Below are 57671 nucleotides of genomic sequence, written 5' to 3'. Positions count from 1 at the left end.
ACTTTTCTTTTTTCTGCGTAAATCAGCGAAATCTGCGGGAGATTTTTTCTTCTATCCGCGCGCCAACTTTAAAAACACATCATTCATAGTGTCGGCCTTAAACTGATCTTTAAGTTTTTTTGGTGTGTCTAATGCCTCGATTTTCCCATTCACCATAATGGAAACTCGATCACAATATTCAGCTTCATCCATATAATGGGTGGTTACAAACACAGTGGTGCCTTGGTTGGCCGCTTTATAGATCATTTCCCAAAATTGACGTCTGGTAATCGGGTCAACGCCTCCCGTGGGTTCATCTAAAAACACGATTTTCGGATTGTGAATCAAGGACACTGAAAAGGACAGTTTCTGTTTCCAACCCAATGGTAAGGATCCTACCAATTGGCTGGCAACGTTTTCAAGTTCTAATTCTTGAATTAGGGCATCTGATTTTTCTTTAATTCTCTTCCGCGACAATCCATAGATTCCCCCAAAAAAGGTGATGTTTTCTTTAACCGTTAAATCGTCATACAAGGCAAACTTCTGACTCATATAACCGATGTTTTTTTTGATATCTTCGGCCTGTGTATAGACATCAAATCCGGCAACAGTGGCCTTTCCTGAAGTTGGATTCGAAATTCCGATCAGCATTTTCATTGCTGTGGTTTTTCCGGCACCATTGGCGCCTAAAAAGCCAAAGATTTCACCTTTTTCAACCTCAAACGAGATGGCATCGACTGCCGCAAAATCACCAAACATTTTGGTTAAACCTTCTACTTGTATGACTTTGCTAGTGCTCATTTTTATTATCTAGTTAAAGGTTAAAACCGTGTAATTTCGTTACAGTTACTTTAGTTTATATAAACTTTTAAGAGTATGTTGTCATTTCGACAGAGCGAGGAACGAGTGACGAGAAATCTTATAATATTATGATTCCTCTTCGTGCCTCATTCGGAATGACAAACTATTTTCAGAAAAGAATTTCATTCTTTGGTTTAAAACTATGGATTTCCAATCCATAGTGGTTTATTTTTTATAGGTTCCATCGAGTGCTGTCGAGATGTGTTGTCGTTCTCAACGGCGCTCGAAATGATATTTATTTAGCCAACTCCATAAAGGTGTCTTCAATGGTTGCTTCTGTTTTTTCTATTTGAGTATCGAATAAGTCTATAGATTCTAAATACGCTCTTAAATCATCCGGATTAAAATCGGCTCTACTGTCCGTATAATGCACAAACTCCCCAAAAGGGTAAACACTATGGTTATATTCATAGGCTTTTAAACTCGTGATCAACTGGTACATATCAGTTGACCGTACATTGTAAATGGGTTTTGGATAGTGTTTTACAATAGCTTCAGGGGTATCAATCTGTAAAATTTTACCATCTTGAATTAAAGCCACTCTATCACATAATGCGGCTTCATCCATATAAGGGGTAGACACCAAAATAGTGATCCCTTTTTGCTGCAAACGTTTTAACATTTCCCAGAATTCCTTTCTCGAAACCGGATCCACGCCTGTTGTAGGTTCATCCAAAAACAACACTTTAGGCTTATGGATTAACGCACAGCTCAACGCTAGCTTTTGCTTCATGCCACCCGATAATTTACCTGCACGACGGTCTTTAAAAGGTTCAATTTGAATATAAATGTCTTTAATCAAATCATAATTTTCTTCGATAGTCGTTCCAAAAATAGTAGCAAAGAAATTCAAGTTTTCCTCCACTGTTAAATCCTGATAGAGCGAGAATTTCCCAGGCATATAACCAACACTTTTCCTAATTTCTTTATAATCGGCTACCACGTCAAAACCCGCAACCTTGGCTGTGCCTTCATCAGGGAATAAAAGCGTAGTCAGGATTCTGAATAATGTTGTTTTGCCCGCGCCATCAGGACCAATAAGGCCAAAAAGTTCATTTGGCTTGACGTCAAATGAAATGTCTTGTAAAGCCTTTACTGTTTTGTAAGATTTTGATATATGTGAGACTGAAATACCCATTTACTTAAAATAATCTGAATATGCATTAATATTTTTTTCGATACTGTGTTTGATTTTTGAGGCATCTTCAACAGTTTCAGTTTTTGAAAGCGCTGCAATTTTCTCAATTAATGGGTGTAACCAAACGTGTAAATTATCGTGTGATGGCCCTTCCATTGTGCAATTCTTTACAACATAGTTTTTGTCTTCATTAAGTTGTTCGGCCAATTTGTGATACGCTTCCAAACTGTTTGTGGTTTGTGCATAAAAGGTTTTTTGCAATTGTTTAACCCCTCCATTGGTTGTTAAATCAGCTTGCCATTTGGCACCATTGTCCATAACGATGTCTTCTGTCCAAGCATTGCCATAAACGTTGGAAGCCTCATCATTATGAGGTTCATTGATGACTTCAGCGGATTGTTCAATGGCGTCGGAATGCACGTCGGTTTTTGGAGTTTTACTGTCCTTACAACTTACGATTGCCAATAGACCGATGGTAAAAATTAAATGTTTCATTGTTTCTGTTTTTTAGTGGTTATAATGTATTAATGAGTATTCGAATTGTTGAGCCATAGTTCCGCAGGCATGCCAATTTTCAAGCTTCCGTCGTTCACAACATCCACTTTTACAGCATAGACCAATGCCACCCGTTCTTCTTTGGTTTGAATGATTTTTGGTGTGAATTCCGCTTCCGAAGCGATCCAGCTAATTTTGCCTGTATAAGATTTCATCTCGTCTGCAGCGTCAATTTTAACCGTGACTTCTTGCCCTATTTGTATATTTGCCAATTGTGTTTCGCTAATGTACACGCGCAATTGCATGGTGCCTAAATCGGCTATTTTATACAGTGGTCGTCCAAACGAGGTGATTTCCCCAGGCTCTGAATATTTGGTTAACACGGTGCCATTTATCGGATTGATGATTTTGCTTTTTTCGATTTGATCATCAATTTGTTTTAATTGAACATCAATACTTCTCAATTCATTGACAACCGGCGCATTTTGGATTTCAACACTGCGGATTTGGTTTTTGATCACATCAATTTCACCTTTAACATCATCCAATTGTTTTTGAGTGCCTGCATTATCTTTAATAAGATTTTCAGATCGGGTTTTGTTGGTATTGGCGGTTTTTAATTTTGCGTTCAAAACATTAATTTGAGATAGGACGCCTTTAGATTTAGAGCTGATGACCTCCTTTGAAACTTTTAATTGTTCACGCTGCAGCGCCAATGGAATGGTGTCAATATACCCTATGAATGTTTCCTTCATTAATTGATCGCCTTCATTGACCTCAAACTGCATCAGTTTCCCATTGTTTTCTGCAGAAACGGTTATTTCTGTGGCCTCAAAATTGCCATAGCCATCTGCTTTCCCGTTGGAGTTGTCGCAGGAGAATAGGGTAGTTGCTGCTAGGCTTAAACCGATTATATAATTATAGTATTTCATGTTATGTGTGTTTGTTTCCCGCTGATTTCGCTGATTTTCGCAGAATGTTTTTACTTTTTATATTTTCCTTTGTCTGCATCATCCGTGCGAAAGTTATGGTTGTCCTTTAATGACATTGTAATTGGCTTTTGCCAGTTGTAACTGAATTTTGTGTTTGATCAATGTGTTTTCGTCTTCGTATAAATCAGTGAGTTCGGTTATGTATGCCGATGAGGTGATGACCCCATTTTTGAGTTGAGAGTCTGCCGATTTCAAAACCTCTTTTCTTAAATTTATAATCTCTAAATCAGAAATTACAAACGCTTCAATCTTCTCGATGTCGTTGTATTGCTGATTCAGTTCCGTGTTGGTGTTAAGTTTAAAGGTTTCGGTTTCAGTATCTATAATATCTTTAGTAATCGATAAAGATTCACGCTGTTTTTTGTTGGAATTCCAATCGAATACATTCCAATTCAATTTCACACCAACCGTATAAAATGTCTGAAAGGAATTATCGAGCATATTCAATCCAGGATTGCCATAACCACCCGTCGCAAATCCTAATAACTTTGGAGAATTTTGTTTCGCTATAAGCGCCTCGTTGCTTTCAATTTCATCTTTTTTAAGTTGAAATAGGTCTAATTCGGGTCGGGTTAATTCGGTTGTAGTAATGATTTCAGCCAAAGTATTTTGAAATGTAGTGGAAGCATCCAATTGTTGCCCAATGATACTGGACAATGTTTCAATTAAGGTTGCTTTATTGCTCTCAACGTCTTTCAGCTGTTGGTTTATTTTTATCAATTCAACTTCCAAAACTTTATCTGATGCAGGTAGGAGTACGCCATATTTGATGCCTGAAATGACTTCACTCAATTTAACCTCTAACAAGGTCTGTTTTGATTGGAGTAATAAGTCCGTTTCCTGTGCCAATAAAATCGAGAAATAGAGTTGATTGATGTGTTGTTTTAGCTGATAGAGGTTTACTTCAACCTGTTTTTGCTTGGTTTTGAGTTGTGATGATTTCACATTCAATGACGCCTCTGTTGCACCGCCATTATAAATCAGTTGATTTACGGATAGGGTTGCACGATATTGATCTTTGTTGAGTGGCTCAATGGACGAATTAGGAATGGGAACTTCAATCACATCGGATTGATAGGTGGCTTGCGCATCAAAACTTAATTGTGGCAACTTTGCGGCAGACACCACTTCTTGCTCCAATTGATTCTGTGCTTCTAATAAAATAGATTGTTTCGCCAAAGGATAGTTGACTGTAGCTAAATCATAACATTCCTGAAGTGTTATTGTTTCTTGAGACACCATAGTGCTTGTAACTAATCCTATTAATATGATAAGGAACCCTTTCATGGTGTTACTTCTTTATGGAATGGATTATAAAATTGGCGACCTCAGTCTTTCTGCTTTCTACAAATGCAGCGTAAGACAGTTCATCTTTTTTGGTAAGCGCTTTAACTAACGGTTTGCCTAAAAACGGAAAGATATTGAGCGCTAATATGTTAACGAATAATTGGTCAGCATCAATAGGCTTTAAAACTCCGGCTTTAATTTCAGTATTAACTTGAGCTTTAAACTTTTCCAGGTTTGGAAATCCGGTATTCTCCTTTAGTTTTAAAATGAAATCTTCATTTCTGTTCAGTTCATTGATAATGAAATTTGGTAGATACGGATGCTTCATCATGAACGCCGTATAATCTGTTGTAAATTTTCTGACTTTATCTTCAATAGAAGAGTCGTCGTTTAATATCGTATTTAACTGTGGTGCCAAGAGTGAAAAGGCATTCTTAAAAACGGCTTCAAAAAGCAATTGTTTACTTCTGTAATAATAATGAAGCATTGCCTTATTGATTCCAGCTTTATCGGCTATCTCCTGCATTCTGGCGCCGTCCATGCCTTTGGATTGAAATATGTCCTTAGCTGCGTCCAAAATTAAATGTTCCGCTGTTTCTTCTTTTTTCATTTAACTAACAAGTTTAACCATATGGTTAACAAATATACAAAAAATAATCTTATGATTTTAGTATTTTGTAACTATCTAGCATTTAGTATATAATTGCAGGTTTTGGAGGATTTACCAAAAAGCTGATTATCTTTTTGACTGATGTATTTTAAAAATGAGTAGATATTATTTAAAAATTTAACGTCACACCTTGTAATTGTTAAATAAGTGTGCCAATCTTTTTATTATGTTTGCTAGATAATTTTCCACTTTGCATTGGTTTAGCAACTGTTGCAGTGTAATCCTTTAAGCTTTAGAGACACTATGGATACCATCATTAATCAACTTATAGAAGAATTTCAGTTGCCACTCCATAATCCGGTGTTGATTTTCTCATTGATTCTTTTTATCATTCTGTTAGCACCCATAGTGCTTCACAGAATACGCATTCCTGGAATTATAGGATTGATTGTTTCTGGAATTATTATCGGTCCTGCAGGGTTGAACATTTTAGAAAAGAGTCTGTTTGTAGACGTGTTTTCGACCATTGGATTACTCTATATTATGTTTATTGCGGGGTTGGAATTGGATCTTAACGAATTTAAAGCTAACCGGAATAAGAGTCTCTTATTCGGCTTTCTAACCTTTACCATTCCGATAAGTATTGGATTTCCCGTTTGTTATTATATTCTGGGCTTTGATTTTAACGCCAGTTTGCTCACCTCGAGCATGTTTGCCACCCACACTTTAGTAACTTATCCAATAGTGAGCAAATTAGGACTTTCTAAAAATATAGCGGTTGCGGTAACCGTTGGGGGCACTATTTTAACAGATACTGCGGTATTGGTTTTGTTGGCTGTGATTTTGGGGTCTCACCAAGGCGGATTGACCATCGACTTCTGGATGCGTTTGGGAATCTCCCTAGTGTTGTTTTCGGCGTTTATGTTCTTAGTCATCCCGAAAATCGCAAAATGGTTTTTTAGGAAATTGGAGAGTGAAAAACATTCGCATTATATTTTTGTATTGTCTGTCGTGTTTTTCTCGGCGTTTTTGGCAGAATTGGCTGGTCTTGAATCGATTATTGGAGCCTTCGTTGCTGGTTTGGCGCTTAATAAACTTATTCCACATTCTTCAGCCTTGATGAATCGTATTGGATTTATAGGAAACTCACTGTTCATTCCGTTTTTTCTAATTAGTGTGGGAATGATCGTAGACGTCAGCGTCATTTTAAGCGGACCTATGGCCTTGATTATTGCCGGAACCTTAACCTTTGTGGCTATTTTCGGAAAATGGATGGCGGCATGGATCACCCAAATCATTTTTAGATTCTCTAGAGGGCAACGCAAATTAATTTTCGGGTTAAGTAGTGCTCATGCTGCAGCGACCTTGGCGGTGATTTTAGTAGGTTATAAAGCGGGGATCTTGGATGCCAATATTTTAAATGGTACTGTTATTCTCATACTAGTTACCTGCGTCATTGCATCCTTTGCGACGGAAAGTGCTGCTAAATTGATCATTCGAAACGTGGATGACGAAGAAAGTCTGCATTTGTCTTACAGAGCTAATAAGGAAAACATACTTATCCCAATTGCTAATTTGGTGAATATTGATAAGGTGCTCGACTTTGCAGTTCTAATAAAAGAGAAAAAGTCAAACAACCCTTTGTCTATATTGACGGTAGTTCCTAATACCAAGGAGGCTGAAAAAACCATAATTAAAGCTAAGGAAGGCTTGGAAAATTATATCAATGAAGCCACTGCTTCTGATACCAATGCGACTATTATGGCAACTATCGATTTTAATGCGGCCAGCGGTATTTCGCGAGCAGCTAAAGAGATTATGGCCGATATCATTTTATTGGGTTGGCCGCAAAAAACAGGGTTTTTGGAGAAGTTAATAGGGGATAAAATGGAAAGTATTTTACAAAATACTGAGAAAACCCTCTTTATCTGCGATTTTCAAATACCGCTGGTCAATCATAAAAAATTAATCTTGATCATTCCTCCAAATGCTGAGTTTGAAGAGGGTTTTGCGATTTGGTTACATAAAATAGCAAAATTATCTATTGAGCTATCCGTTCCTATAGAACTACATAGTACTGCAGAAACGCACCAAGCCATCTTGAAATTTTCAAAAGAGCATAAGGTGACCCTAAATCTAAATTATTCACATTTTAATGATTGGGATCATTTTATGAAGCTCACTGAAAATATAGGAGATACGGATATCATTATCTTGGTATCATCAAGACGCGGTTATATTTCCCATTTCGGGCAATTGGACAAAATTCCGCAACGACTTGAAAGGTCTTTTCCACATATGAGTAAAATGGTCATTTATCCGCAATAGGACTCTGAAATTTTAGTGTGATATTTTAGTGCGTAAGACTCAAACGAAACATGTTTTTTAATACGACTTTAACAGACCTGAGTAACAAAGGTTACATAAAAACGGGTTTGTTTCCCCTATGTTTGTAAGATCTTTGAAACCTAAAACTTACATAGCGCTCCTCTTAACATTTATATTTATGGCAAAATTTGTTGCCATAGATGCACACGCACTTAACACATTGTTGAGTGGTAATGATATCACCTTTGTAAATCCGTTTTGTAAAAAGCATGTTGACTCAGATTCCAGTTCAAAAAAACAAAATTTCTCAGATCAGGATCAAGATAGTTCCAAAGAGATGTTAAGCTTAAGTGGACAGTGTACAACATCGTTTCATTTAGAATTGCTATCATGGCATATCAATCATTCAGATCACATAAGAGTGTTGGATGATCATCTGCCTTCAAAATTAAATTATCGCTATTTAGAAAGCGTTTCTCCACCACCACGCTGGGCATAATTTCTTATCTCTGAAATCTTATTGGGTGTGTACTCCCGTCATTTTCTTATTTCAAAATACACTGAAATAAACTATAATACCTACACGCCACATCCATCAATCTCTTTTATACATTCAATTAATGTCGACACACATTTCAATCAGTCGCCGTTCTATACAGGTATTACGCATTATGGTCAGCGGCATATTTCTGGTCGCAGGGTTTAATCACCTGATACACGTAGAAAAAACGGCACAACGCATAGAGCAGGCAAGCTTTAAAGGCATCGCACATTTTTTTGGCGAACCGCAATGGCTTATCATTCTGTCAGGTATTGCCATGCTGGGCGCCGGATTTTTATTCCTTATAGGATATAAAACCAAATGGGCGGCAATCATTTTGATGGCTATTTTAATTCCCATCTCTTTAACGGTTCAAGTGGGACAGATCACAACACTCGGCCCTTTATTTAAAAACATTGCAATTTTAGGTGGACTTCTTTTTTTTATACTGAACGACACTGATAAACTTTTAAAATAAATACTTATGAAAACATACATTTTTAGTTCCCTATTTTTTATACTCACATTAGTTACAACAAATCATATGACTGCACAAGATGTTACAAACGGCAAAAATAACTACGTGGTACTTACCAAAAAGGTAGCACAATTACAACCCATTATTTTAACGGCTGAGGCGCTAAAAGCTGAAGAATGCGATGCATTTGGCGATTTTCAAGTCATTATATGTGGGAAGGAAATAGGTGATATTACTGATCCTGAAAAGATCAATACCTTTATTGAAAAGGCTGAAAAAGCAGGGGTACAATTAGTAGCCTGTGGTTTTTCGCTGAATAAATTTAAAGTTGATAAAACCAAGGTCCCAAGTAAAATGACCACCGTAGAAAATGGTATTCTGTATAATTTCCAACTCCAGAAGAAGGGATATAAAAGCCTTAGTCTCTAATTATGAAAACATTTAAAAAAACACTATTGAAATCGGCGGCACTTATTGTAATACTAATGGTAACAGTAGCTTGTAAAACGGAAGCCTCCAACGCAGTGGCAAGTAATGTAATAGCGAAGGACACCTTGAGCATTACCATCCTGCAAACAGCCGATATTCACGGACAGTTGGATACACATCCTGAATTATTTTGGGAGAATGATCAAGTCGTCTTTAAAAATAGGGGCGGACTGGCAAATATTAAAACGCTTTTCGACCAAGAACGGCAAAAAAATCCTAACCGCACTATTATTGTGGATGGAGGGGATTTAATTCAGGGGAGTGGCTATACCGCCTTATCTGAAGGGAAAGTGATGCCCAATATTATTAAGAATATGGGGTATGATGTCATTATACCCGGTAATTGGGAAGTGGTTTACGGCAAAGACATTATGATGAATGTAATGCAAGACTACGGGACAGAAGTTATCGTTCAAAACATGTATCACGAAGCTAACGAAGAACCACTATTTCCAGCCTCTTGGGTGAAAGAAATTGAAGGTGTGCGTATTGGCTTTGTTGGCATTAATGATCCTGATGTACCTGTGCGACAAAATCCTATTTTTAGTGAAGGGATTGGCTTTAGCGGATTGGATGCTGACTTGAAAACCATGATCGACGCCTTTAAAATCAATGAGGAGGTTAATGTGCTCTTTTTGGTGACGCATATCGGGATTTTTAAACAAGTGGAGCTGGCCAGTAATCCTATTGCTGAAAATGTCGATTATATATTGGGTAACGATACGCATGAGCGCGTCCGCGAATTAATCGTAGGGAAATATGCTAAAGTTACGGAGCCCGGTGCCTTCGGTTCCTTTGTAGGGAAGTTAACCTTACATTTTGTTGACGGTAAATTAGTCGGTGATGATTATGAATTGATGGATGTCGATCCTGAAGTTTATAAAGCCGATGAAACCTTACAAGCCTTAATTGACGAAGAAAAAGCGCCCTATAAAGACTATTTGGAAACGGTGGTCGGCCATACAAGCACACCAATTTATAGATATTTAACGGTTGAAAACCCAATGGACAATATGATTACCGATGCCGCGCGTTGGAAAACAGGTGCGGATATCGCCATTTCCAACGGATTTAGATTTGGGAACCCGATTGTGCCTGAAGACGGCAATCCCGCGGCAATCACAAGAGCTAATCTATGGAATTTACTGCCAGTGAATGAACCTGTAAAAACCGGAAGAGCTACAGGGAAACAGATTAAGGATTGGTTGGAAAAAGAAATGCACAATGCGTTTTCTCAGAATCCAACGGAACGTTTTGGGGGCTGGTTAGTGCGATTTTCAGGAATGAAAGTCAGTTTTAGCAGTCAAAACGAGAGAGGGCACCGAATTTCCAGTGTCATCGTTAAAGGTGAAGAAATGAAGGATGATGACTATTACACGGTTTCTGCCTGTGTGCGTCCTGGTGATCCACTCGATAATTTATGTAGGATGCCTAACGTTAAGGATGTAGAGGTAAAGGATTACACGATTCATGAGGCTGTAGAAGAGTACCTTCAGAAAAATTCGCCAGTATCACCAACATTAGAAGGGAGAGCGTACTGTGAATATTTAGGCACGTATTCGTTTTCAACCGTACCCGGGTCGGCATATAAATTTGAATAAAAAATAAATCATATGAAAAAAGATAAGAACGATAAAAACGCGAAGAGAACTTGGATTCAATACGGCATTTTTGCCGTTATAGCCATTGCGCTTTATGCAACAGGCTTACATACAGAAGTGATTGGTTTTGCGCAACGCGGACTATTGGCCACCGGATTGATGAATCCTGATGTCAAGGACATAACTGAAGTGCGACATGCAGATAATTCCAGTAGTGAGGCTACAACTTTACCAGCAGCAACTAAAGCTGATTTTAGTCTTAAATTAATGGATAGGGACGGAAACATCACATCTCTTGCAGATTTGAAAGGCAAGGTTATTTTTATGAACTTTTGGGCCACTTGGTGTCCACCGTGTATTGCAGAAATGCCAAGCATCGATAAATTACACGAAGAGATGGGTGATGAGGTGGCTTTTGTAATTCTGTCCTTGGATCAGGATTTTGAATTGGCCAAAGCCTTTGACAAACGCAAAGGTTACAATCTGCCAATTTATGCCCCGGCGAGTAACTTGCCACCAATGTACCAATCCTCGGCAATTCCGACTACTTATGTGATTGATGCTGCAGGTAACTTGGCATTGACCCATAAAGGCATGGCAGATTATAGCAACTCAGAGTTCAAAGACTTTTTAAAGAGTTTGAAATAGCATACATTCTAAAAAGGGATGATAAATTCAAATCAGAGTATTATCCCTTTTAGGAATCATCACAAATTTATTGGAACTTACAAGTAAGAAACACATTAAAGGTATGAAACTGAACATCTTATTCATAAACGACGTCCACGGTTACTTAGCGCCACATTCGGAATTGTTTTACGACGCATCGGGCGAAGTGGTACAAACGGCGGGCGGGTACGCCCATATTGCAGGATTGGTGGAAACTATTAGAAAAGAAAACCCGAATACGCTTTTATTTGATGGTGGTGATACCTTACATGGCACCAAACCCTTGGTTGATTCAAAGGGAGAAGCCATTATTCCAATTTTAAATGCACTACAACCCGATGCCTGGGTTGGCCATTGGGATTTTGGTTATGGACCCGAACAACTACAGCAGATTAACAACCAATTGAAGTTTCCAATTTTGGGTTGCAATGTGTACAAAGAGAATGGCTCCAATTTTTTGCAACCTACAGCACTCTATGAAAAAGAAGGCGTTAAAATAGGCGTGATCGGTGTTTGTGCGATGATTGTAGATAAGGTCATGCCCGAGAAGATGGGTGGGGGGCTCAAATTTACATCTGGTGTTGAGGAGGTTCCAAAATATGTCCAACAACTAAAATCAGATGGCGCAGATGTAATTGTGTTGCTTTCTCATAACGGATTTCCTCAAGATGTGGAACTTTTAAAACAAGTAGAGGGTATTGACATTTGTTTGAGTGCACATACCCACAACCGAATTTACAGCCCTATAGAGATCAACGGCGCACAGATTGTTCAATGTGGTTGCCATGGTGCATTTATGGGCAAATTCAGTCTTGAGATTAAAGAGAATAAAATTAAAAATTCCAATTATGAACTTATAAAAATTGACAGTTCAATTCCTAAAAGTGCTGCCGTAGAGATTTTGGTAGAGAAGGCTCTGGAGCCTTATAAAGCTATAAGAACGGTGGTGTTAGGTCGTACAGATACTGTTTTACATCGGTACAATACCATCAACTCCACCATGGATAATTTTCTGTTGAAGGCCATCGCTCATGCTACTAACACGGAGATTGCATTTTCCAACGGATGGCGTTATGGAGCGCCAATTGGAATAGGAGACATTACAGAGAATGATCTCTACAATATCACGCCAATGAATCCACCAGTGTCTACCGTTGTGTTGACTGGTGCAGAAATCAAGCAAATGTTAGAAGAAAATTTGGAACGGACGTTTTGCAAGGATCCGTTCGGGCAAATGGGTGGCTATGTCAAACGGGTTTTAGGACTGCAAATTAACATGCGGATTGAAAACCCTAATGGGCATCGGATTCAAGAGATTTTTTACAACGGAGCACATCTTGATATGACCAAGTCGTATACAGTAAGCTTTGTAACTACACAAGGGGTGTCCAAAAAATACGGTAAGAATCGGAAAGCTCATGATCAAAAAGCCGTGGCTGCGATGAAAGCTTACTTAAAAGAGTATCGAGATTTCAGTCCGGATAGAATTGACAGTTTTCGTTTGGTTTAGTATTATTGAACCATTGCCTCTATTGTAATTATTTCTTCCTGCCTACAAAGCGAATCACCTCCGCTTTACCTTTATGGTGTTCGCCTTCGTTTAGTTGGATGGTTTGTTGTTGCAATAACTCAAATTCCAATCCAGAAAACTCATTTTGTATGTCTTCAATTGAAAATAACATATCCAAATTTTTTGGCCCGCCTGAAGCATTTGCTAATTGTTCTTTTGCGAAGGCTTCAAAAATGACCGTTCCATTGGGCTTTAAAAATTGTAGCAAATACTGATTGGCCGATTTACGGATATCCTTCGGAAAATGGGCATAAATCAAGCCTAGAACATCAAATCGTTCATTCGTCTTAAAAGACAACACGTCTTTCACTTCGTAGTTGAACGCTACCTTGTGCTCTGAGGCCAGTTTTAAGGCCTTTTGTTTACCGCTTTCACTACTATCAAAAGCCATAACATTCCAGCCTTGTTTTGCAGCATATAGGGCATTCCTTCCTTCTCCTTCTGCTGGCAATAGAAGGTCTCCTTTGTTGATTTTGGTCAGCTGCTCTTTAAAGAAATCGTTTGGTGAGGTACCATACACGTAATCTTCAGCATCGTAACGTTGGTTCCAAAAATTGTTCTTTGATTCTTTCATAAGGTTTAAATAAAGCGACGTGTTCTTTGTTTATAATTGTAATAATCTGGATATTTTTGGATCAATAAGATCTCCTCATAAACGGATTTATAATAGAATAAAAGGAGAAGAATTCCTGTGATCAGCACTTTATAAAGCGATGAGACATAAAGAGCATATCCAAACCCCGAAAAGAGCAAAGCCGTATAAATGGGATGCCGGGACATACGGAATGCGCCATTGGTAATCAACTTGCCAGATGCAACGGGTGATGGAAACGGGGAGAGCTTCGTGTTTAATTGTAAGAGCGCCACTATTCCAAACAGAACAAAAACTCCCAAAATAAACAAACCCGAATAGCATAGCCATTCGGGTAGTTGTATTTTATATAGTTGCAAAGGTACAACATAGGCCAAAAAAAGCAGTAGTTGCCCTACTACAAAACCATAATCCTTTATCGGTGTTTTTAGGCTCAATTTTTAAATTGTTCTATGTCATCACTCAAATCGTAAATGGTGGCGCCTTTTAATTCGCTTTCCAGGATACTACTTCCTGCTGCACTACGGTAGCCCCCAGCACAATGGACTACAATAGGTTTCTCTGTTGGAATATTCTCGGCGGTATGTCGTAACTCGTGCAGTGGATGTGCTAAAGCGTTTTCAAAAAACTTGCCTTCATCAATCTCACTTGTATTACGAACATCTACAATCGTATAATTATCAGGATTCTTTTTAAAATCGGCCAAATCCAATTGTTCCGATTTCTCAAGGTTTTCATCAGCTAGCGTAATGACTTGCTTGACCTGTTTTTCGTAACCAATCTTAGCCAAACGATCTAAGAGTTTATCCTTGTTTTCCTTTGCGTCAATAACCAGAGTAAATGTTTCTTTTGGCTTCACAATGGCACCTAACCAAGTTTCAAATTTATCAATATCAGATGCTGCCTGAATATTGAAACTTCCCTTTAAATGGCCTTTTTTGAAGGTTTCTTCAGTTCTCATATCAATGATGAGTCCTGAAGCAGTAGTCTTTTTAGCAAATGGAATTTCTGCAATCGAAGGCTCTAAATTATCAGCACCCTCTTTGTTAATGTCTACATTATAACCAAAATAGGCGGGGATAAACGGTTGCCCATCCAATAAGGACTCAATAAATTCTTCTTTGGTTTGTTTCTTAAATGCCCAATTAAATTTTCGCTCATCGCCTAAAGTGCTGCTGGCGGCCTCGCTCAAATTCTTTCCACATAGTGAACCCGCACCGTGTGCAGGATACACAATAGCGTTATCTGGTAAATCCTTAAACTTTGTGTTTACGGTATCGTACATCATTTCAGCCAGTTCTTCACGTTTGGCCTTCATCTTACCGGATTTCTCCCTAAGGTCGGGACGGCCAACATCGCCAATAAACAGTGTGTCGCCTGTAAACAAAGCTGTTTTGTCACCTTCTGTAGCCACAATTGTAATACTGTCTGGAGAGTGTCCGGGTGTGTTTAAGGCTTTTATAGTGATGTTTCCTAGTGCTATGCTGTCGCCATCATCAAAGGGTTGGTGCGGATAATCAGCACCTAATTTTTCACTGTTATAGATGGTCGCTCCGGTTTCTTTATGCAGTTCAAGATGAGAGCTCACAAAATCAGCGTGTGGATGGGTTTCCAGTATGGCAACAATGGTCGCGTTATTGGCTTTTGCGTAGTCGTAATACTGTTGTGGATCACGCTCGGGGTCTATAACCGCTATTTTGCCTTCACTTACAATGGCGTACGAGTAATGGGAGAGGGGTTTGTATTCAAATTGTTTAATAGTCATAGTGTCATGTTTTTTATGAGGTCCTGTAATTGACCCTGGGTTATTAATAATTTTTAATTGGTCTTGTTTTTAAAACAACAAAACTGAAAATTTTGTACGGTGTCAAAAGGAGTGATGTGATCTGTAGTCAGGCATTCAATTTTTTGGAAATGCTTACCGAACACGTTTGTTAAGCCTTCGGCATCATATTGGGTAATTTTCAATCCGCTGCATTTTTCAGGTCCTTGTTTTGAAAAGGTTCCGATAATCAAACTGTTGTTCACAAAGGAGTTGGTCAGTGCCACGTAAGCTTGTATGTGCTTCTGGGTAGTCAAAAAATGAAACGCTGCCCGATCATGCCATAAGTCGTATAACACTGTCGGTTTAAAAGTCGTGATATCACTTACAATCCATTGCACATGTTTTGCCTTTTCGCCCAACCGTAATTTTGCTTTTTCGATGGCATTGGCAGAAATATCCAGTACAGTAATGTCCGTATACCCTTCTTCAATTAGATAATCCACAAGTTTGCTGTCGCCGCCACCTATGTCAATAATTTTGGCTGTTTTTGGTAGATCTCTATCCTGGATCAACTGCAAGGAGACGGTGGGTCTATCTTGAGTCCAACTCACTTGATCAGGAGTCTTATTTTCGTATATGGTTTCCCAATGGTCTTTTGTAGTCATCTAATTATTGTTAGTAGTGCTTTCTAAATATCTATATAAATCCTAAAAGCCATCTCAATTTTTCTTTTGGACGTTTACAAATAATTCTTTGCCCTGTCTTGAAGGATGGGAATTGTGTGCTGGTTCCATTGTCAACATATTAAAATGTGGTTCAAAACAGTTGAGATATTCGGCTTTATGCCCTCCAAAAGGAGGTGTGTCAGTATTTAAAGGTGCATCAAAAAGCAAGCCTGCTATTTTGCCGTTTTTATTGAGAAGTTCAGCAGCTTTGGAAACATACGAAATTCTTAATTTAGGATCTATAGCGCAGAAAAAAGTTTGTTCGATAATCAAATCAAAAGACTGTTTTAAATCGAAAAAATTTTGGTGAAGTAAATGTTCAGAAGGGAATGACGGCACGCGTTGTTTGAGATTGTTCAGTGCGGTTTTGGAAAGGTCTACCACATATACATTTTTAAACCCCTTATGGTGTAAATATTCTGCTTCGTAAGAATTACCACTACCTGGAATTAGAATCTTCAAATCCTTATCGGTCAACTGATCAACATACGCTTTAAGCGGTGGAGAAACTTCACCCATATCCCACCCAATATCATTGTTTATATAGCGAGTATCCCAGAAATTTTCTGTTAAAGTCATTGTAATTATATATTTAAAAGCATTATTGTCCGATAAAGAATAAAGATCGCTGCGCTTATAGTCCCGATAGCTATCGGAAAAAGAACAGAGATTTGAATTTAACTGACTGATAAACAATCGTTATTCTAAATTAAATTTGCCCAATCACTCTAAGTAAAATTGGTTTCAAAAAGCAAGGTACCATTTTTAATATCTCTTACCAGGTCTTACTTTAATTAGCTTTGTAAACTTTTTACTTGTTTTACCAAACGCTCATGATTTAAAAGCTGATGCTTAATTTTAGTCTTATCGTTTGGTTTTAGCAAAAGTAACACTCCAAATGCCTCTCACTTCATTCAGTCCATATCCAATTGCCTTGTCTTCAGGGTAGAGTATGGTTAATTTAGAAAGTGTTGAAGGTTCAATATTTTTGTTTGGCTTTCCGTGGCATTGTAAGCACATTTGATTGGTAAGAATAGGATAATAGACTTTTACTTTGCCATCTATATCTTCTACAATAGGGTTTGGGAGCTCCTTGTTTGCAATAACCTGTTTAAACGTTTCAACGTGCTCCAATTCAGTAGTATTAGCCTGATTGGCCGGATTTCTGGGTTTGTCAGTCACACGCTTGAGGTCTGCGTTCTGTAAAACCGCCATACTATCCGTCAGTGGATAGGCTTTTTCATTACAAAAGGAGAGCGCTCCTAAGGTTCCACTGTTTTGAATTGCCGTCATTAAATTTTTACCTAAAACGGCTTGCGTATTTAGCGCATATTGTAAGCCACGGTCAGCATATGAGATTGTGTCAGCGGCTAAAGTTGTTTGGACTTTTTCCGGGACCGTCTTTTTCTCTAGTCTATTTTCTACAGAAATATAGTTTGTCTTTTTTTCTTGATTACAGCTAAAAAATGAGACAGATACGGTAACAATTAAAACAGCTTTTTTCATAATTCGATTTATTTTATTGTGATAGCTTACCCGTGGCACAACTCACAAAAGATTTTGCTTTTGAAGTTAAGGAATTGGAATCTTCAACCGAAAGGGTAACCAAGATCTTTTAATCTTTCTCTGACAACAATAGCATCAGCGTCATCAAGATAATCAAAAGAAACCTTATGTTCTTCTACATACGTGACCGCCATATTTTAAATTTTGTACTACTATTGAGGTGTTTGTCATGCTGTGTATTCTAAACTATTTAAACGTGATGTAGTGTTTAAAAGATGATCTGCAAAAATAAGACCTGTTATTGCATTTTGCAGTAACCTAGGTTACATTGGTTATAAGCTTATAATTTTGATGACATTTCGGTTGAGTTCAATCTTGCCGAGCTGTTCCAGTTTTTTCAAAAGTCGGGAGATGACTACACGAGACGTATAAAGATCATAAGCAATTTCTTGATGGGTGCTTTTGATGATGTTACTGTCATTGACTCTTACTTTTTCTTTTAAATATTTCACCAATCGTTCGTCCATTTGATAAAATGCAATACTGTCTAAAGTGGTCAATAATTCGTTGATTCTATTGTGATAACTTTCAAAAACGAAATTCCGCCAAGACTTATATTTTGCGGTCCATTCTTCCATTTTAGCTACGGGAATCATGATGAGTGTGGCATCCGTTTCTGCAATAGCTCTGATCTCACTCTTTTTTTGACCCAAACAACAGGTCATGGTCAGAGAGCAGGTTTCGCCTCTTTCAAGATAGTAAAGAAGGAGTTCGTCACCCTCACTGTCTTCCCGTAACACTTTAATGGCACCAGAAATGAGCAAGGGCATAGATTTGACATATTCGCCTATCTCCATCATTTTAAAACCTTCTGGAATTTCTTTATAGGTGCCAACTTCAACAATTTCATCGAGTAAAGCGTCCTCAAATAAGTGTCCATAACTTTTCTTTAAATCATTTATCATGTCTTGGGTGGTTTTATCTGCTTAAAATTTTCACTGTAAAATGTAAAAATATAGTAATTCTATCTAATTTAGGCAAGCGACACATGTATTGCGGATAAAATTATAATTATCAACATGGAAAAAAACAATTGTCCAAAAGTTTGTAAAGACAGTTCTATTATAGTATAATGGGCTTCGCTAATTTATCATAGCCCATTTCTATGGAAACTGATAAGTTCATTTATATGTTTTTTGAAGCATACTTAGTCATTTTTAAATAACCCATTTTTTATATGTCGATAAAAGTCGCTAGAAAAGAAAGTGCCTCTAAATTTTTAGGTCTCGTTGTAAATAAAACGGTGTTTTTAACCGCTATTGCGGTTATTATTTTAACTGTAACGTTTACCTTAATATTTGAAGAACAAGCGGATTACTATTTTGGTATGGCCCAAACCTTTGTGTCTGCCCACGGGGGCTGGATCTACACGTTGGCCGTTAATTTATTTATAGTGTTTTGTTTATATATGGCCTTTAGTAAATTCGGGAAAATTCGGATTGGTGGTCATAAGGCAAAACCCGAGTTTAGTTTATGGGCCTGGTTTGCTATGCTCTTTAGTGCTGGGATTGGAAACGGATTGGTGTTATTTAGTATTGCAGATCCCGTCCGCGATTTTTTAAATCCACCACGTTTGGCAGGACAAGACCCTGCGCTAATTGCGCAAGAAGCCATTAATTTTTCATTTCTTCACCACGGAATTCACGGCTGGGCCATCTACTCCGTGGTCGGGCTGTCCTTGGCCTACTTTACGTTCAATAGAAAAATGCCGCTCACCCTGCGCTCGGCATTCTATCCGCTTTTGGGGAATAGGATTCACGGTTGGATGGGAGACCTGATTGATATTATGGCGGTCATTACAACGCTTTTTGGTCTGGCTACAACCATCGGATTTGGAGTAGGGCAGATCAACTCAGGACTGACGCACGTTTTTGGAATCCCGAGTTCACTGTTTTATCAGGTAATCATTATTTTAGGGGTGACTTTAGCGGCTACTATTTCTGCTTTTAGTGGTGTTAATAGGGGTGTCCAGATGTTGAGTAAGCTGAACGTTAGAGTGGCATCTACTATCTTTCTGCTCGTACTTATTTTAGGCCCCACCACGTTTATTTTTAAATCTTACATTCAAAATATTGGAAGTTATTTGGTGCATTTTATAGATATGTCCACATGGACGGAGTCCTTACAGGGTACTGACTGGCAAAAAACGCGAACCATTATGTACTGGGGTTGGTGGATATCCTGGTCACCATTCGTAGGGACGTTTATTGCCCGAATTTCTAAGGGACGAACCATAAAAGAGTTTGTTCTGTGTGTTCTGATTTTACCCGCTTTGGTAACCTTCCTATGGTTTAGCGCCTTTGGGGGCACTACTATGCGCGATATTCTTTTGGGAGATACCGCCATGATTGCTGCGGTAAACGATAATATTTCTACAGCACTGTATGTGTTTTTTGATAAATTTCCGTTAGCTATGCTGTTAAAAGTATTGGGCGTTATTCTTATTTGTAGCTTTATTATTACCTCGGCAGATTCAGGTGCTTTGGTTGTAGATAGCATTACATCTGGTGGGAAATTAAAAACGCCAAGATATCAGAGAGTCATCTGGGCGGTTGCCATTGGCGTAATTGCATCAGTGTTGATGTATGGCGGTGGCTTAAATGCACTGCAGACCGTAGTGACCATTTCCGGCTTGCCCTTTGCCATTCTTTTGGTGATCATGTGTTTTTCATTATATCGCGGTATGTCTGAAGATTATGATAAAGCAGAGCGAAAAGAAAAGCTGTTGGAAAGAGAAAGTTATAGAAAAAACATTCTCAATTTGGTGAATAAAGAACGGGAAGAGAAAAACTTAAAAAAGATAGATCCAGATAAAGCTCCGGACAAGAAACCCACTATAACCGATTTGTAAATTGATTCTAAAAGAACATAGTCCTCATAAAAGTAAAGTTAAGACATGACAAAGAAAATTAAATTAGAGAACGAGTTGAATGTGATGGTAGCTCTCGACCTTACGGCAATGGATCCTATTCTGTTGAAATATGTCAGCTTTTTATGTAAGGTTTGGAATGTTGAACATTTGTACTTTACCCATAACATCAAACACTATAAATTATATGATTTGTATGATGACTTTTTGGAAGAAGGCATTACTGTTGAAGATATAGTAGATAGAGCATTGAATAAAACCGTAGAAGACCATTATACAGCAGCGGTTCCGTTTACAGTAATTATTACTTCTGATGATTATACTGAAAGTATTCTCAGCCATCTTGCCAAAGAGTATAAAATTGACATTATGGTTACGGGTAATAAGGATGAATTACAAGGTACAGGTGCCTTATCTCAAAAATTGGTGCGTATGTTGGATGCTAACGTACTGTTAGTGCCTGAGGAAGCGAGACACGGAATGGATCATGTGCTCATCCCAACCGATTTTAGTTCAGCTTCTACAAAATGTTTTGAAGTGGCAGATAGTTTGGTAGAACGTTCAGGAGGAAAAGTTGAAGCTTTACATGTCTATAATATTCCTTCATTCTTCTTTCCGTACATCAACACAGACAAAGCGATCGATAAAACGAAACTTCATTTGAAGGAAAAGGTTGCTCAATTCCGAAAGAAATATAAACTCAGAGAGGACATACCATTTAAATATATTGATAGACGAAGCTTATCCGTAGTAGAGGCTATTGAAATTCATGCTGAAAAAGGCGACTTTGATATCATTGTCACCTCTGCTCGTGGAGCCAACACTATCACATCCTTATTTGTGGGAAGTGTAACCAATGATTTGTTGATTAGAAACCGAAAAATGCCATTGTTGGTGATACGTTAACCGCGGGTTTTATTCAAAAAAAATATAAATTTTCTAACCTCTCAGATTTTATTCTGAGAGGCTTTTTTTATTTAGGAAGTAGTACTTAAATCAATTAACCAATCTATTTCTTATTCCCAAAACCTGGATAGATATCTTTAAATGAGACAAGTTCACCTTGGTTGTTCTTCCCTTGCAATTCGTATTTAATGACGATTTTAGTACCAAGTGGCGCATAATAATATACTATCCAGGCATCAGATTCCCGTAGTCCAATACAGCCATTCGATGACGCTTTTCCTAAAGTTTCCAAATTGGTGGTAGGATGTATTAACTGACCTAAACTACGACCATTTATGGATGGCTCCAACCACGGAATGGCGGGAAGCATTGTACTCTTGCCATCATCTCTAGTGGTTCTATGATATTTACGATTTGTTGTAGGATTGGCAAAGGTCGGCTTTTTATTGACCCGGATTATTTCTCCTACGCCTGGTTTTGTGCGCATGTCTACATTGCCTTTAGCCATTTCCATATATTTTTTCCCTACTTTCCCTACGCGCACCGGAAACTTATAGAGTTCTTTATCATCTTGAATAATTCGGATTCTGAATTCGGGAATATTGAGTTCTAAAAATGTATGGCTTAACTGTATTCTTAAGTTTTGGGTTTCCAACGAATCTGGGATTATCAATACCTGATTTTTTTGCAAGGCCACAAGGGACTGGGAATCTTCATTGAAAATGCCTTTGTCCATGAGGTAATAATAATCTGTATGGGCTAGCGTATCTATAATCCATTTGTTGTGATGCACAAGAATATACTCATTAATGTCATAAGAATGGCGTTGGTTATGGTCAGCTACAACACTATCCATCCACTTAAAGTAACCTCGAATTGGAACATCCTTGTTGACGTTGATTGTCTTTAGGATTGAAGTTTTTACGCGTGCTGAACTATCGATGAGTACGAGTTCATTTTTGGGTGTTGTTGTGGCGTCAGCTTCAACTTTATCAGTGTTCAAACATCCTGTAAGCAGAAAGGCGAATATAAGGGGAAGCATTGTTTTCATCTGGTGGGACCTATTGGTTTTTTAAGACGGTATTCAAACACAAATCAAGCCTGTATTTTATCTGGGTAACACGCTTTAGGGAATGGTTTGATCTATCTCAAACGGTTTAGAAAGATCAACATTCTAATTACTGATCAAACCTAAGGTATTTGTTATCAATTTAGTATGATTTTTATCAGCTGTTCGGTTCACACACTTTGAAATTCTTCAGTATTGATAGACGAGAGGTCTTGATTGATTTTATCAATTGTTCTTTGTGGAAAATTTTCAAATTCCGGGTTAAAACGTTTGTGGTAGCCACAAACAACGGCTTTTTAAATATCAAAATTATCTTTTGGAAAACACCTATTAAAATCGTCAGAAACCTTTTCTATATTTAAAAACATTATTGTCCGATAAAGAATAAGACCGCTGCGCTTATAGTCCCGATAGCGGGAAAAGAACAAAGATTTGATTATAACTGACTGATAAACAATCCTTATTCTAAATTAAATTTGCCCAATCACTATTAGTGAAATTGGTTTCAAAAAGTAAGGTATTATTTTTAAGATCTCGTACAGATCACGCTTTAATGGGGTTTGCAAACTTTTTACCTGTTTTACCGGACACTCATGATTTAAAAAAGCGAGTTTTAAAACAAATCAATGGTGTGGAAGATAGAGAAGATTTAATTAGTTTGTGTAAATAAATGTGCTAAGTAAAAGGCTTTCAGTATGTTGTTTTATGTGTTGTCTGACGCTTATCATGTATATTTAATAAAATCTGAACTATATTTGAAACACACTATCTGTACATGTCAAAATCAATTTCCTTTTTAGACCGCACAAAATCCTTTTTCGCTGAAATTGGTGACATGACCTATTTTGCAGGGCGTTTTTTTAAGGAATTGTTCAGTGCGCCTTTTGAATTTAAAGAACTCATCCGGCAATGCTACAACATGGGCATACGCTCTCTGTTTTTGGTAATCGTAACCGGATTTATTTTAGGTTTGGTGTTTACACTTCAGTCGCGCCCAACCTTGTCAGATCTTGGTGCAGAATCGTGGATGCCGTCTATGATAAGTATTTCTATTGTAAGAGAAATTGGCCCAGTTATTATTGCATTGATTTGTGCGGGAAGAATTGGTTCTGGAATTGGTGCAGAACTTGGCTCCATGCGTGTAACGGAACAGATTGACGCTATGGAGGTTTCTGGCACCAATCCGTTTAAATATTTGGTGGTTACCAGAATATTGGCCGCCACCTTAATGTTGCCTTTGTTGGTCATTGCGGGCGATGCGATTGCATTAGTGGGATCTGCAATCATTGAAAATTTAAAGGGAGATGTCTCCTATACCTTATATTTTAACAAGGTTTTTGATGCCTTAAGCTTTAATGATGTGATTCCTGCAACTGTCAAAACTGTTTTTTTCGGATTTGCTATCGGACTTGTCGGTACTTATAAAGGATACAATTGCGCTAAAGGCACCGTTGGAGTAGGAGAAGCCTCAAATTCCGCCGTAGTGTATACCTCTATGTTGCTGTTTATAATTGATTTTATAGCCGTATTTGTTTCTGATATATTTTTTGAAATCTAGATGAAAAAAGACAACCGAAAACCTGTTCTCGAATTGAAAGACATCCATAAAAGCTTTGGGACAAATCATGTGCTTAAAGGATTTAATATGCAGCTTTATGAAGGCGAAAACCTTGTCATTATGGGAAAATCTGGCTCAGGGAAGTCGGTCATGGTAAAATGTATCGTAGGCTTGGTGCAGCCAGATAGAGGAAGCATCACTATAAAAGATCAGGACATCATTACTATGGGGCAAAAAGAATTGGACCTTTTACGTACCGAAATTGGATTTTTGTTCCAAGGAAGTGCCCTATACGATTCTATGACTGTACGTGAAAATCTGGAGTTTCCATTACGGCGACATGAGGACAAGGTTAAAAATTTTCAAGGCACCGACGCATCCGTAAAGTCAGCTTTAGAAAGTGTTGGGCTGTTGCATGCTATAGACATGATGCCTTCAGAGCTATCGGGCGGAATGCAACGTAGGGTGGCTTTGGCCAGAGCCTTGATCTTAAAGCCAGAAATTATAATGTATGACGAGCCAACAACAGGATTGGATCCGATTACGGCAAATGAAATTATTCAGTTAATGCGCAGCATTCAGAAAGAATATAACACGTCTTCTCTTATTATTACGCACGATGTGGATTGTGCACGGGTCATTTCAAATCGGATTATATTGTTGGTAGATGGCATTAATTATGCCGAGGGAACCTATGAGGAACTTTCAAATTCAAGCGATCCGCAAGCACGGGCATTTTTTAAAAATTAAAACTATGGCAAAATCGACTTCACAAAAAATAAAAGTAGGAATCTTCGTGGTTTTAGGGACCATTCTTCTCATTGGTGCACTATATTCCATAGGGAAACGACAACATATTTTCAGTAAAACCATTCAAGTCTATGCCGTTTTTGGTAACGTGAATGGGTTGCAGATAGGTAACAATGTACGCTATTCAGGGATCAATGTAGGAACGGTAAGTAAAATTGAAATGACAGAAGTTGGCAAGATTACCATACAGATGTCGGTGGAAGAAAAAACCGCTAACTATATTAAAAAAGATGCCGTGGCCTCAATAGGATCAGATGGTTTAGTGGGCAGTATGGTGGTGAACATTATCCCTGGCAAAAATCAGCAAGCTATTGCAGTGGTCTCGGGAGATACGATAGAATCGTACAGTAAAATTGGCGCTGACGATATGTTGTCAACATTAAATACTACCAATGAAAATGCCGCTTTATTAACGGCGGATCTCTTAAAAATAACCAATCAAATCTTGGAAGGTAAAGGAACTTTAGGTGCCTTGATCAATGATACTATTTTAGCCCAAAATATCCGTCAAACGTTGGTAGAACTTAGAAAGACTTCCGAAGGAACCGGTTTGGCCATTTCTAGAGTCAATCAGATCATTTCAAAAATTAATTATGACACTAGCGCTGCTGCTGTAGTGTTGAGTGATACTGTAGCCGCGAATCAATTTAGAAATGTTTTTGCCAATCTCGAAAAATCCAGTGAAGATATTAATGCGGCTACGAAGAATTTGAATAGCTATTTAACCGAGTTGAAATCTGGAAAGGGCGCCGTTAATTTTATAACTCAAGATAAAGATTTCGTAAAGGATATCGATTCTACAATGTTTCAAATAAAGGAAGCCTCAGAAAAACTGAACCAAAACATGGAAGCGCTGCAGCACAACTTCTTCTTTCGCGGATTTTTTAAGAAAAAAGAACGCCAAGAACGGAGAGAGGCCAGGAGAAATGAATAGAATAGGGGTCTTTGAGGTTGAGATTGTTTACATCGCAATCCGGGAATTCTATTTTAAATCTACCTCTAACTTTTAGTCAAACTAAAAACACTCGGTTGAAATAAGCTTCTTATTACGTTATAAAAATTTCTTTTTGTGTTAAGCCATGTCCTTTAAAATTATGAATTTTAATGTATTGAATTCTAATTAGTTCTTTATCGCGCTGATAATTAGTTATTAATTTCTAAAATTTAACTCAGATGGCCAAAAAAAAACCAGAGACTACAAACTCCAAAAAAATAGACGATTTAAAACGTTTTGAAGTAGAAACGAAAGATACAGTGATGACCACCAATCAAGGTCTAAAAGTAAACGATACCAATAATTCTTTGAAATCAGGGGAGCGTGGATCTACCTTGCTTGAGGATTTTTTATTGAGAGAAAAAATAACCCATTTTGACCATGAAAGAATTCCTGAGCGCATTGTACATGCACGAGGAAGCGGAGCGCATGGTTATTTTGAATTGTATGACAGTATAGAAAACTATAGTAAAGCAGGGATTTTTACAGATACAGCCAGAAAAACACCCGTGTTTGTGCGTTTTTCAACGGTTGCTGGATCCAAAGGGTCAACAGATTTGGCGCGGGACGTGCGCGGATTTGCCGTAAAGTTCTACACCGAAGAAGGTACTTGGGATTTAGTAGGGAACAATATGCCCATCTTCTTTATCCAGGATGCCATGAAATTTCCTGATTTAGTCCACGCCGTAAAACCTGAACCAAATAAAGAAATCCCTCAAGCGGCTTCCGCTCATGATACGTTTTATGATTTTATTTCGCACACTACGGAAACGCTTCACAACCAGATTTGGGTGATGAGCGATCGGGCCATACCTAGAAGTTTTCGGATGATGGAAGGATTCGGTATCCATACGTTTCGATTAATCAATGAGGCAGGGGAATCCCATTTTGTAAAATTCCATTGGAAACCAAAATTAGGAGTACATTCTGTAACTTGGGACGAAGCGGTAAAAATTAGTGGCGCTGATTCTGATTTTCATCGTCGGGATTTATGGGATGCCATTGATGCAGGCCATTTTCCTGAATGGGAATTAGGAATTCAAGTTGTAGCACAGGAAGACGAACATAAATTTGATTTTGATCTATTGGATCCTACCAAACTGATTCCTGAGGAAATGGTTCCGGTCCAGATCATCGGTAAAATGACCTTAAATAAAAATCCAGAAAACTTTTTTGCCGAAACGGAACAAGTGGCGTTTCTCCCAGGTCATATTATTCCAGGAATTGATTTTACAAATGATCCGCTTTTACAAGGTCGTCTTTTTTCATACCGAGACACACAACTTTCAAGATTGGGATCGCCTAATTTCCATCAAATTCCAATAAACAGGCCTATTGTGCCAACCCATAACAATCAACGGGATGGGCATATGCAAATGGACGTGCCAAAAGGTCAAACGGCGTATTTTCCAAACAGTTTAAGTGGTGGCTGTCCACATCTTGCTAAAATGTCTGAAGGAGCCTTTACATCTTATGAAGAGCGTATTGATGCAAAAAAGATTAGAACACGAAGTGAAAGCTTTAGTGACCATTTTTCTCAACCTGCTTTGTTTTATAGAAGCCTTGCTGATTGGGAGAAGCAACATGTAACGGATGCGTATATCTTCGAATTGGGGAAATGTACCCACCAACATATTCAAGAACGGATGTTGTATGTCATTGCGCAAATTGATGAAGACCTATCTCAAAAAGTGGCCAAAGGATTGGGACTTAAAGTACCAAAATCTATTGATGAACCATTGAATCAGGCTATAGGCGCTGATGCGGATGTTTCCAAATTTCAACCGCCTAAAAAGAAAGTGTATTTAGAAAAAGATCCGGCACTAAGTCAAGCCAACACCAAATTTAATTCCATTGTAACGCGTCAAGTAGCCGTATTAATAGGTGATGGATTCTCAATGAAGGATTTCAAAAACATGACAGATGCACTGAAAAAAGAAGGCGCTATGATTAAGGTGGTGGCACCACATGGCGGCACTGTAAAAAGTGACAATGGCCAAGAACAAAAAGTAGACGCGGCCATTGCAACCACTGAAAGTGTGCTTTATGATGCGGTATATGTGCCTGGAGGGAAGGAATCGGTGGCTGCGTTGAAAGACACTGCAAAGTTTATTAAGTTTATCAACGAAGCTTTAAAACATTGTAAGGCTATTGCAGCAGATCATGAAGGCGTGGAGCTCTTGGAAGCAACTTATGTGTCGGAATTTAAAGATGATCCAGCAGTTTGTCTCAACTCAGATCCTTCAACATTTGCCAAAGCCATTGCCCAACATCGCAATTGGAAACGTATGGCACGTGCTGAAAAAATCCCAGTGTAATGGATTAGTATTGGCGAGATTAGTTTGTATTAATCGTTCGCTTATTTGAAAATTTCCAATACATATCTTATTAAGAGGAACCAAGAGTTGAGATAACAGATCTTGATACTTGGTTCTTTTTTGTAAAACTATATAAACCTTAATGTTGACATTTCAATCCTAAAAACATCATTTGCAGACCAAAATATATGGAATTAGAAGAAATAATAGGAATTGTTGCGGGCGTCCTTACCACGTTCGCCGTCTTACCCCAAATTATAAAAGCAGTTAGAACTAGGGCGGTTAAGGATGTGAGTCCGTATATGTTTATCATTCTGTGTTGTGGTGTTGGACTTTGGACAGTGTACGGCATTTTTAAGATGGATTGGCCAATTATAGTGACTAACGGGGTGTCTTTTATATTGAATGCGGTCATGCTTTATATTGTTGTTGGGTCATCAAAAAAGCAACAAAAAGAAAAATGTTAATGCTATACTTATTGCTTTTTAAATTATGTTTTGAGGGTAAATAATTTTATTTAGAAACTATGATGATTTCTTGAAGATTTTATAAATAAATCACCGTAATTTATTGAGTTCATATTTTAAGGTATCGCACTAATGCCCTTAAGTCATTGTACATAACTTTGCCATTATTACCAACAATTATGGTTACTGCCAATTCTTAAAAGAATACGATACTGTTCCTTTTAGAAACAAATGCACATAATCATACCACTAAAAACAAATCTATGTCATTAGTCACAATCTTACTAAATATTTTTTTACCGCCCTTAGCCGTTTTTTTAAAGCACGGCATTGGATCCACCTTTCTTTTAAGTGTTATCCTCACTTTAATAGGATGGCTCCCTGGAGTTATCCACGCCTTTGTGGTTAATGATTAGCGCAACGATACCCTATTATGAATTACGCTATTGTCATATCCAACTTAATTGCAAAAGATGAATGGTTAGAAGCAATGGAAGCCCTTTTTATATTGAGCCAAAAAAGCTTTTTTCTCATACTTTTTTCAGCATTTGGCATTTACGCGGCCGTGATTCTTTATACCCGATTGTTTGGCAAACGAAGTTTCTCTAAAATGTCCAGCTTTGATTTTGCCATGACCGTTGCGGTAGGGTCGATGATTGCAACCACCATTTTGTCAGAAAGTGTTAGTTTTTTGGAAGGTGCTGTTGCGCTTTTGGTTGTCTATGCACTCCAGTTGGCGGCGGCATTTTTGAGACGCTACAAATGGTTTAGTAAAATAACAGACAATCAGCCCACAATGGTGATGGATGGTCAGACACTGTTACGGGACAATATGAAAGCGGTTAGAGTGACGGAGGGAGATATTCGATCTAAACTAAGGGAAGCCAACGTGGTTAGATTGTCTGAAATTAAAGCAGTCATTTTTGAATCGACAGGAGATATGGTTGTCTTACACAAAAACAATGATGATGCCATTGACGACTGGTTATTAAAGGATGTACAACGATAGCTTAAAATTATGAAGACAGTGAATTTGGAAGAAAAAACGAAAATTGAGCTCGCCTATAAAAATTTTATCATCAAGGAAAAACACCCCTGTATTATGGCAAATGCGGTGTTTAAATTGGATAATTACCAGATAAATATATATGATGATATCACTTCAGATGCCGTCATTGCACCCATTTTAGAGACTATAGAAAACTATTTGCAAAATTATAATTTTGAGTCTAATGAATTCGAATCATTGATGCTTTGCTTTAAAGATAACCAGTTTGCAACAGAGCTAGAATTTGAAAAAGCGCTCTGGAATCTCCTGCAAAAATTGCATGATCACGATGATGCGGAGTGGGATGCTGAGGTAAGTGACGATGTTGATAATCCGATGTTTAGCTTTAGTCTTAAAGGAAAGGCCTTTTATATTGTAGGCATGCATCCTAAAAGTTCCAGAATGGCACGTCGTGCGCCGTATTGTACGATAGTGTTGAATTTGCATTGGCAGTTCGAAAAATTAAGAGAGATGGGCACCTATCAAACGGTTAAAAAAAGAATCAGACGTCGTGATAAAAAACTACAAGGGTCAATCAACCCGGTGTTACGGGATTTCGGGTCTGATTCTGAAGCAAAACAGTACAGCGGAAGAGCTGTTGATGACCAATGGAAATGTCCTTTTCACCAAAATACCAACACTATATGAGTGCCATACACATTATACCGCCCCAATCTGGCGCCGCTTTTGAATTGAAAAAAGGCGACATTCTTACCATTATTGATCCTATGGGTCAACAGGTCAGTGATATGGTGGTTTTTAATCGTGAGGATCCCAAGGAAAAATTGTCTGCGGGTAAATCGATGGATTTTGAAGAGTCCATTCTTTTGACCAAAGGCAATTATCTATGGAGTAACCGATCTCAAAAAATGATGGAAATTAGGGAGGATACCAATGGACGCAACGATTTTCTGTTAGCGCCATGTAGCCCGGAAACCTTTGAGATTATGTATGATAATCCGGAGTACCATCCCAGCTGTCAAGAAAATTTATACCGAAATTTGCGACCATACGGAATTGACGTCGATGACATTCCCACCGCGTTTAATGTGTTTATGAACGTTCAGTTTGATGACAAAGGGAAACTAAAAGTATTACCACCAACCTCCAAACCTGGAGATTTAGTTCGGTTTAAAGCTGAAATGGATCTCATCGTGGCATTGACCGCATGTTCGGCGGAAGATAGCAACGGGGGCACATTTAAACCCATCCACTACCTGATCACGGATGAAAACGGGATGATCAATCAATAACTGAAAAACGACTTATAATTATGAAAAAGATTTTAATGGTACTTACCTCTCATCAAGAGCTGGTTAATACAAGCAGTACAACAGGGTTGTGGATAGGCGAGTTTACAGATCCGTATTATGAGTTTCGCGATAAAAATTACACCGTGGTACTTGCTAGCCCTAAAGGAGGGAGTCCGCCAATTGACCCCATGAGTAAGTTGACAGAAAATCTGACCGGATCTAACAGGCGGTTTGTAAATGATGATTTTGCAAAAGACGCCCTAAAGCATACTGTCGAACTTGCTGAGGTTTCAGCTACCGACTTTGATGCTGTGTTTTACCCAGGGGGTCATGGTCCGATGTTTGATTTGGCCACTAATGACGCCAGCGGAAGGTTGATTGTGGATTTTTTGTCGCAACATAAACCCGTCGCAGCAGTCTGCCATGGCCCAGCGGCCCTATTAAAAGCAACCCAACTGGAACCTTCAATTTTAAAGGGTAAAAGGGTCACGGGGTTTTCTAACGCAGAAGAAACACTGGTGATGAGATCAAATAATATCCCCTATACATTGGAAGATAAATTAAAAGAATTGGGAGCCGATTATCATAAGGCGCTAATTCCTTTTGCATCTCATGTAGAGTCGGATGGATTACTCTTAACAGGCCAAAATCCGTTATCTGCCGGTCCAACAGCAAAAGCCTTGATTGCTATGTTAGAGTCTAATCAAAACAGATAATTTACGACCCTAAAAGTCATAAAACTAATAAACAATGTCTTTGATAACATTTATTCTGGCGTGGATCATTGCTGTAGTGGTGATGACACTTTTCAGTGCAATTTGGAGTATGGTTTCTGGCCATGTATTTAGAGAACCTGCATTGCTTTCTAAACTCATGCAGGATCATCCGTATATAAAGGCTTCTGAGCGAAATACATATATGTGGGGTTGGATCATTCACTTTGTATTGGGCATTGTGTTTTTGATATTTTATGAGGTGCTATGGAGACTCACAGATGTGCCTAGAACTTTTCTTTGGAGTTTAGCTTTTGGAAGTGTATTGGGAGTGTTGGGGGTTGTGGGGTGGAAAATGATGTTCAAGTTGGTAAATTTTACCTCACAATTTAATTATAAACAGTATTATATCCATATCTTTCTTGCTCATATTGTATTTAGTGTCACAGCATTAGGAGTGTACCAATGGCTGCATTAAGAGGGGTGAAAGCTAGTCCATAACTCTCTTACCATTTTAAAGATAAAAGTATTTTCTGTTAAAATAAAAATCCCGAAAATAATTTCGGGATTTTTTGTGGTGTTAACTTTTAGCTTTCTTGTTAAGGCGCTGTTCTGCCATTTTATTGAGCTTTTCATCTGCACCGTATTCTTCATCTAATGTTTTTTTAAGTTTGGTGGCTACACTTTTATGTCCCAACTCTTTCGCATATCTTACAGCAGTGCCGTAACCGGAAATTTCATAATGTTCAACGCGCTGTGCTTCGGCTATTAAACCAGCATTGTTTACATCATCATCTTTTTTCTCTTTTATAAAACTTTCGGCTTCTTTAATCAGTCCTTCCATCGCCTTACAGGTTTCTCCGTTAGGATCAAAGCCTAGTTCATCACACACGTCTTCCAAACGCTTTTTGTGTTCTTTGGTTTCCTTTAAATGGTCTTCAAAAGCTTTTTTTAATTTAGCATCTGTGGCGCTTTCAACCATTTTCGGCAAGGCTTTTAGGAGCTGATTCTCAGCACTGTATAGATCTTTCAATTGGTGTTCAAATAAATCTTCTAAGGTTTTCATATCATTTTTAATTTTTGAATTAAATTAATGTTTCTAATCCTGTGAAATTAGATGTTTATCCTAAAAGTAAGTATTCCTAAACGTAGTAAAATTGACTTAAAAAAAAGTTGATAGAGCCTAGAAGTTATATAGATACAGTAGTGTATGTGGATGACCGCATCTGTTTCATTAAATAGTGGAGATGACAGTTTGGAAGGAAACTGGAGTAATATTCAGGCCGATTATCGGAAAAAAAACCAACCATTACGGACGATGATTTAGAATTTAAATCGGGTGAACTTGATCATATGATAGCAAGTATTGCCCGAAGAACAAATCGGAGCACAAAAGATATCGAGAACGAAATTCGAAATTGGAATAAGTAACAGATAACAGATAACAGACAACAGATAACAGATAACAGATAACAGGTAACAGATAACAGATAACAAATAACAGATAACAGATAACAGATAACCTTTAGTTTACAGGCCAGTACACGGAATCCATTATAGTACAGCCTAAAATAAAAAACCATGAATTCAGTTAACATTCATGGTTTTTTTGTGCGTTAAGGATTGCGGTAATTGATAAAATAAAAGAGAGGATCATTATAATGTGACTATTTATCTTTTGAGATATCTTTTAATGCATTAACGTTTATCGGCTGCTGCATTTTGAATTAATTTGGATGCTTAACCATAGCTTTTATTTTATGAAAAAACCGAATAAATTTCCTGATCAACAACAAACCCAACCGGGTGAAGAAAATAAAATGCATCCAGAACCAGAAGTCATAAGGAAATCCTATCGAGGGTCAGATAAATTGAAGGGCAAAGTGGCACTCATTACAGGAGGGGACAGTGGCATAGGTAGGAGTGTGGCTGTTCATTTTGCAAGAGAAGGGGCAGATGTGGCTATTGTATATCTGAAGGAAACCAAAGATGCAAAGGATACCCAAAAAATGGTCGAGAAGGAGGGAAAAAATTGTCTGTTGATTAAAGCTGATCTGAAATTAAACTCCAACTGTACCAGTAGCGTTAACAAATGCCTCAAGAAATATGGTAAGTTAAATGTCTTGGTGAATAATGCAGCGATGCAATTCCCCGAAGATTCTATTGAAAATATCACTAAAAAACAGTTAGAAACCACGTTTCAGACCAATATCTATCCCTATTTTTATATGGTAAAAGCTGCATTGCCACATTTTAAAAAAGGCGATGTAATTATCAATTCCGGCTCTGTAACAGCGTATAGGGGTAGTGATCATTTAGTGGACTATGCCAGTACAAAAGGAGCGATTACGAGTTTTACACGATCTTTATCGGCGCAACTCGCCAAACAGAATATTCGGGTTAATGGTGTGGCCCCAGGACCCATTTGGACACCTTTAATTCCAGCAACTTTTGATGATATTACTAATTTTGGACAAGACACCCCCATGGGTAGAGCAGGGCAACCTAGTGAAGTGGCGCCAGCTTATGTTTTTTTAGCATGTGAAGATAGCAGTTATATTACAGGACAGTTTATCCATGTTAATGGTGGCGAAATAATTGGTGGATAAGAGTTACAATAGACTGAATACCTATCGCTCTGGCTAAACTGCTCCAAAGACGGAGCTTCTAGAAAGCTCCTATAACAGGGAGATCAATTCATCTTTTGGAAGAGTATTATTTGCCATGCTAAAAATAGAGGGGAAGCGTTTGGAGGATTATCTTAGTGAAAAAATCAAACACGTAATTTATTATCCCGCTAAATTGATTGCCCTAAAAAGTGAAACTTTTATATATTTTTTATAACTTACTTACATGGAAATAAAGGTGCACCGTAAAGCATTAAAATTCACTCCCGATGCAAAGCGTGTGGTAACACGTTTTTTTAATAACGGAGATGAACGTACAAAACGTCTCATTAACAGAATATTGGACTTTCCTGAGGAGAAAGTAGCCCATGAGCTAGCAAAGACCTTAGAAGAGTTTAGGGGACGTCATCGAAATCTTAAGAAGATTTTCAAAGAACACTGTGCTCATTTTGAAGGGTTAATTAATCATATGGGAGTGGATTACAATAGCTTGACAGAGAATCAAAAAATGTTGATTGGCTCTTATAGCACTATGGAATATTCTATAGAATCTACAGCGCTCTTTAATCCGTCAATGATTGAGGATTTTAACCAATCTTTTTTAAAAGAAGGTGAGAAACGGGTTATTATCTCCTTTAGAGCTACTGGCGAAGGGCATCTATCATCCATCGTTTTTAGAAGAGCTATCTTAGACAAAAACAACAATTTAAATGTTTTAAAGGTTAAAAATCACATTGATCTTCCTGAAGTAGGGTATAAAGTTTCCTATGATAAACAACGGTTTGTAAATAAAATGAAGGAAATACATATTCCTGATACTTATATTTCCGAAATTATGGATCCTTTGCCAGAGCGTTTTGAGTATTATAATCTCAAAAATGCAGTTCATAATTTATTGGAAGCGAATGCTATGGACGATGTCAAAAGACTGGCATTACAGGAAATGACATGGTTGGTAGATTCTTATTATGATTTAAAGTTTCACGAGCAAAGTGATATTTCGGAACGGGTCATTTTTCCTAATTCTCCTTCAGAAAGTAGAGGGATTGAAGATGCCCGCTTTGTTAGGTTTAAAGACGACAATGGTGAAGAAACCATTTATGCTACTTATACCGCCTACAATGGACATACTATTATTCCTAAATTACTCAGTACGCATGATTTTTTAAATTTCAGAATCATGCCGATACACGGGAATGCTGCACAAAACAAGAATTTTGCGCTGTTCCCACGGAAAATAAATGGAAAATATGCCATGCTCGCACGTGTGGACGGCTATAATAATTATATTATTTTTTCTGATCGAATTACCTTGTGGAGCGATCCTATAAAATTACAGGAGCCAAAATTTGCGTGGGATCTTACTCAAATAGGCAATTGCGGATCTCCAATTTATACAGAAGATGGATGGCTGATCTTAACCCATGGGGTGGGACCAATGAGACGGTATTGTATTGGTGCCTCTTTGCTAGATTTGAAAGATCCAACTAAAGTTATTGGCCGCTTAAAAGAGCCGTTATTATCCCCCAGCGAGGAAGAGCGTGAAGGTTATGTGCCCAACGTGGTTTATTCTTGTGGCGGGCTGATCCATAATGACTATCTAATTATTCCCTACGCCGTATCAGACTATTCTTCATCTTACGCCACAGTAGAACTGTCTGTACTTTTAAAAGCGTTAAAGCAGTCCTTAAAATAATTAAACTTTTTTTACCTATGATGCTTTTTCAAAGGCCAAGCGCGCCATTAAGTAACTTAACGTGGATTCCGCACCTTGATTGAGATTGACATTATTGAGTTCCAATCCGTCAAAACATCCGGTAGTGCGTGGGTTGTAAATAATTTGGTTGAGATGGTTATTTCCTAAAAACCAACTAAAAGCCCGTTCCATTTTCTCGTCGTATCCTTCATTTGAAAAAATGGTATGAAAATTTTTAAGGGCTAAGATCGTATAAGCGACATCAATGGGTTGTTGTCCACCAAGGGAGCGATTTTTCAAGGAGTCACCGCGTAAAAACCAGGTTTGGTTAGAAATTACCCTAAACTTATCGTCGGTAAATAAATGTTCTAACAAAAAGTTGAACGACTCATATGCAGTGAGCTTAAATTCTTCTATTTCTGTCAATTTATAGACCTCAAACATGGCTTCTGGCAATACACTATTTCCATAAGTTAAATACGGTTCAAACCATTTCCAGTCTTTTTGAGACTCATGTTTGTACATTTTTAAAAGTTTGGAACCCAGTTTATAAAAGGTATGGGTATAACTTGCGTTTGAGCCCGCTAATCCTGAAGCGGCAATTCCTTTAATGATAAAGGCCATAGCTCTGGGCGAATTGTAGCCGATGGCGTTGGGTAGAAACTCTTGAAAACATTCTTTAGCTCTGGCGCCTAAATATGCATAGGAATCTGGGAGCAAATCTATAATTTCCAAAAGATGTCCTAGTGCCCAAATACCTCGTCCGTTGGAATCTTCAAGATTTACAGTTTCATTCTGCGCTGTAAATTGTGCGTTTTTATCAACATAATTATAAAATCGGCCGTCATGTCGTTGACAATTTAATATAAAACTGAAATAGATAATTAAATAAGGAATCAATCCCTCATCTTTAGTGAGCTTAAACTGTTCACAAATCACTATCAAAGCTCTTGCGTTATCATCTAAGGTATATCCCGATTCTAAATCGGGATGATTCAATTGGGCAAACTGAATGATGCCCACATTAGTAGTCATTTTATAAAGATGATCAAGTTTTATGTCCGGTTTCCGATAACCCAATTTAAGTTGAGGGGCATAATCTTGAAACAACTCTCCGTGCGCCAGTGCTGAATTTTGCCATGAGTTGGCCGCAGATGCATGAAGACCATTCAGACCTAAGCTTTTTCTGTAGGGCTTATCACTTAAGAGGGTACGTATTTGTTTAGCCAACATTTTACTGTTTTCAAAATCAAACAATAGTCCTTTATTAGCAGAGAGAAATTCTTTTGCATGGGGGATAGGTGTAGAAATAATTGGACAACCACAGCTCATGGCATATGAAAAAGTACCACTTACCGCTTGATTTGGGTCTTTAGAGGTAAACAGGTAAATATCGGTGAGTTGAAGGTATTCCAGCAACGTATCCAACGGAAGAAATTCATTGATAAATTTGATGTGGGCTTCTATTTTTAAATCTTTGGTTTTTTTAACCAGTAGATCCCGATAGACTTCCCCTTCATTCTTGACTAAAGTGGGATGTGTTTTTCCCAATATCAAAAATATTACTTTCGGAAAGTCTTTGATGATTTCAGGAAGCGCCTCTAAAGTGGTCTCAATACTTTTACCAGGGCCTAATAAACCAAATGTTGACAAAACGGTTTTATCTTCAAGACCATATTTTGCCTTTAGTTTTGCTTTGTTTTTATGTCGTATTAAATGTGTCCCATGTGTAATGACTTCAATTTTTGATGCGGAAATGCCATAGGTGTTCGTTAAGATTCTTTTTGAATCATGAGTCATTACCGTAAGGCCTACAGCATAAGATGCCATAGCGGTCACGTGGTTTATAAATTGTGTATTTGGGGTTGGGATAACCGTATGAAAAGCGATAATTATGGGTTTGTTTACAGATTTTAAAAAATCAATAAAAAAGTCTGAGCAACCATTGTACAATCCAAATTCATGTTGGATCATGACCAGTTTAATAGTGTTGTCAGCATTGACTTTAGAAGACAATAGTTCATAGCTGTCACAACAATCAGTATTTAGGCTGTACTTAAAGTGGTCAGCGGCTTCGAGTGGATGTTTTACATCATATAAGGCACAGATCTCAATATTAGAGGAACTTCCATAAACGCTGTCAAAGCTCAGTTTTAAATCGTTTGAATAGGTGGCAATGCCGCACTCGCGGGGCGGAAACGTTGTTAACATTAAAACGGAACTCACAGCTTTAGAAGACATGACAGTCTCAGAAGTGTTGTGTCGTGGTAAATGCAACTTCCTTCTTTGGGAGGAGCTAGATTTTTTGAGGGTTAAATCGCGCATAATTTTAGTGTTAACATGGAGGTAATCCAATAAAATTACCGCTATATTGATCCTTCAGTGTGCTTTATAAATAGCAATAATAACCTTAAAGGTGAAAACTGAATTTTTAGAGCTTATGGGTTAATCTATTGAGGTATGGAGGCCAATAATGACGGCCTTCGAAAATTATTACGGAGTAATTCAATATTCGGAATGGGTTTTTGTTAGAGAAGTTAGAAAGAATAATTCTTAGTGTTTCCAGTTAAGATGTGAGTGTAAGAATCTATTCGGATTGCTTTTACTAAATTAGTGGTTGCACCAAACCATGTACAGTTATTGTCAATACTTTAGAATATGACGAAATTAACCCGAAGGAAATTTATTAAGGGAGGCCTCTTGGCATCCATGGGAGTGGTGCTGTTAGATGCATTTTGGTTCGAAAAATATGTCATTGACTGGAATTATTTTGACATCTCAAAATCGGAAGACAACAAAATAAAAATTGTTCAAATTTCAGATTTGCATTTTGATCAGTTGCGGTATTTCCACAAGTCGATTGCCAAAAGAATAAACACATTACAGCCTGATATGATCATGATTACTGGAGATTCTGTTGATAAGACGGAAAAGATAGTGGCATTGAATGAATTTTTGCAATTGATTGATGCATCGATCCAAAAATATGCGATTACCGGAAATTGGGAATACTGGGGGCATGTGAATTTGACTACACTTAAAAACACCTATGCCCAAAATAATTGCGAGTTATTAATCAATGAGAATAGGACCATTTCAATAAGAAAGCGTAAAATTTCAATCATTGGAATTGACGATTATCTGGGTGGCACTGCTGATTTTGTAAAGGCAATTGACGGTTTAGAACCCGCCGAAACTACCATTGTGCTATCCCATTGTCCGGAGCACAGAGATCTCATTGCAAAACAAAAGGGAGAAATGCCAATTGATTTAGTGCTTTCTGGCCATACGCACGGCGGACAAATTACCTTGTTCGGCCTGGTACCTTTTAAGCCCCGAGGGAGTGGTGTTTATTTAAAAGGTTGGTATAAAGACGCTGAGCCCAAAATGTATATTTCCAAAGGCATTGGAACCAGTATACTGCCAATCCGATTTGGAGCACGGGCTGAAATGGTTGTTTTTGATATCTAAAAACGTAACAGCCTTCATTTAGGTGCCTAATTACAGATGTCATCAGCTATTGCACGACAATTGTACGTTAATTACTTATGGTCATCCATATTCCATACTTGTTCTTTGGTGTTCGAGCCTCCCAATAACTTCTGAAATAATTTGATCTTTTTAAAATCTTTAGTCAAGGCTTCTGATACGGCGATGCCGTAAATTCCTGTTTTTAGCAATTCCGGAACATCTTCTAATTGTATCTCGCCAAAGGCAAAAACGGGCGTTTCTGTATAAATGGTATCTAAAAGCGTTGTGTATTGGGGTAGTCCTAAAGCAGGGTTGGAGTGTTGTTCGATTGAGATTACTTTGTAAGGACCTAAGCCTATATAGTCCACTTTCTTTTCTAAAAGTGTTTTACAGTCTTCAAGACTCTGTGCAGCAGCCCCAATAATTTGCCAGGTGTACAAGTATTCTCTAACAACTAATGGGCAGGTATCCGATGTATTCAAATAGATACCGTCAGCTTTTACGGTTTTGGCTATTTTGTAATCATCACTGATCATTAAACGGGTGTGATACATGCCGGTAATGTCGCGTGCTTCTTGTGCCGTTTTCAATACGGTAGCTTCATCCAAATTGTTAAGCCGTAACTCAACCAATTCTATACCTGACGTACACGCTTCTCTGATAGTGTCAATATGCTGTTCAGGGCTGTCGCCTTGCGAGATATAATGTAATTTAGGAATCGTACTCATGGTGTTGTGCTTTTAAAGGGAATTAATATCGCTCTTGGTATGTCATCAACGTTGTCAGTGATGGTAATTCATCGTATTATGAGACCAATTTTTCTTTGGTAATTTTATTTACCACTATAGAAATGGCGCCATCACCAGTAACGTTACAAGCCGTTCCAAAACTATCCATAGCGATATATAGGGCAATCATTAAGCCGATCATTTCCTCATTAAACCCTAACATGGATTGTAAGATGCCTACTGCCGCCATTATCGCGCCTCCGGGAACTCCTGGCGCTGCAACCATCGCGATGCCTAACATAAAGATAAACCCCGCAAAAAGTGTAAAACTAAACGGCATCCCGTGTAAGATCATTAAGGCCATGGCGCAGGCGGTAATTTTCATAATGCTTCCTGATAAATGAATGGTAGCGCATAAGGGAATGACAAACCCAGCAATTTTTTCTGAAACCCCATTTTTTAAGGTTTGTTCTAAAGTCACAGGAATAGTCGCAGCAGAGGATTGTGTTCCTAATGCCGTAAAGTAAGCGGGCATCATAGTGGCCAATAATTTGATAGGATTTTTCTTGGTAAGCGCGCCCGCAATAGTGTATTGAAGCAAAAGCAGTAAAATATGCAAAGCGAAAATAACCCCAATAATACTGATAAACACTTTAAGTATCGAGAATACTTGTCCGCTAAAGGCCATACTCGCGAAAATGCCTAAAATGAACAACGGTAGTAGCGGCACAATAACGTTTTCTATTAATTGCATGATAATCTTTTCGAAATCTTTTACAACCAGCTTTAAACTGGATTTCTCTTGAAAGGACAATCCTAAACCAATCACGAAGGCGAGTACCAGTGCCGACATGACATCTATGACAGGCGGAATGGTAATACTGAAATAGGGGGTAAGTTCACGACCAGAATCGGTAATTTGGGCCACATCGTTTACATGCGATGCCAATAGCGGTGGGAATATATTGGATGCCGTAAAATAGGTCATAAATCCAGAAAATAAAGTCGATCCATAAGCAATGGCAGCGGTGAGTAGAAGGAGTTTACCAGCACCTTTACCTAAATCAGATATGGCGGGCATTATTAATCCCATGATAATTAATGGAATGGAGAAATTTAAAAACTGCCCAAAAAACGCATTAAATGTGGTAAATATTCGGTTTACAGATTCAGGTAAATATAACCCGAAAACAATACCTAATACTATGGCAATAAAAACTTTAAATAATAAATTTGAGAATAAATGCTTCATCATAATTGCAAATTAACTAAGGACAGCTTCCGCCTATTTGTTCATTATTTTTAAGTGCGCTAATATACAGCCAATGTGAAGAATGCTTGGTAAATAGACGCTAATTTTTATTAAAACTTCAATTGAGTAGTCCATAAAAATCACAGTTTATTCACTGCTTAGGACAATATAAATGATGATTTCTCTCGAACACTCGATCATTTTTTAGTAATTTGTGGTCAGAACAAATTCAAATATTTGTTGAAGCGAAGCTGTATGCCCATTGAAAACATCCCTGAAATCTATTTTCAAAAGAAAAACGAACCACAAGACATTTTTATTTATGATTTTAAAATGACTAATGACGTTGTCAAAAGTAAAGTCAATTTAAGTATGAATATGTTTAGCTTTCTTCAGGTAGGGAAAAAGCAGGTTCATTTTGCAAATACGTCTATTGCAGTTAATAATCAGCAATCACTATTATTAAAAAAAGGCAATTGGTTATGGACTGAATTATTGGATACTGATGCCATATATTTTTGCAAACTATTCTTTTTTTCAGAAAAGAAACTCATCGATTTTTTGGGCAAATACACTAATAATGTTAAATCACGAAAGGAAGATGTCCCTTATTTTGTAATTGAAAATGACGATTATTTAGCCGCTTTTATCAACTCTCTATCTTCTAATACCTTTACAAACCATAGTTTTAGCGGTGCGATATTGGATTTGAAATTTGAAGAAATCATGTTGTATCTTCTTAATAAGTATGGCTCTGCTTTTGAACATTACCTACATTCTTTAATTTCTAAAGAAGTGTCAGAATTTAAGAGTATTGTTGAAGGTAATGTGCATTCTAATTTAAAGTTAGAGGAAATTGCCTTTTTATGCCATATGAGTTTGTCAACTTTTAAACGGCATTTCATTAAAGCCTATCAGGAGCCACCTGGTAAGTGGTTGCAAGATAAGCGCCTACAAAAAGCAAAAAACTTGTTACTTGCAGGTGATTTAAAAGCTTCTGATATTTATTTGGAAATTGGCTATAATAACCTCTCAAACTTTAGTATCGCTTTTAAAAACAAATTTGGAATGAGCCCAACGGAAGTCTCCAATTAGACTATCTCAAAACCTAAACTACCATTTTATATTCTGGATGATTACATAAAATCTCATGTCTTACATGTAATGATTTGAAGTAACATCTAATAAGATCTAGTAAAACAACTTACAATAAAACCTATGACAATTAGTAAACGTTTGATAGTGATTATTTTTATCTTAATTTTAGGTGGAATATTACTTCAAAAATTTATTACTTCATACCAAGAATTAGAACAAAAAAAAATACAAGATAAATTAGAGAAAACACATTCAGATGCCATGATTAGAGCAGAAGCAGGAATTGACGTCTATGCTACTATAGTATCTTCTTTAAAAAGCCATCTCAAAAACGCATCTACTTTTCCTAAAGAAATCGACTTACAAAACTATTTAAAAGATTTGCTAGATGAAATAAAATTTAACGATTCTATAGTCGTAAGTTATATTGACAATAATCATGTTTTTAAGTATGTTGTAGCTCCAAATTCTATTGATGCTCCAGGGCTTAAGGGCGTTTCTTTAAAAGAGCTTATTGATAAAAAAAGAATAGAGGCATTAGATAAGCTAATGACAACTGATGAAATTCGCATATTTACGCCAATTAATCTTAGAGAGGGTTGGGTTGGATTTCCGTTTAATTTTACAGTTCACGATAAACAAAATAACGTATTGGGTTATATGACCCCTGTGATTAATGTAAAATATTTATTGGACTATTTTTATGAAGGGGAAAATAATAAGGAGTTTGCGCATAAATTTATTGTAAAAGACTCTGTTGATTTGACAAGGGAAGTGATTTACGATGAAACCACAATCTATAATAAAAATTCCGATCCGGAATATTATAAGAATTTTAAAATTTCTGATGATGAATTTATTTACTCAAACATACATGTTTTTGGTTTAAACTTAAAAATTGGAAGTGCATACAAGGAAAAACCTACTATTTCTAATACAATAGCATACCTAGCATATATTTGGTACTTTATCATTTCATTAGCGATAATAATTATTTTTTACCAATTCTTAAAAAACACGACGTTAAATAGGAATTTGAATCTTGCAAATTCTCAAATTAATACTAAAAACAGTGAATTAGAGAAAAGCCTGTTTAAAATACAAACCCTTATTAAAGAAATACATCACAGAGTTAAAAACAATATGCAGATGATTTCTGGAGTATTAAGTCTGCAACAAGAAGAAAATAATGACGAAGCTGTTAAATCTGCTTTAGAACAGAGCAAATCCCGAATACATTCAATGGCCTTAGTGCACGAAAAACTCTACGGAAGTGTGTCGCTTAAAGAAATAAAAATTAAGGAATATACGGAGCAATTATTAGAATTTGTGGAGGAGATCATTGGTGTTAAAGATCTCAATATTATAAAAACAATTACGATTGATGACGCGCTAATATTTAATGGTGATACCACATCAAACCTTGGTTTAATGCTTAATGAGCTAGTAACAAACTCTTATAAACATGCCTTTGAAATGGATAAAGTAAATACTTTAGAAATTTCCATAGCGAAAAAAGAAGATCATTATGAACTCATTTATATTGATAGTGGCGCAGGGCTTCCTGAAGGCTATAATTTTGAAGATTCTGAGTCATTAGGCATGCAACTTATATTAATATTGGCTGATCAACTTAATGGGCATATGACCTATACTAACAACGAGAAGAGTATCTTTACCATACATTTTAAACCTCTTGAAACACATTTTACGGCTTGATATTCAATATAAAGTACTCCTATTTATATAATCATAACGTTATTGTTAATTCATGATTCCACGCAATGCCTTTTAAGGTAATTAATAGCTATCCTATGCGCCATTCTCAACTTGTTTCTTAATTTTGCAGGCTTAAAAAAATACAGTAATTAAATCTAAGTTACTGTTACAAATGCCATAACCTTTAATGAAGAGACACAAGGCCACTCGGTTTTTTATCATTGCACTCGTTTTATTTATACAAATTGCATTCTTAACGATGATTGTTAAAGAAACCTATGCCATTGATACTAGAATCGCAATTTTATTAATTGGACTGATTGTACTAACACTTTTATTTGGTCATAAATACCTTGATTTGCATCATGACGAATATGCTTACGAGAAAGCTTCCATTGCGTTATGGGTGCCAGTTGGAGCATTATTATGTTACCTATTATACACTTATACAGACGTAGGGAATGTAATAGCAGCGGCAATTATTGGAACTGCAGCTTCGTTTTTACCCAATATTAATAGAAACTCTGATTATTTAAAAAAATTACCAACGGCAATCTACTGCGGTGTTTTTGTAGGCATGTCTAGCCCTGTAGTAGCACCTTCAGTGTTTTACGTAATTGCAGCAGGCATAATAGCAGGAGTTGTTTTTTTGCTATCTAAAAATTTATTTGTCGGTATCGGTGGGAAACTAGGGACAATAGCATTTGTAGGTGTCGTAATGGTAACGCTTATTAACTTTATCTCATGACTTTAATTTTTATATGTATAGCTGGGATATTAGGCGCAGTTCTGACCTTTTTTATCAGTGCGCAGTATAAACAGATTGCCGTAGGATCTTCGGCTTTACTATCGCTATTAGTAGGCTTGTTCTTTTATTGGTTTCCTGACCTACTCAATGCCTACTTAACTAAAACAATTCCAGTAGTCTTTTTTGGGACGTCTTTTATTGGTATGGTCTCTTCCAAAGTCTGTTCAAGTTATATTCAATTAGTCGTTGCAGGAATTCTATTCAGCCTCATCTATAGTATAAAAAGTCAGTTTTTTGAGGGTTTTGGAGGTGCCTTAGGCGCTTTAGCATTTATAGCTTTATTGTTGACTATGATAATATTCGGCTTATTTAAAAGTAGAATTAACTTTAAAGAAGCTTTAGTAAAAGTTCAAAAATGGATTTTTAATCAACACCGTTAGCCTCAGAAAAATTTGTTTCTCTATTAGTTCTGCACTTTTGAAGCCCGTTCCAGTAGTTTTGCAATATCATGAAAACCTCTGGCCTTTGCATGTTGTAATGCCGTAACCTTATCATTATCTGGAATACTAATATCGGAGCCAGCAGTAATCAATATTTGGATGATATCAACATATTTTTTACTGCCATCTCCCAAAACAACCGCCTCCATTAAAGCCGTCCAGCCCAAACGGTTCACATGATTTATAGGGTACTTTGGGGTATTGGCTAATAACCTAACCACATCGGTATGGCCGCGCTCACAGGCAGGAATGAGGGCGCTCCCATAATAGCGATTAAAGACATCAAAGCGGGCACCACTTTTTAAATAAAGTTTAACCAATGCCAATTGGCCAGCAGCGCCAGCGTATAAAAAAGGACTGTCTTTTTTGTCATCTTGCTGATTAACATCAGCACCTTCTGCTACCAATAACTCGGCCATCGGAATATTATTAGCAATAGTTGCAAGCAACAGTAGCGATTGCTTACTACTAGTACTCGAATTTACATCAGCGCCATTAGTCAAATAATATTTTACAATCTCCTTTTGATTTTTTTGGACCGCTTCAATAAGTGCTGATGTATCTGTTTGAGGTGAATTCATGGTGGATTGACAGGTATTAATAACACAAAATGTAAAAAGTAATAAAAGGTTGTTCATGCTCTTATATGTATTTTTTCAAGTAGCCTAAGATACAGCCAATCGTTCTAACAAACAATCATTCTCAGATATACAACATTCCGAAGTTTAAAACAATTTTCTACGAAGGCTCTATTACTGTTATGTTGTTAAAGAACGTTAAAATCAGTTCATTAGATATTTTAAATAAAATTTATTAATAATTAAAACACTGATTATTAGGTAATTGTGATATTTTAATAAATCTATTTCTATGCAAACATCTAGATTGAACTATTTTCATAAGTTATTGAACCGTATCAATAAATAGAAAGCTGAGAACCCGACGTAAATTTGCACTATAATTAAACAACACTTGTTTCGGCAAGTATCACTTAAGAATCAAAATTAAAAATAGATAATTATGGCAAATGTAACAAAACCTGTATTTAAAGAAAGATACGGGAACTTTATTGGCGGTAAATTCGTGGCTCCTGTTAAAGGTCAGTATTTCGATAACGTATCTCCAGTAGACGGTAAAGTATTTACGCAAGCAGCACGTTCAACTCAAGAAGATATCGATCTTGCACTTGACGCAGCTCACGAAGCGTTCCCATCTTGGAGCACGTCTTCAGCAACAGAGCGTAGTAATGCTTTATTAAAGATTGCTCAAGTAATGGAAGATAACTTCGAATACTTGGCAACTTTAGAGACGATCGATAATGGGAAACCAATCCGTGAGTCTCGTGCAGCAGATATCCCTTACTGTATTGATCACTTCCGTTATTTCGCGGGTGTTATCCGTGCAGATGAAGGAACAATTTCAGAACACGACAAAAACACTGTTAGTATTGTATTAAACGAACCTATTGGTGTTGTTGGTGAAATCATCCCTTGGAACTTCCCAATGTTAATGTTGGCTTGGAAAATAGCTCCAGCTTTAGCGGCAGGTTGTACAGCGGTTGTAAAACCAGCAGAACAAACGCCTACTAGTGTTATTGCTTTAATGGAACTAATTGGTGATATTTTACCTCCAGGTGTATTAAACATCGTAACTGGTTTTGGTGCAGAAGCTGGTGCAGCTTTAGCAACATCTAAACGTATTGCAAAACTTTCATTTACTGGTTCTACTGAAACAGGACGTAAAGTCTTGCATAATGCAGCAGAAAACATCATTCCTGTAACAATGGAATTAGGTGGTAAGTCTCCAAACATTTTCTTCCCCTCAGTTGCAGATCATGATGACGATTTCTATAGCAAAGCTATTGAAGGCGCGTTAATGTTCGCACTTAACCAAGGAGAAATTTGTACTGCGCCATCTCGTATCTTAGTACACGAAGATATTGCTGACGATTTTATCGCAAAAATGCAAGTACGTTTAAAAGCGATCAAAACAGGAAATCCATTAGATCCTGAAACAATGATCGGTTCTCAAGTGTCTAAAGCACAATACGAAAAAATCCTTAGTTATATCAACATAGGTAAAGAAGAAGGGGCATTAGTATTAGCTGGTGGTGACGCTGGTAACTACGAAGGTGAACTTTCTGAAGGATATTACATCCAACCAACCGTATTAAAAGGGGATAACAACATGCGTGTGTTCCAAGAAGAAATTTTTGGCCCAGTTGTAGCTCTAACAACATTCAGTTCAACTGAAGAAGCTATCGCTATCGCAAATGACACGCCTTACGGATTGGGTGCCGGTGTTTGGTCTCGTGATGCTCACGAATTGTTCCAAGTTCCTCGTGCTATCCAAGCGGGTAGAGTTTGGGTAAACCAATACCATACCTATCCTGCACACGCACCATTTGGTGGGGTTAAAGAATCAGGATTCGGTCGTGAAAACCATAAAATGGCATTAGATCATTACCGTGTTGTAAAAAACATGTTGATCTCTTACGACAAGAAACCTATGGGCTTCTTTTAATTGAAACTTTATAAAATAAGGTATATAATAAACCCCAGCTATGCTGGGGTTTATTATGTTTTATAGCTATGTGTTTTTAGATAAGTGACTTTTTGAATGATTTTTTTTATATCAGAAGTAAATAATTTCCAATCGTACATATTAGTTTTTTCTCAAACGATTCCGAAGCATACATAATACACCTATTTCTTCTTTGGATAAATTTTCGGCAGTTTTAAGCAACCTGTTTATTTCCGCTTCAAAATATTTTAGTGTGCGCCCTTGGGTATAATCGTCAATAATTCTAGGATCTATATAAGAACTTCGCGCCACTGAAGGTGTATTGCCAAGTCGTTCTGAAACACGGTTGACGGCTTCTTTAATGTTTTTATCCAACGCTTTCTGATCTTTTTTGTCCACAACTCCCAATTCATCCAAAGCGATGGCAGCAATCATTGTTCCCGCCCAGGTTCTAAAATCCTTGGAAGAGAATTCCTCGCCCATCACTTCGTGGATATAGGCATTGAGGTCATCGCTTTTAACATCAATGATGTTATCTTCTTCATCGAGATATTTAAAAACTTCATAACCTTGCATATCATCAATTTCCTGAACTATAGTGGCTAATTTTTTATCTATGATGTGCTTTTCCTGCTCTTGACCCGATTTCCCTTTATATTTAAATATGATTTCATCGCCGTTGATGGTGAGATGTTTATGACGTAAAGTGGTCAGACCATAGGTGGCATTTTCCTTTGAATAGATATCGCTTCCTGGTCTAAAAAACGCCGACTCTAATAGGCGGAGCATGGTGGCCATTACTTTTTCTCTATTCAGTTTTCGTTTGCGTAAATGCTGACCCGTAACACGTCTCATGTGCTCTAATTGATCAGCAAAATTGATAATACGATCAAATTTTTTGGAGTTTTGTTGTTCTCTATAATTGGGATGATAGATGTACTGTTTTCTGTCTTTATCATCGCGGCCAGTTACTAATAAATCGGCTTTTCTATTTTCAGAGATCTCCACATTGGCCCATGCTGGTGGAATGACAAGCGATTTTATCCAGTTTCGGGTGTCTTTATCTGTTATGGTATGACCATGCTTGTCCTGATATGTAAAACCCTTTCCATGCCTTTTTCTATAGTACATAGCTGTATTTTTTGTTTTAAACATAGCGCAATAAAAATTAGGCCGTTACTCTCGATCAGTCTAATTATTAATCAATATGCTAAACATTATTTTTTTATGTAGATGCATCTGAAAGAATTAGAGGAGGAGTTGCTATTACTAAAGTTAAGGAATCTGGAAAAAAAGAATGCATAGGTTTTAGTGTTCATGTTTCTTTCCTTTTTCTACTTTCTCTTGAGCCCATTCTTTTTCATCATCATTGACATTGAGCTTTTTCTGACTATCTTTTTTTTCAGGAGAATAATTCAATTTGATGTACATGGGAAAATGATCTGACCCAATGTTTTTTTCTCTAGAAATAGACATGAGTGTAAAATCATTAGAATGAAACACATGGTCCAATGGCCAGCGTAAAAGACGATATTCTGTGCTAAAGGTGTTAAAAAAACCACGTCCGCGTCTCGGATCCATTAAGCCGCTTACTCTTTGGAATATTTTGGTTGTTCTGGACCACGCCACATCATTTAAATCGCCAAATACTAAAGTTAAGCTTGGATTATCTTCCATTTCAGTGCCTACCAGTAAAATTTCAGCATCTCTTTTGGTTGACGTCTTACTTTCAGTAGGACTTGGGGGTCTAGGGTGTAGACAATGAATTTTAGCTCTATGACCGTTTTCCAATTTCACGAAACCATGAATGGACGGGATATCGTCTTTAATTAAATACCGCACTTTTATATCCTCTAAAGGGAATTTTGAATACAGGTGCATGCCATACAAATTATCTAAAGGCACTTTTACAGTGTATCTATAAGTGTTCTCAAATTTATCTAAAGCTATTTCCCATCCTTTATCTGATTCTAAGGTTAAAAATAAATCAGGTTTTTTCTGCTCGATGAGGTTTATAAGTTTTTGATAGTCACGATTGGTCATAAGTACGTTGCTCACAAGGATGCTGATTTCATTACCCTTGGCATTTCCTGTATATTTTAACACCTGCTTTTTTGCTAAAATGGTATAGGGATAAATAAGCCATAGCTGATAGACTAAACATAAGACCAATGCGCCAAATACAATAAAATGCCAAGATTGCTCAAAAGAATATGCGAAGCCTGCCAATATGATATTTCCTACAAGCAAAAATGAGATCTGAACTCTGGGAAAATCAAAGCCGCGAATCCACCATTCATCAAATTTTGTTAACGAGGCAATGCTGGGAATACAGAAGATTATATTGATAATGAGGGTTGCAATTTCAAAAATAGCCACTTTTCAGATTTAGTTTATTAGAATACTTACACCACGTATAGCCAATTGCATTTAACGTTACCTACTTAAACCACTGAGAGTAAAAGATGTTAACCTCCGTGTTATTGAGATGGGCAAGATATTAAAAATTTAAATTGTTATTGGCTTTAATTAAGTTTTTCAGTAGCATTTTTGGAATTGAAACGAACGTACTTTCTTTGAACTTGATAAATAATCCTCAATGTCAAGCTATGTAAGGTTTTTACTAGTTAAATCTTTCGAGTTCCATTCTAGAGACTGATTTGTTATTGTCAATTTTAATTTCTTTATATTTTTTGACTTAAGCCGAAATACAGGTTAAATAGGTTTGTCTGCTATCTAAGAAGATTGACTCTTACAAATTAAGAGTTGTGACTAATACGCAGTGATCATCCATAAGATGAGAAGACTATTATTTTCAAAATTGAGAATTTCCAAGAGGTTTGCGAACATGAAATTACAAAGTCATTTACAGAAGGAAGTGCTATTTTTTGCTTAAATTTGATTTCAACTAAATTTGATTTCATGAAGAATATACTCGTCGCCGTAGACCGTCCAAAATTTGCAACTCAATTAACAGCATATGCGTTAGAACTTGCGAAGCTCACCCATGGGAAAATTTGGATTATACACGTTTCTGCTGCCAATCCTACAGATTTATTGAGTCGTGAGGCGGGACCCCAGTTTATTTATGATAAAAGAACTGAAGATAATGTAAAATCAGCCGCCTTTATAAAACAACTCGCTGAAGATATTATAGAACAACATAATGTCCCTGCGGAGGGTCTTTTAATTGAAGGATCAATGATTAAATCTATAAAAAAGATAGTCAAAGAGCACAATATTGACCTTATAGTAGCAGGTCATAGAAAGCGAAATTTGGTCTTGGAACTGTTTACTGAAGACAAGAAAAAAGATTTGATTGATGAATTGCAAATTCCTTTACTAGCGATTCCGCTAGCATGATTTATGGAATAATTCCATTACGGAGTTTCAAGCACCACGGTAGCTGTATGGAAACTAAAATTTTAAAACAATATTAGAGCAGAGCCTCAACTTTTTTTTAGTAATAAAAAAGTTGAGGCTCTGCTCTTGCTATATAATTATTTGTAAATACTTCCGTTACATATTGAATTCTTATGCTCTGATTTATAGTCTTTCAGTGTTTGTTGTTTAAGTTTATAATCTTCCAAATAGATCCGTTTTTTGTGGTCAGTTTTTCTAAGGTTCCGGTGTTGCTCAGTGCATTCAGTACCTGTTCGCTTTCATTTCTTGGGGTTCCAGAAAGTTCAGAAAATTCTTTTGCCGTAAGCGAAGGATAAGTTGAGAAGAGGGCTTCCCAATTTTTACTGTATTCACTTTTCGCGACGTTAGGATGGAGTTTTAAAATGGCCATTTCATAATACACATAGGGTTTGGTACCATATACCATGTCTTTATTTCCCGAATCGTCTAAAAAGAACATGGTGGGGAATCCTCTAACACCCAATTCTCTTCCTAATGCCAAATCTTCTTCAAACAACGTCTTCGCAGGACCTTCAAAATCTGCTTTAAACTGTGCTATATCTAGCCCTACTTTTTTAGCCGAAACTTCTATATGCTCCCATTTTGTAATATTTTTCTTTTCTAGAAAAACAAGTTCTCTAATTTCTCGTAGAAATTGGATGGCTTTATCGTTGTCTTGCATTTGGGCAGCTTTAAAGGCGATAGATGGGGGATAAGACGAATCTAAGGGATCTTCCAACCACAAATCACCATCAATGGGCATATCGTAATGCACGCTTACTTCATCCCAATGGTGGGCTACGTCTGATGGTTTCCCAATGCCCCCGCTATTGTAGCTCCAATTAGGCAACAGGCCTCCCATTCTATAGTCAATCTCCACAGCATCGCCATATTCTAATTTCAGTTTGCGTAACTGTGGTTCAATTCCCCAACATGAAGAGCAAATGGGGTCTGTGTAATAAATGACTTTCACAAATTTTTTAGTTGACTGTACAGTGCTTTGAGTTGCGGTTTCTGTATGGGCTTCAGAAGTTTCACATGTTCCGGTCTCTATATCGCATAAAAGTGGATTAATTTCATTTTCCATTATTTTATAGTTTTCATTGTGGTTATTTGAGTGTGAACAGATTTGATAAAACCCTGTAAATAAAAGTAACCACAGCGTTATTTGTTGAGCAGGTTATTGTTTTGCAAATTGTAAGTGTAGCAGGATGCTGACGTCTTTAGCAAGAGCCGCCGCAGTTGGATCGTAATTGATATTATAATCCAGTCTATTAATGGTAGTTTTTGCTTTCAATCCTAACTTTTCACCTTTATCGCTTTTGGCTATTCCACCATAATACACATCAAAAATGACATCTTTTGTTACATCTTTTATGGTGAGCTTACCGTATAATAGATAGTGTTCAGGTTTACCAGTAGCTAACATTTTAGTGCTTTTAAAGGTCATATTTGGATATTTTTCTACCTCGAAAAAGTCAGCGCTTCTCAAGTGGTTATCTCTATCTTCTATACTTGTATCGATGCTATTTACCTTGACGGTAAAATCAAAACTTGCAGCATTTAGAGCGTCTCCATCCGTAGTTAAAGTTCCGGTGTATTCTAAAAATTTGCCATTCACAATACTAATTCCCGTATGAGAGATGTCGAAATTTAGAGAAGAATGGTTAGGGTCTACCTTCCATTGGGTTTGTGCGAAAACGCCTGCACTACTAACTAACATTACTAATAAAATCAGTGCTTTTTTCATAATTTTTTAAGTTTTAAATTGGATATTTAAATTAGTTTATAATAAAGTTGTTAAAGTCAACTACTCATAGGCTCGCACTATTCGATTGGATTGATGATTTGAGAAATATTATGGGGTACTTAAATCAAGTTCTTGATAAAATGAACAAAGGTTTTGAAGGTGTTATAAACAATACAGTGTTCCAAACACCCACTAATTGAGATGAAAAACCTTGGCGTTTTTACATAAACCTGTAATTAAATTGCCATCGTTTTTCAACTTTTCAAGATAGTAAATTTACTGAGAGTATTTTAACGATTTGTTGGAATTAAGAATTATTTATGACCGTATGATGGGGTTTTGGAACAGATACACTCCAAGTCTTGTGCTAGGAGGTTATAATTTTGTGTTGTCTTAATTAAGGACAGTAGTCGTCTAAATTTTAAGTCGCAGGTTTCTTTTTTCCATTAACCCAACAATTAAAATAACAACCAATGAAAATGCTAATGATCGTGCTATCCCTATGATAGCCGTATTGCGGGTATGGGGCTAAACCTTTATTAAATTGAGATTGATTAGGTTGCAGCCTTTGGTTATTATAGGATCTCTTTTAGGCTTGCTGACCTTTTTGATTGACCCTTTTAGTTATTTATACGCCGTTTATGGGGTTAGGGAAACGTTGCTGATTTTTATAACCTCGAGTTTTTTATTCCCTTACCCTGTAGTATCTGAGCGATATTTTAATCTGTTCAATCTAAACGCACCGAGTTGGTCCTTGTTTTGGGAATACGTGGCCAACTTGGTGTATGACACCGTATTATTTAAAATAACCAAAAAAATATTGCCGGCATTGGTTTTATTGGCCGCTGGAATTCTCATTTATGTCAGTTGGAATGCTGGTAGTTTGTTAGGAGGGTGGAGTGGAGGTGCCTTTTTTGATGGGCTCGCGCGTATTTCTTTTTCCTTTTTAATGGGGATGTTAATTTTTCGTTTTAACTGGATCATTAAAAATAAATTAGGGTTGGTAAGTATGAGTGTTTTTATTGTTGTTGCGATTTGTGACGCCTTATTATGAGCAGTGGAACTGGGTAGTTGATCCTCTTATAGTTGTCTTATATTTCCCGCTGCTTGTGTCCTTAGGCGCTGGTGCAACCTTGGTCAACAAACATTATAAAATCAATATATTTTCTGGCGATATTTCTTACCCGCTCTAAATGACCCATTATCCGTTTATGTGTGTATTTGCAAATTATGTGGTCGTCACACAACCTAATTTTGCAGAGTTGACCTGGGTTATCCCTATTTCCATAACGTTACTTATAGGTTTAGCTTATTTGGTAACTAAATTTATAGACTTCCCGATACGACGCTATTTGACCGGTAGATTAAAAGCTAGGACAAAGCGCAATGCACGCCCAAACGCTGATACATAGCAAAATTGGTGAGCGTTACATTACGACTCGGGGGGGAGATCGGATTAGTTTTCTACTCTATACTATAACAAAAATAGTTTGGACATAAAAAGCAGCCTGTAAAGGCCGCTTTCAATCTGGTACTGATCATGCTTTTAAGAATAACTTAGGAATTGTCTTTTAACATCGTTAAAACCATTTTAAACTGCTCCACAGCGCGCAAGGCATGAGGCACATTGGCTGGCATGATAATGCTTTCGCCCGTTTTTAGCTTCTGGGAAACACCATCAATTGTTATTTCAGCATTGCCATCAACTATAAACACTATGGCATCAAAAGGGGTTGTGTGTTCACTCAATCCTTCGTCTTTATCAAAAGCAAACAAAGAGATGTTTCCTGAGTCTTTTTTTATAATCTGTTTACTTACTACAGCTTTTTCTGCATAGGTGATACTCTCATTATAGGAGAATATTCTGGCTTTTTCGAATGTATTTGACATTGTATATTATTTTAAATTAGGCTAATAAATCCCACGCTTCTAAAAATTATTTACGACTAATTAGAAGCGTGAGGACTTTTACCAATGAAGGGTTTGTTAGGCATTGTCAATAATAATTTTCAGTGCTTTTTCTTCGGCACCATTTAAAAACACTTGATACGCATGTTCCAATTCTGACAGAGGAAAATGATGTGTAATCATTTTCTTTAAATCCAAACTATTTGTAGACACTGCTTTTAAGAGCATTGGCGTTGTATTCGTGTTCACGAGGCCTGTGGTTATTGTGAGATTTTTAATCCATAATTTGTTGATCTCAAAGTCTACCTTCTGACCATGTACGCCCACATTAGCGATATGCGCTCCTGGTTTTACTATTTTTTGGCAAATATCCCAGGTTTGTGGAATTCCAACAGCTTCAATAGCCACATCAACACCATCGCCATCCACGATGTCTTTAATGGCTTCTTCAACATTTGTAGTTCCAGAATTAATGGTGTGTGTTGCCCCTAATTCTTTGGCCAGCTTGAGCCTATTGTCATCCAAATCGACCATGATGATTTTAGAAGGCGAGTAAAACTGTGCGGTTAAAAGTGCAGACATCCCAATTGGACCTGCGCCGATAATTGCAATTTCGTCACCAGGCTTTACATTGCCATATTGAACTCCAATTTCGTGACCGGTGGGCAAAATATCACTTAATAAAACCGCTATTTCATCATCAATAGTTGCTGGTATTTTGTGCAAGCTATTATCCGCATGTGGAATACGTACATATTCAGCTTGTACGCCATCAATCATATAGCCTAAAATCCAGCCGCCATCCTGGCAATGGGAATACATTTGTTTTTTACAATATTCACAAGAACCACAAGAGGTAATACATGAAATTATAACTTTGTCTCCCTTTTTAAACTGAGACACACTATCTCCAATTTCTTCAATAATTCCTACACCTTCATGTCCAAGAATACGTCCACTTTCAATTTCCGGATTTTTGCCTTTATAGATGCCTAAATCGGTCCCGCAAATGGTTGTTTTTAATACCTTTACAATGACATCTGTTGGCTTGATGATTGTTGGTTTAGGTCTTTCTTCTAAAGCGATGTTATGATCGCCATAATAAACTAATGCTTTCATGTTTTTTTGTGATTTTATGTTAATATTTTTTCAACTGTCAAACGCAATACGCTTCTTATGTGTTATTCCATTTCAAATTATGATCAAATCAAATTATGATCAAAACTGTGCTGTTCAGATCATCACATAAGGTAGAAAGGGTATGCCTCAAGATAATGGTATAATTTTGAAAAATAGCTGATATTTATCATGGCGCCGAGTATAAGTTTTTAAGAATTTAGTATTACGGTGGTAAGAACAGTGAAGATATTTTGCTGTTTCAGACAATGGCACACAAATTCAACATATGACTCTTTTTTTTAGAGATCTCAATTTTGGTTTTGATTAAAACGTTATATGTTTTTCTCGTCACTATTATAAGTCTTTTCTGATTTGTTTTGTACAGATTATCATTTCAAAGGGATATATGTGCTATTCAAAGATTTAATTTGTTATCTATAGTGGAGTTATTTATTTTTGATGAATTATTATTAGCATGTAATCTTTCCCCCAAGTATAAAGTTCACAACACATTTTATCTCATGAAATTCAATAATTTTTTGACTATTATCGTCATGGTGCTCGCAGGTACACTTGAAGCTCAAAATCTTCATAGTCACGCCAATGCCGCCTCAATTAATAATGAAGCGAATAGCGTTTCCGGATGGACTGGCGATGCTGTCATATCATCAGATGCTAGCAACGTATATCAGGGAAGTTATGCCCTCAAGGCGGCGTCCACTTCTAATGATGGCCGGACTATTGACTATTCTTTTACGGCTCAAATAGGTCAGCAATATACTATACGAATATGGGCAAAAGAAGGAGAGCAAGTTTCCAGTTCACCTTCTCCTGCATTTGCGGTTTGGTCTGGTTTAAATGGTTTTGAAACCACACCTATTCAAGGTACGTCCTGGAATGAATACGTATTTAACGTCACGGCTACCTCCACCGCTTGTACGATTAGAGCCTATACCAGTCAACGGTCCACTAGATTTACCAGTGGTAATACAATTTATCTAGATGCCATTTCTATTGTTCCTGCGGACTCGCAAGCGCCCTCTGCAGTGACTACTTTGGCAGCATCGGGAACTACAAGTACTAGTACCCAATTGACCTGGTCCGCTTCTACGGATAATGTGGGTGTGGTGTCCTACGAGGTGTTTCGAGGCGGCCAGCTTATCGGTACGACTGCTCAACCCAATTTCTCGGTGACGGGCCTTACATCTAATACGACATATTCATTTACGGTTTTGGCTTATGACCTTGCGGGCAATGCCTCACTGGCGGGCAACACCGTTAATGTTACCACACTTTCAAATCCCGATACAGAACCGCCTTCCGCGGTGACTACGTTGGCGGCATCGGATATTACAACCAACAGTGCGCAATTGGCCTGGACAGCCTCTACGGACAATGTTGGTGTGGTGTCCTACGATGTGTTTCGTGGCGGCCAGCTT

Annotated in this window: 56 protein-coding genes; 31 read left to right on the top strand and 25 right to left on the bottom strand. The window is 37.3% G+C overall.

Annotation, left to right across the window (positions count from 1 at the left end; translation table 11 throughout):
• Positions 1-51 precede the first annotated feature (51 nt).
• The 6 genes from JEM65_RS12160 to JEM65_RS12135 form a co-directional block, all read right to left on the bottom strand.
• Positions 52-780 (bottom strand): ABC transporter ATP-binding protein, encoded by a 729-nt coding sequence (locus tag JEM65_RS12160; RefSeq protein WP_199599869.1) that lies wholly within the window; start codon positions 778-780, stop codon positions 52-54.
• A 295-nt stretch (positions 781-1075) separates the two neighbouring features.
• Entirely contained in the window at positions 1076-1978 is a 903-nt protein-coding gene (locus JEM65_RS12155; RefSeq protein WP_199599867.1) for an ABC transporter ATP-binding protein, read from the bottom strand.
• Positions 1979-2473, bottom strand: coding sequence for a hypothetical protein (locus JEM65_RS12150; RefSeq protein WP_199599865.1), 495 nt, complete (start codon positions 2471-2473; stop codon positions 1979-1981). It abuts the gene before it with no gap.
• A gap of 29 nt (positions 2474-2502) precedes the next feature.
• Positions 2503-3405 (bottom strand): HlyD family secretion protein, encoded by a 903-nt coding sequence (locus JEM65_RS12145; protein WP_199599863.1) that lies wholly within the window; start codon positions 3403-3405, stop codon positions 2503-2505.
• Positions 3406-3498: 93 nt separating this feature from the next.
• Positions 3499-4752: a TolC family protein gene (locus tag JEM65_RS12140; RefSeq protein ID WP_199599861.1), complete on the bottom strand. Its 1254-nt coding sequence runs from the start codon at positions 4750-4752 to the stop codon at positions 3499-3501.
• Positions 4753-4756: 4 nt separating this feature from the next.
• A complete protein-coding gene (locus JEM65_RS12135) occupies positions 4757-5362 on the bottom strand; it encodes a TetR/AcrR family transcriptional regulator (protein ID WP_199599859.1) in 606 nt (201 codons plus the stop codon).
• A gap of 303 nt (positions 5363-5665) precedes the next feature.
• Here JEM65_RS12135 and JEM65_RS12130 point away from each other — a divergent pair, with 303 nt between their 5' ends.
• From JEM65_RS12130 to JEM65_RS12100, 7 genes are all read left to right on the top strand, one after another.
• A complete protein-coding gene (locus JEM65_RS12130) occupies positions 5666-7690 on the top strand; it encodes a cation:proton antiporter (protein ID WP_199599857.1) in 2025 nt (674 codons plus the stop codon).
• A gap of 178 nt (positions 7691-7868) precedes the next feature.
• The gene (locus JEM65_RS12125) at positions 7869-8189 is read left to right on the top strand and encodes a hypothetical protein (protein ID WP_233530635.1); all 321 of its coding nucleotides are present in this window, start codon (positions 7869-7871) and stop codon (positions 8187-8189) included.
• Between the two features lie 121 nt (positions 8190-8310).
• Positions 8311-8709, top strand: coding sequence for a DoxX family protein (locus JEM65_RS12120; protein ID WP_199599853.1), 399 nt, complete (start codon positions 8311-8313; stop codon positions 8707-8709).
• A 6-nt stretch (positions 8710-8715) separates the two neighbouring features.
• Positions 8716-9138, top strand: coding sequence for a sulfur reduction protein DsrE (locus JEM65_RS12115; protein ID WP_199599851.1), 423 nt, complete (start codon positions 8716-8718; stop codon positions 9136-9138).
• 2 nt (positions 9139-9140) lie between these two features.
• Entirely contained in the window at positions 9141-10799 is a 1659-nt protein-coding gene (locus JEM65_RS12110) for a bifunctional metallophosphatase/5'-nucleotidase (RefSeq protein WP_199599849.1), read from the top strand.
• A gap of 12 nt (positions 10800-10811) precedes the next feature.
• A complete protein-coding gene (locus JEM65_RS12105) occupies positions 10812-11447 on the top strand; it encodes a TlpA family protein disulfide reductase (RefSeq protein WP_199599847.1) in 636 nt (211 codons plus the stop codon).
• 103 nt (positions 11448-11550) lie between these two features.
• Positions 11551-12978, top strand: a complete 1428-nt coding sequence (locus JEM65_RS12100) for a bifunctional metallophosphatase/5'-nucleotidase (RefSeq protein WP_199599845.1) — start codon at positions 11551-11553, stop codon at positions 12976-12978.
• Between the two features lie 28 nt (positions 12979-13006).
• Here JEM65_RS12100 and JEM65_RS12095 read toward each other — a convergent pair whose 3' ends face one another.
• From JEM65_RS12095 to JEM65_RS12060, 7 genes are all read right to left on the bottom strand, one after another.
• Positions 13007-13612, bottom strand: coding sequence for a class I SAM-dependent methyltransferase (locus JEM65_RS12095; RefSeq protein WP_199599843.1), 606 nt, complete (start codon positions 13610-13612; stop codon positions 13007-13009).
• A 5-nt stretch (positions 13613-13617) separates the two neighbouring features.
• Entirely contained in the window at positions 13618-14067 is a 450-nt protein-coding gene (locus JEM65_RS12090) for a methyltransferase family protein (protein WP_199599841.1), read from the bottom strand.
• Positions 14064-15395, bottom strand: a complete 1332-nt coding sequence (locus JEM65_RS12085) for an MBL fold metallo-hydrolase (RefSeq protein ID WP_199599839.1) — start codon at positions 15393-15395, stop codon at positions 14064-14066. Before JEM65_RS12085 ends, JEM65_RS12090 begins: the two co-directional genes overlap by 4 nt.
• A 53-nt stretch (positions 15396-15448) precedes the next feature.
• Positions 15449-16060: a class I SAM-dependent methyltransferase gene (locus JEM65_RS12080; protein ID WP_199599837.1), complete on the bottom strand. Its 612-nt coding sequence runs from the start codon at positions 16058-16060 to the stop codon at positions 15449-15451.
• A 54-nt stretch (positions 16061-16114) separates the two neighbouring features.
• Complete coding sequence (locus JEM65_RS12075) at positions 16115-16699, bottom strand: methyltransferase domain-containing protein (protein ID WP_199599835.1); 585 nt, start codon at positions 16697-16699, stop codon at positions 16115-16117.
• A gap of 285 nt (positions 16700-16984) precedes the next feature.
• A complete protein-coding gene (locus JEM65_RS12070; protein WP_199599833.1) occupies positions 16985-17626 on the bottom strand; it encodes a Tll0287-like domain-containing protein in 642 nt (213 codons plus the stop codon).
• Between the two features lie 332 nt (positions 17627-17958).
• A complete protein-coding gene (locus tag JEM65_RS12060; protein ID WP_199599831.1) occupies positions 17959-18591 on the bottom strand; it encodes a Crp/Fnr family transcriptional regulator in 633 nt (210 codons plus the stop codon).
• A gap of 272 nt (positions 18592-18863) precedes the next feature.
• On the opposite strand from JEM65_RS12060, the gene JEM65_RS12055 reads away from it, so the two are divergent.
• Both JEM65_RS12055 and JEM65_RS12050 read left to right on the top strand, forming a co-directional pair.
• On the top strand, positions 18864-20537 hold the full coding sequence (locus JEM65_RS12055; protein ID WP_199599829.1) for a BCCT family transporter: 1674 nt from the start codon (positions 18864-18866) through the stop codon (positions 20535-20537).
• 45 nt (positions 20538-20582) lie between these two features.
• Positions 20583-21461, top strand: coding sequence for a universal stress protein (locus tag JEM65_RS12050; protein ID WP_199599827.1), 879 nt, complete (start codon positions 20583-20585; stop codon positions 21459-21461).
• Between the two features lie 103 nt (positions 21462-21564).
• Here JEM65_RS12050 and JEM65_RS12045 read toward each other — a convergent pair whose 3' ends face one another.
• Positions 21565-22512 (bottom strand): L,D-transpeptidase, encoded by a 948-nt coding sequence (locus JEM65_RS12045; protein WP_199599825.1) that lies wholly within the window; start codon positions 22510-22512, stop codon positions 21565-21567.
• Between the two features lie 793 nt (positions 22513-23305).
• On the opposite strand from JEM65_RS12045, the gene JEM65_RS12040 reads away from it, so the two are divergent.
• The 11 genes from JEM65_RS12040 (at position 23306) to JEM65_RS11990 (ending at position 32169) form a co-directional block, all read left to right on the top strand.
• On the top strand, positions 23306-24088 hold the full coding sequence (locus tag JEM65_RS12040; protein ID WP_199599823.1) for an MlaE family ABC transporter permease: 783 nt from the start codon (positions 23306-23308) through the stop codon (positions 24086-24088).
• The gene (locus JEM65_RS12035; protein WP_199599822.1) at positions 24089-24838 is read left to right on the top strand and encodes an ABC transporter ATP-binding protein; all 750 of its coding nucleotides are present in this window, start codon (positions 24089-24091) and stop codon (positions 24836-24838) included.
• 4 nt (positions 24839-24842) lie between these two features.
• Entirely contained in the window at positions 24843-25832 is a 990-nt protein-coding gene (locus JEM65_RS12030; RefSeq protein ID WP_199599813.1) for an MlaD family protein, read from the top strand.
• 239 nt (positions 25833-26071) lie between these two features.
• On the top strand, positions 26072-28210 hold the full coding sequence (locus JEM65_RS12025) for a catalase (RefSeq protein WP_199599811.1): 2139 nt from the start codon (positions 26072-26074) through the stop codon (positions 28208-28210).
• 188 nt (positions 28211-28398) lie between these two features.
• Positions 28399-28677: a SemiSWEET family sugar transporter gene (locus tag JEM65_RS12020; RefSeq protein ID WP_199599809.1), complete on the top strand. Its 279-nt coding sequence runs from the start codon at positions 28399-28401 to the stop codon at positions 28675-28677.
• Between the two features lie 263 nt (positions 28678-28940).
• The gene (locus JEM65_RS12015) at positions 28941-29093 is read left to right on the top strand and encodes a YqaE/Pmp3 family membrane protein (RefSeq protein ID WP_199599807.1); all 153 of its coding nucleotides are present in this window, start codon (positions 28941-28943) and stop codon (positions 29091-29093) included.
• Positions 29094-29110: 17 nt separating this feature from the next.
• Complete coding sequence (locus JEM65_RS12010; protein WP_306465089.1) at positions 29111-29686, top strand: DUF421 domain-containing protein; 576 nt, start codon at positions 29111-29113, stop codon at positions 29684-29686.
• Positions 29687-29695: 9 nt separating this feature from the next.
• On the top strand, positions 29696-30373 hold the full coding sequence (gene gntA / locus JEM65_RS12005) for a guanitoxin biosynthesis heme-dependent pre-guanitoxin N-hydroxylase GntA (protein ID WP_199599805.1): 678 nt from the start codon (positions 29696-29698) through the stop codon (positions 30371-30373).
• Positions 30370-30978: an urea carboxylase-associated family protein gene (locus tag JEM65_RS12000; RefSeq protein WP_233530634.1), complete on the top strand. Its 609-nt coding sequence runs from the start codon at positions 30370-30372 to the stop codon at positions 30976-30978. The genes gntA and JEM65_RS12000 overlap by 4 nt, the downstream gene beginning before the upstream one ends.
• Positions 30979-30998: 20 nt before the next feature.
• On the top strand, positions 30999-31694 hold the full coding sequence (locus JEM65_RS11995) for a type 1 glutamine amidotransferase domain-containing protein (RefSeq protein WP_233530633.1): 696 nt from the start codon (positions 30999-31001) through the stop codon (positions 31692-31694).
• Positions 31695-31728: 34 nt separating this feature from the next.
• Entirely contained in the window at positions 31729-32169 is a 441-nt protein-coding gene (locus JEM65_RS11990; RefSeq protein WP_199599803.1) for a hypothetical protein, read from the top strand.
• A 102-nt stretch (positions 32170-32271) separates the two neighbouring features.
• Here JEM65_RS11990 and JEM65_RS11985 read toward each other — a convergent pair whose 3' ends face one another.
• On the bottom strand, positions 32272-32757 hold the full coding sequence (locus JEM65_RS11985; RefSeq protein WP_199599801.1) for a YciE/YciF ferroxidase family protein: 486 nt from the start codon (positions 32755-32757) through the stop codon (positions 32272-32274).
• Positions 32758-33451: 694 nt separating this feature from the next.
• Between JEM65_RS11985 and JEM65_RS11980 the strand changes: the two genes are divergently transcribed.
• Positions 33452-34300 carry an SDR family oxidoreductase gene (locus JEM65_RS11980; protein ID WP_199599799.1) on the top strand — a complete coding sequence of 283 codons (849 nt, stop codon included), beginning with the start codon at positions 33452-33454 and terminating at the stop codon, positions 34298-34300.
• Positions 34301-34544: 244 nt separating this feature from the next.
• Entirely contained in the window at positions 34545-36014 is a 1470-nt protein-coding gene (locus JEM65_RS11975) for a glycoside hydrolase family 130 protein (protein ID WP_199599797.1), read from the top strand.
• Between the two features lie 15 nt (positions 36015-36029).
• Here JEM65_RS11975 and JEM65_RS11970 read toward each other — a convergent pair whose 3' ends face one another.
• Entirely contained in the window at positions 36030-38339 is a 2310-nt protein-coding gene (locus tag JEM65_RS11970; RefSeq protein ID WP_199599795.1) for a glycosyltransferase, read from the bottom strand.
• Between the two features lie 333 nt (positions 38340-38672).
• Between JEM65_RS11970 and JEM65_RS11965 the strand changes: the two genes are divergently transcribed.
• Positions 38673-39485 carry a metallophosphoesterase gene (locus tag JEM65_RS11965; RefSeq protein WP_199599793.1) on the top strand — a complete coding sequence of 271 codons (813 nt, stop codon included), beginning with the start codon at positions 38673-38675 and terminating at the stop codon, positions 39483-39485.
• Between the two features lie 71 nt (positions 39486-39556).
• On the opposite strand, the gene JEM65_RS11960 is transcribed toward JEM65_RS11965, so the two are convergent.
• Both JEM65_RS11960 and JEM65_RS11955 read right to left on the bottom strand, forming a co-directional pair.
• Positions 39557-40213, bottom strand: a complete 657-nt coding sequence (locus JEM65_RS11960) for a thiamine phosphate synthase (RefSeq protein WP_199599791.1) — start codon at positions 40211-40213, stop codon at positions 39557-39559.
• Between the two features lie 76 nt (positions 40214-40289).
• Complete coding sequence (locus JEM65_RS11955) at positions 40290-41465, bottom strand: dicarboxylate/amino acid:cation symporter (protein ID WP_199600005.1); 1176 nt, start codon at positions 41463-41465, stop codon at positions 40290-40292.
• A gap of 255 nt (positions 41466-41720) precedes the next feature.
• Between JEM65_RS11955 and JEM65_RS11950 the strand changes: the two genes are divergently transcribed.
• From JEM65_RS11950 to JEM65_RS11935, 4 genes are all read left to right on the top strand, one after another.
• A complete protein-coding gene (locus tag JEM65_RS11950; protein WP_199599789.1) occupies positions 41721-42560 on the top strand; it encodes a helix-turn-helix domain-containing protein in 840 nt (279 codons plus the stop codon).
• Positions 42561-42683: 123 nt separating this feature from the next.
• Positions 42684-44282, top strand: coding sequence for a sensor histidine kinase (locus tag JEM65_RS11945; RefSeq protein WP_199599787.1), 1599 nt, complete (start codon positions 42684-42686; stop codon positions 44280-44282).
• 187 nt (positions 44283-44469) lie between these two features.
• On the top strand, positions 44470-45030 hold the full coding sequence (locus JEM65_RS11940; protein ID WP_199599783.1) for a hypothetical protein: 561 nt from the start codon (positions 44470-44472) through the stop codon (positions 45028-45030).
• Positions 45027-45470, top strand: coding sequence for a hypothetical protein (locus JEM65_RS11935; protein WP_199599781.1), 444 nt, complete (start codon positions 45027-45029; stop codon positions 45468-45470). Before JEM65_RS11940 ends, JEM65_RS11935 begins: the two co-directional genes overlap by 4 nt.
• Positions 45471-45493: 23 nt before the next feature.
• Here the strand turns inward: JEM65_RS11935 and JEM65_RS11930 are convergent, their stop codons facing one another.
• Positions 45494-46111, bottom strand: a complete 618-nt coding sequence (locus JEM65_RS11930) for an ankyrin repeat domain-containing protein (RefSeq protein WP_233530632.1) — start codon at positions 46109-46111, stop codon at positions 45494-45496.
• A 439-nt stretch (positions 46112-46550) separates the two neighbouring features.
• On the opposite strand from JEM65_RS11930, the gene JEM65_RS11925 reads away from it, so the two are divergent.
• Positions 46551-48053, top strand: a complete 1503-nt coding sequence (locus tag JEM65_RS11925; RefSeq protein ID WP_199599777.1) for an aldehyde dehydrogenase family protein — start codon at positions 46551-46553, stop codon at positions 48051-48053.
• A 141-nt stretch (positions 48054-48194) separates the two neighbouring features.
• On the opposite strand, the gene JEM65_RS11920 is transcribed toward JEM65_RS11925, so the two are convergent.
• Together JEM65_RS11920 and JEM65_RS11915 are read right to left on the bottom strand one after the other, a co-directional pair.
• The gene (locus tag JEM65_RS11920; RefSeq protein ID WP_199599775.1) at positions 48195-49184 is read right to left on the bottom strand and encodes a DNA topoisomerase IB; all 990 of its coding nucleotides are present in this window, start codon (positions 49182-49184) and stop codon (positions 48195-48197) included.
• Between the two features lie 177 nt (positions 49185-49361).
• Positions 49362-50432 (bottom strand): endonuclease/exonuclease/phosphatase family protein, encoded by a 1071-nt coding sequence (locus JEM65_RS11915; protein WP_199599772.1) that lies wholly within the window; start codon positions 50430-50432, stop codon positions 49362-49364.
• Positions 50433-50975: 543 nt separating this feature from the next.
• Between JEM65_RS11915 and JEM65_RS11910 the strand changes: the two genes are divergently transcribed.
• Positions 50976-51416 (top strand): universal stress protein, encoded by a 441-nt coding sequence (locus JEM65_RS11910; RefSeq protein ID WP_199599770.1) that lies wholly within the window; start codon positions 50976-50978, stop codon positions 51414-51416.
• Positions 51417-51609: 193 nt separating this feature from the next.
• Here the strand turns inward: JEM65_RS11910 and JEM65_RS11905 are convergent, their stop codons facing one another.
• Positions 51610-52542 carry a ClpXP adapter SpxH family protein gene (locus tag JEM65_RS11905; RefSeq protein ID WP_199599768.1) on the bottom strand — a complete coding sequence of 311 codons (933 nt, stop codon included), beginning with the start codon at positions 52540-52542 and terminating at the stop codon, positions 51610-51612.
• Positions 52543-52635: 93 nt separating this feature from the next.
• The gene (locus JEM65_RS11900) at positions 52636-53205 is read right to left on the bottom strand and encodes a YceI family protein (protein WP_199599766.1); all 570 of its coding nucleotides are present in this window, start codon (positions 53203-53205) and stop codon (positions 52636-52638) included.
• Between the two features lie 544 nt (positions 53206-53749).
• Between JEM65_RS11900 and JEM65_RS11895 the strand changes: the two genes are divergently transcribed.
• Positions 53750-54259: a hypothetical protein gene (locus tag JEM65_RS11895; RefSeq protein ID WP_199599764.1), complete on the top strand. Its 510-nt coding sequence runs from the start codon at positions 53750-53752 to the stop codon at positions 54257-54259.
• 503 nt (positions 54260-54762) lie between these two features.
• Here JEM65_RS11895 and JEM65_RS11890 read toward each other — a convergent pair.
• Together JEM65_RS11890 and JEM65_RS11885 are read right to left on the bottom strand one after the other, a co-directional pair.
• Positions 54763-55095: a cupin domain-containing protein gene (locus JEM65_RS11890; RefSeq protein WP_199599762.1), complete on the bottom strand. Its 333-nt coding sequence runs from the start codon at positions 55093-55095 to the stop codon at positions 54763-54765.
• A gap of 96 nt (positions 55096-55191) precedes the next feature.
• Complete coding sequence (locus tag JEM65_RS11885; RefSeq protein ID WP_199599760.1) at positions 55192-56232, bottom strand: zinc-dependent alcohol dehydrogenase family protein; 1041 nt, start codon at positions 56230-56232, stop codon at positions 55192-55194.
• 521 nt (positions 56233-56753) lie between these two features.
• Between JEM65_RS11885 and JEM65_RS11880 the strand changes: the two genes are divergently transcribed.
• A partial coding sequence (locus JEM65_RS11880; protein WP_199599758.1) for a fibronectin type III domain-containing protein occupies positions 56754-57671 on the top strand: 918 nt, incomplete at its 3' end.

This window comes from Gelidibacter salicanalis, from assembly GCF_016469035.1.
Taxonomy (GTDB): Bacteria; Bacteroidota; Bacteroidia; order Flavobacteriales; family Flavobacteriaceae; genus Gelidibacter; species Gelidibacter salicanalis_A.
Note: the sequence above shows the minus strand (reverse complement) of the source record. Positions and strands in the feature narration are given on the sequence as shown.

Bases quoted from the DNA above. Each gene is read 5' to 3' on its own strand.
- JEM65_RS12160 (WP_199599869.1), bottom strand. From the start codon at position 780: ATGAGCACTAGCAAAGTCATACAAGTAGAAGGTTTAACCAAAATGTTT.
- JEM65_RS12155 (WP_199599867.1), bottom strand. From the start codon at position 1,978: ATGGGTATTTCAGTCTCACATATATCAAAATCTTACAAAACAGTAAAG.
- JEM65_RS12150 (WP_199599865.1), bottom strand. From the start codon at position 2,473: ATGAAACATTTAATTTTTACCATCGGTCTATTGGCAATCGTAAGTTGT.
- JEM65_RS12145 (WP_199599863.1), bottom strand. From the start codon at position 3,405: ATGAAATACTATAATTATATAATCGGTTTAAGCCTAGCAGCAACTACC.
- JEM65_RS12140 (WP_199599861.1), bottom strand. From the start codon at position 4,752: ATGAAAGGGTTCCTTATCATATTAATAGGATTAGTTACAAGCACTATG.
- JEM65_RS12135 (WP_199599859.1), bottom strand. From the start codon at position 5,362: ATGAAAAAAGAAGAAACAGCGGAACATTTAATTTTGGACGCAGCTAAG.
- JEM65_RS12130 (WP_199599857.1), top strand. From the start codon at position 5,666: ATGGATACCATCATTAATCAACTTATAGAAGAATTTCAGTTGCCACTC.
- JEM65_RS12125 (WP_233530635.1), top strand. From the start codon at position 7,869: ATGGCAAAATTTGTTGCCATAGATGCACACGCACTTAACACATTGTTG.
- JEM65_RS12120 (WP_199599853.1), top strand. From the start codon at position 8,311: ATGTCGACACACATTTCAATCAGTCGCCGTTCTATACAGGTATTACGC.
- JEM65_RS12115 (WP_199599851.1), top strand. From the start codon at position 8,716: ATGAAAACATACATTTTTAGTTCCCTATTTTTTATACTCACATTAGTT.
- JEM65_RS12110 (WP_199599849.1), top strand. From the start codon at position 9,141: ATGAAAACATTTAAAAAAACACTATTGAAATCGGCGGCACTTATTGTA.
- JEM65_RS12105 (WP_199599847.1), top strand. From the start codon at position 10,812: ATGAAAAAAGATAAGAACGATAAAAACGCGAAGAGAACTTGGATTCAA.
- JEM65_RS12100 (WP_199599845.1), top strand. From the start codon at position 11,551: ATGAAACTGAACATCTTATTCATAAACGACGTCCACGGTTACTTAGCG.
- JEM65_RS12095 (WP_199599843.1), bottom strand. From the start codon at position 13,612: ATGAAAGAATCAAAGAACAATTTTTGGAACCAACGTTACGATGCTGAA.
- JEM65_RS12085 (WP_199599839.1), bottom strand. From the start codon at position 15,395: ATGACTATTAAACAATTTGAATACAAACCCCTCTCCCATTACTCGTAC.
- JEM65_RS12080 (WP_199599837.1), bottom strand. From the start codon at position 16,060: ATGACTACAAAAGACCATTGGGAAACCATATACGAAAATAAGACTCCT.
- JEM65_RS12075 (WP_199599835.1), bottom strand. From the start codon at position 16,699: ATGACTTTAACAGAAAATTTCTGGGATACTCGCTATATAAACAATGAT.
- JEM65_RS12070 (WP_199599833.1), bottom strand. From the start codon at position 17,626: ATGAAAAAAGCTGTTTTAATTGTTACCGTATCTGTCTCATTTTTTAGC.
- JEM65_RS12060 (WP_199599831.1), bottom strand. From the start codon at position 18,591: ATGATAAATGATTTAAAGAAAAGTTATGGACACTTATTTGAGGACGCT.
- JEM65_RS12055 (WP_199599829.1), top strand. From the start codon at position 18,864: ATGTCGATAAAAGTCGCTAGAAAAGAAAGTGCCTCTAAATTTTTAGGT.
- JEM65_RS12050 (WP_199599827.1), top strand. From the start codon at position 20,583: ATGACAAAGAAAATTAAATTAGAGAACGAGTTGAATGTGATGGTAGCT.
- JEM65_RS12045 (WP_199599825.1), bottom strand. From the start codon at position 22,512: ATGAAAACAATGCTTCCCCTTATATTCGCCTTTCTGCTTACAGGATGT.
- JEM65_RS12040 (WP_199599823.1), top strand. From the start codon at position 23,306: ATGTCAAAATCAATTTCCTTTTTAGACCGCACAAAATCCTTTTTCGCT.
- JEM65_RS12035 (WP_199599822.1), top strand. From the start codon at position 24,089: ATGAAAAAAGACAACCGAAAACCTGTTCTCGAATTGAAAGACATCCAT.
- JEM65_RS12030 (WP_199599813.1), top strand. From the start codon at position 24,843: ATGGCAAAATCGACTTCACAAAAAATAAAAGTAGGAATCTTCGTGGTT.
- JEM65_RS12025 (WP_199599811.1), top strand. From the start codon at position 26,072: ATGGCCAAAAAAAAACCAGAGACTACAAACTCCAAAAAAATAGACGAT.
- JEM65_RS12020 (WP_199599809.1), top strand. From the start codon at position 28,399: ATGGAATTAGAAGAAATAATAGGAATTGTTGCGGGCGTCCTTACCACG.
- JEM65_RS12015 (WP_199599807.1), top strand. From the start codon at position 28,941: ATGTCATTAGTCACAATCTTACTAAATATTTTTTTACCGCCCTTAGCC.
- JEM65_RS12010 (WP_306465089.1), top strand. From the start codon at position 29,111: ATGAATTACGCTATTGTCATATCCAACTTAATTGCAAAAGATGAATGG.
- gntA (WP_199599805.1), top strand. From the start codon at position 29,696: ATGAAGACAGTGAATTTGGAAGAAAAAACGAAAATTGAGCTCGCCTAT.
- JEM65_RS12000 (WP_233530634.1), top strand. From the start codon at position 30,370: ATGAGTGCCATACACATTATACCGCCCCAATCTGGCGCCGCTTTTGAA.
- JEM65_RS11995 (WP_233530633.1), top strand. From the start codon at position 30,999: ATGAAAAAGATTTTAATGGTACTTACCTCTCATCAAGAGCTGGTTAAT.
- JEM65_RS11990 (WP_199599803.1), top strand. From the start codon at position 31,729: ATGTCTTTGATAACATTTATTCTGGCGTGGATCATTGCTGTAGTGGTG.
- JEM65_RS11985 (WP_199599801.1), bottom strand. From the start codon at position 32,757: ATGAAAACCTTAGAAGATTTATTTGAACACCAATTGAAAGATCTATAC.
- JEM65_RS11980 (WP_199599799.1), top strand. From the start codon at position 33,452: ATGAAAAAACCGAATAAATTTCCTGATCAACAACAAACCCAACCGGGT.
- JEM65_RS11975 (WP_199599797.1), top strand. From the start codon at position 34,545: ATGGAAATAAAGGTGCACCGTAAAGCATTAAAATTCACTCCCGATGCA.
- JEM65_RS11970 (WP_199599795.1), bottom strand. From the start codon at position 38,339: ATGCGCGATTTAACCCTCAAAAAATCTAGCTCCTCCCAAAGAAGGAAG.
- JEM65_RS11965 (WP_199599793.1), top strand. From the start codon at position 38,673: ATGACGAAATTAACCCGAAGGAAATTTATTAAGGGAGGCCTCTTGGCA.
- JEM65_RS11960 (WP_199599791.1), bottom strand. From the start codon at position 40,213: ATGAGTACGATTCCTAAATTACATTATATCTCGCAAGGCGACAGCCCT.
- JEM65_RS11955 (WP_199600005.1), bottom strand. From the start codon at position 41,465: ATGAAGCATTTATTCTCAAATTTATTATTTAAAGTTTTTATTGCCATA.
- JEM65_RS11950 (WP_199599789.1), top strand. From the start codon at position 41,721: ATGCCCATTGAAAACATCCCTGAAATCTATTTTCAAAAGAAAAACGAA.
- JEM65_RS11945 (WP_199599787.1), top strand. From the start codon at position 42,684: ATGACAATTAGTAAACGTTTGATAGTGATTATTTTTATCTTAATTTTA.
- JEM65_RS11940 (WP_199599783.1), top strand. From the start codon at position 44,470: ATGAAGAGACACAAGGCCACTCGGTTTTTTATCATTGCACTCGTTTTA.
- JEM65_RS11935 (WP_199599781.1), top strand. From the start codon at position 45,027: ATGACTTTAATTTTTATATGTATAGCTGGGATATTAGGCGCAGTTCTG.
- JEM65_RS11930 (WP_233530632.1), bottom strand. From the start codon at position 46,111: ATGAATTCACCTCAAACAGATACATCAGCACTTATTGAAGCGGTCCAA.
- JEM65_RS11925 (WP_199599777.1), top strand. From the start codon at position 46,551: ATGGCAAATGTAACAAAACCTGTATTTAAAGAAAGATACGGGAACTTT.
- JEM65_RS11920 (WP_199599775.1), bottom strand. From the start codon at position 49,184: ATGTACTATAGAAAAAGGCATGGAAAGGGTTTTACATATCAGGACAAG.
- JEM65_RS11910 (WP_199599770.1), top strand. From the start codon at position 50,976: ATGAAGAATATACTCGTCGCCGTAGACCGTCCAAAATTTGCAACTCAA.
- JEM65_RS11905 (WP_199599768.1), bottom strand. From the start codon at position 52,542: ATGGAAAATGAAATTAATCCACTTTTATGCGATATAGAGACCGGAACA.
- JEM65_RS11900 (WP_199599766.1), bottom strand. From the start codon at position 53,205: ATGAAAAAAGCACTGATTTTATTAGTAATGTTAGTTAGTAGTGCAGGC.
- JEM65_RS11890 (WP_199599762.1), bottom strand. From the start codon at position 55,095: ATGTCAAATACATTCGAAAAAGCCAGAATATTCTCCTATAATGAGAGT.
- JEM65_RS11885 (WP_199599760.1), bottom strand. From the start codon at position 56,232: ATGAAAGCATTAGTTTATTATGGCGATCATAACATCGCTTTAGAAGAA.